Genomic DNA, 56,340 nt, shown 5'->3' with positions numbered 1-56,340 from the left:
CCAGCCCGCCCTCGGTCAGCACCGCCGCGACCGGCACCGAGGAGCCGGTGCTGCCCAACAGGCGGCACAGCCCGCGGGCCGCCGCCAGGTCGGCGCGGGCATCGACCAGCGCCACATCGGCGTTCCCCGCCTCCATGAGTGACGACACCTCGGTCGGAGCGGTCCGCACCGTGTGCGCGAGCAGCGACAACGACGGCAAGACCGACTCCGGATTCGGGTCGGCCGTCAACAACAAGAGATCCACCCAGCACTCCGATCTCGTTCGTCCCCGTCCCGGACCATCCAGATCGCTCACCACGACGTGAACGCCACCCGCGCGTGGCTCGGCGATTGTTTACGCCGCCTTACCAACGTGTGCGAGATAGGTGACAGAATAGCGCCACCGGCGCGCTCACCTGTTAACAAGGCGACCACGACCGCCGGATGACCACGACGGGGAGGGTGATCGGCCGAGCATGCCGCGCATCCGGAAAGTGCTCGTCATCGGTGTGGTCGCCGCCCTGGCCGCCGCGGGGGTCGCGCTCGGCGTCGACGTCGGGGCCGCCGTTCGCGGGGAGCATCAGTTCTCCCGCGCCCTCGCCCAATCCCCCCGCGTGACTTTCGATCCCGAGGTCACCATCGCGGGTTTCCCGTTCACCCCGCAGTCGTCCGCCGGTCACTTCGACGGGGCCACGATCGCCGCCCGCGGCGTCGAACTACCCGGGTGTCCGCCCGCCCGCGGAGTCTGCCGCGGTGAGCTGGGTGCTTCTCTCGGCCCGTTCGACGTGGCCGACGGCAGCGGATTCTCGGCGAGTGATGTTCTCCACACCGGCTCGATCTCGGCGTACACCCGCCTCGATGCCGTCACCCTGGCCCGGTATCTGCGCATCATCGACCTGACCGTCAGCACCCCGGGACCGGACGACACGGCGGGCGCAGGCGGGCCCCAGGACGGCATCGTCAGTCGCGAGACCGGCGTCGTGCTCACCGGCACGGTCGCACTGCCGCCGGGCGACGGGCTCGATCCCGCCGACCCGCCGTCGGCGTCGTCCTACGACCGCCCCAAGGTGCGGGTGAGTGTGTCCGTCGACCTCTCCGTCGTCGACGGCGCACTGGACATCCGGGCGACCGGCTTCTACACCGGCCCCGAACGCCACGTCGACGCCGAGGTCCCGGCGGAATTCCGCGCCGCCGTGCTCGATCGGTTCAGCCTGACGCTCCCGCGCCTGCCGATGGCCTGGGATGTCGAACCCGATCGCGCGGAGAGTTTCGGCGGGGACGTCCAACTGGTCGGCGACTCCGGTCCGGCATCGGTGCGCCTCGACCGCTTCTGAGCAGTTCAGACCGTGTTCTCCCGGTCTCGGCGGCAAAGCACCCCGGCCGTTGGGGGCTCGATCGGCTCTGTTGTACCCTCGTGGGCATGCAGCAGCGCCGTGAGTACTTGCTCACACGACGCCGGGCGATCGACTTCTGTCGTGTCGCCGACTGCTGTTGTCGCACTCGCCGTTGACGGTGTGACCAACCCGTGCTGCGTTGAGCAGCCGGTCCGCCCACACCGTCGATGAGAACGGGGGCGTCTCCACCGAGGTCTGCGACCTCGTTCCCATGCGCCGTCACCCGTGCTCATCTCCCCGAGACGCGGGCATCCTTCTCGCGCCTCACCGTCTCCACCATCTCCATCTGTTCGATGACCATCACCGATCCACTCCGAAAGGACACCGCCATGGCACGTTCCGACGTCCTGGTCAGCACCGAATGGGCTGAGCAGAACCTCAAGGCCGACAAGACCGTCTTCGTCGAGGTCGACGAGGACACCTCGGCCTACGACGGCGGGCACATCGCCGGCGCCGTCAAGCTCGACTGGAAGACCGACCTGCAGGATCCGGTCCGCCGCGACTTCGTCGATGCCGAACAGTTCGGCAAGTTGCTCTCCGAGCGCGGGATCGCGAACGACGACACCGTGATCCTCTACGGCGGCAACAACAACTGGTTCGCTGCATACGCCTACTGGTACTTCAAGCTGTACGGCCACAACGACGTCAAGCTCCTCGACGGCGGCCGCAAGAAGTGGGAGCTCGACGGTCGCCCGCTGTCCAGCGACGCCGTCAGCCGTCCCGCCACGACCTACAAGGCCGGCGAGCCGGATGTCAGTATCCGCGCGTTCCGCGATGAGGTCGTCGACGCCATCGGCACCAAGAACCTCGTCGACGTGCGCAGCCCGGACGAGTTCTCCGGCAAGATCCTCGCGCCGGCCCACCTCCCGCAGGAGCAGAGCCAGCGTCCCGGTCACATCCCGAGCGCGATCAACGTGCCGTGGAGCAAGGCCGCCAACGAGGACGGCACCTTCAAGTCCGACGAGGAGCTCAAGGAGCTCTACGGCGAGGCGGGACTCGACGGCTCGAAGGACACCATCGCGTACTGCCGCATCGGCGAGCGGTCGAGCCACACCTGGTTCGTGCTGAAGGAACTGCTCGGCCAGCAGAACGTCAAGAACTACGACGGCAGCTGGACCGAGTACGGCTCGCTGATCGGCGTCCCGATCGAACTCGGAGAAGGAAAGTAAGAGATATGTGTGCTGCACCCAAGCAGGGACAGAAGCTGCCCGCTGGCGTCGACGTGGAGAAGGAGACCGTCCTGACCGGACAGGTCACCGACGGCTCGGGTTCGCCCGTCGCCGGCGCCTTCGTGCGTCTGCTCGACTCGACCGGTGAGTTCACCGCCGAGGTCGTGGCATCGCCCACCGGCGACTTCCGTTTCTTCGCCGCCCCCGGCACCTGGACGCTGCGCGCCCTGTCCGCGGTGGGCAACGGCGACGTGACGATCAGCCCCGAGGGCCCCGGCATCCACGAGAAGGACATCACCGTCTCGAAGTGACGCCACGCTCGACCCGGCAGCCCGGTCACCGCACCCGCGGTGACCGGGCTGTCTCGTTCTCTCCGCCCTCTAATCCCACTGGTCCCTGAGGTGCGAGGAGCGTAAGCGACGAGCCACGAAGGGCCCACCCCTCGACGGCGCCCTGACCACGGCGGGGTTAGAATTCCCCTCGTGGTCCTCTTCTTCGAAATCCTGCTGATCCTGGCCGCCGTGCTGATCACCTGGTTCGGTGTCTACACCCTGTACCGCCTGGTGACCGACGAGTCGTGACGCCCCCACCCGGCGGCACGACGGCCGACGGCCCTGCCGACCCGGACCCGTCCGAGGACGGTTCTGCCGACGCACTCTCGCAACCGCGTCGGTCCGGTGACGAGGCGATCAGTCAGGCCGAGGCCCGGGCGGTGGAGTCCGGCAGCCGTGAACGCAACGTCCCCACATGGGATGATCTGCCGCTCCCGGCCGACACCGCGAACCTCCGCCTCGGCGCGGACCTGCATCCCGGCCTCCTCGCACTCCTGCCGCTCGTCGGCGTGTGGCGTGGCGAGGGCGAAGGCCACGATCCCCAGACGGACACCGACTATCACTTCGCTCAGCAGATCGTCGTGTCCCACGACGGCCAGAACTTCCTCACCTGGGAGTCCCGCTCGTGGGTGATCGACGACGATGCTGCCTACCAGCGGCCCGACCTCCGCGAGTCCGGGTTCTGGCGGATCGGTGAGGACGACACCATCGAATTGCTCCTCGCCCACGCCGAGGGCTCGATCGAACTCTTCTACGGCACTCCCCTGAATCAGACCACCTGGGAACTCGCCACCGACGTCGTCATCAAGGCAGAATCAGGTCAACGCACCGGCGGCGCCAAACGGCTGTACGGACTCGTCGCCGACGGCGACCTCGCCTACGTCGAGGAGCGCGTCGACGCCGACGGGGACCTCACCCCGCGGCTCTCCGCCAAGCTGCGCCGCCACGTCGGCTGATCCACCTCATCGACGGAACCCGCGGCAGGGACGCGCGCCCTGCTCCCGGCGGCTCGCACATTCGCCCCGCTCGCTTCGCTCCCGGCGGCTCGGCCCCCTGCTCCCTGAGGTGCGAGCGAAGCGAGCCTCGAAGGGCCGCCGATCCGAGAACGCAAGGTACAGATTGCGTTTCGGCAGCGCGCTGTACACCGGCGCGCCGAGCATGACGACGACCGAACCGTAGGCGGTGACTTCCCCCGGCCGACCCGCCCAACCGGGATGCACGGTTCCCGACCTCGACATGTACGGGGCGTGCCCGGCCGTGCCGCCGCCCCGGCGACCGACGACCGAGAACACCTCAGCGCGGGCGGACTGCGGGGAGAGTTCGAAGACGGCACGCCCACCCGGTGGGCATTCGACGAAGGTGAACTCCGTGCCGGACCGATGGACCACCCCGATCCAGTCGCTGCCCGCGTTGCGTACGACGAACGTCGAACCGCCCGTCCGGTACTGGTACGAGACACCGGCCGCCGCGGCATCGAGCATGTGCCGACCGGAGACACCGCCGTTCCACTCCGCGCTCCACGGGGTGAGATATCGCTGGTCGAGGAACTCGCGGCGGGTGGGGATCGGAACCGTCACCGGCATCACCCGCCCGTCGCGCACCCACACCGCGCCGTACAGAACCGGCCGGCCGTCAGCGGTGCGGGGGGCCTGGAGGTAGGTGAGCGAATCCGCCTCCGGCAGAGCGATTTCCGAACCGGGAGGCAAGAGTTCGACATACGACCGGCCATCCTCGAGCAGGACCACGGCAGCCACGTCGTGCACACCACGGTTGTGGACGGCGATGCGGTCACCGGCCTCCCGCGACAGGTCCTCGGCGTGGAACAGGCCGGCGGCGTGCGGGTCGGCGAACGCGAATCGGGGTGCCGACGCCGTCCCGAAGTCCGGGTCGCCCGGGGTCCAGTAGTTCTCGCCCACCACGGGTTCGATGCGATCGCGATCCTGCGTCCCGACCGCCGCGGCGACATGCATGGTCACCATCTCTTCTTCTCCCTCTCGGCGCCCCGGCGGGCGCCGTGGACTGTGCTGTGCTCCCAGTCCAGCGGTTTCACGCCGCGGTTTCGCGAGTACTGCGCTACGCGAATCTTGTAGCGCTGCCCTACCTGCGCCCGGATCGGTTTCGGATGGAACCGGGACGCAGATCGAGTCGACGCAGCAGCTGTGCGTTCAACGCCACGACCACCGTCGAGGCGGACATCAGGATCGCGCCGACACTCATGGGCAGGACGAACCCGATCGGCGCCAGGATCCCGGCCGCCAACGGCACCGAGATGAGGTTGTAACCTGCTGCCCACCAGAGGTTCTGCGCCATCTTCCGATAGCCGGCACGCGACAGCTCGATGACCGACAGGACCGATCGCGGATCAGAGGAGGCGAGGATGACGCCGGCCGAGCCGATGGCCACGTCGGTGCCGGCACCGATCGCGATCCCGACGTCGGCCTGCGCGAGTGCGGGGGCGTCGTTGACGCCGTCGCCGACCATCGCGACGCGACGACCTTCGTGCTGCAGGTCCGCGACGATGGCGGCCTTGTCCTCGGGTCGGACCCCGGCGTACACCCGGTCGATGCCCAACCGGCCGGCGACATCGTCGGCCACCGCCTGCGCGTCGCCGGTGATCATCACGACCTGCACGTCGAGAGCGTGGAGTTCGTCCACGGCCACACGCGACTCCGGACGCACCTCGTCGGCGAGCCGGAACGCCCCCACGACACGATCGTCGACGAGCACGTGCAGGATGATCGCCCCCTGCTCCCGCCACGACGACGCGACGGGCAGTTCGTCGAGGCCGCGCTCGGCGAGCAGGTTGGGTCCACCCACCCGGACCCCGTGGCCGTCGACGGATGCAGACACCCCCACCGCAGGCGACGAGGAGAAGTCCTGTGCGACGGGCAGATCGATTCCCTCATCTCGAGCGGCCCGCACGATCGCCGAGGCCAGCGGATGCTCACTGCCCGCCTCCGCGGCGGCCGCGAGGGTCAGCACTCGACGCCGGTCCTGCCCGGGAGCCGGTTCGAGCTCGAGGACGGTCGGTTCTCCCTTCGTCAGGGTGCCGGTCTTGTCGAAGAGCACGGCGTCGACGTTGCGCATCGACTCGAGGGCGAGCCTGTCCTTGATCAGGACCCCGGCGCGCGCGGCCCGCTCTGTGGCGATGGAGACGACGAGCGGGATCGCGAGTCCCAACGCGTGGGGGCATGCGATGACCAGCACCGTGATCACGCGAACGACCGCCTCGTCGGGCGATCCGACCGCGGTCCAGGCGATCGCGGTGAGGACCGCGGCGCCGAGTGCGAACCAGAACAGCCACCCGGCCGCGGTATCGGCGAGTCGTTGGGCCCGTGACGACGATGCCTGCGCATCGGCGACGAGGCGTCCGATCCCGGCCAGCGCGGTGTCGTCGCCGGTCGCGGTCACGCGGACCCGCAGTCCGGAATCGGTCGCGACGGTGCCGGCGACCACGACGTCACCGACCTCCCGCCGAACGGGTGCCGACTCCCCGGTGACCATCGACTCGTCCATGCTCGCCGAACCGTCGACGATGGCGCCGTCGGCGGGCACGGACCCGCCGGGCCGGACGACGACCACGTCGCCGACGACCAGTTCCTCGGGAGATACCGAGATGATGTCGCTGCCCACGACCTTCTCGGCCTCGTCCGGAAGGAGCGCGGCGAGTGAGTCGAGAGCCGATGTCGTCCGGGCCAGCGAGCGCATCTCGATCCAGTGGCCGAGCAGCATGATCACGACGAGCAGTGCCAGCTCCCACCAGAAATTCAGGTGGTGGTCGAACAGGTGCAGCGTCGAACCCCAGGAGGCGACGAAGGCGACGGTGAGCGCGAGCGAGATCAGAAGCATCATCCCCGGGCGACGAGCTCGGAGCTCGGCGGCCGCGCCGACGAGGAACGGGCGCCCGCCCCACACGAAGAGAACTGTGCCGAGCAGCGGTGACACCCACCGGACCCACTCCGCGTCGGGCAGACCGTAGCCGAGTATGTCGGCGAACATGTCGTTGAAGGCCACGGTCGGGACCGCCAGCACGAGCATGATCCAGAACAGTCGCCGGAATTGCGCCACGTGGTCGCCGTGGCCCGCATGGCCGGCATGTCCGCCGTGGCCGGTGTGATCGGCGTGCCCCTCGTGGCCGTCGGGCCCGGGATCGAACTGGGGGCGGTGCGCGTGGTCGGCCGGTGCCGGCGTTGTCGGTGGATGGTCGTGGTGCGTGTTCATGAGGTCGAGGGTATACCCCCCTAGGGTATATACGCCAGGGGTACTTCTACCCTGTAGGGGTATTCACCGAACAAAACCGTCAGCAGACATGGAACGGCCCCCGCACCGCCCACGAAGGGCCTGCGCCGACCGGACCGGGTCGGGATGCGGGGGCCGGGTGACCACCTGGTATTCGCTTGCGCCGACCGGCGGGAATCCCGCCTCGGTGCGACACGAATGCCACACGGTCAACTGCTAACGGATGGTCACCTCACATGTCCGATGAGAAATCACTATCAGACCACCTCCTTCCTTGTGTACCCGCGAACGTACGCCCGATTCGGGCGGGCCGCAACGGATTAAGGCGGTCAGGGAGTCGGCACCGGCGCCACGGACGGGCCGGGAGCCGGGGACGGCGCACCGGAGGGTGCCGAACTCGGGCCGGGCAGCGGCTTCGCGTCGGGCGGCAATGACTCGACGACCTCGATCTTCGATCGGAACGTGTCGTCGGTGATCACCTCGATCGAGTTGATCATCCAGCGGTCGCCCTCGCGTTTCATGTCGAAGGTCAGCCGCGACGGGTTGATGCTCACGAGTTCCTTGTTGCCGCGGGTCACCGACTGATTCATGAAGATCAGGACCTGCGAGGTGTCCGCGGTGTTGGTCACCACACCCGCGTCCTGGATCGTCACCTCGGACACCACCGACTGCTTGCGCACCTCGGCGGCGAGATTGTTGTCGGTGATCAGCTTCGTGTACTCCGGCTTCGCCGGCCCGGTGAGCACACTCATCGACTGGTCGATGTGCTCGGTGACGTTCTCGGCGTTGTACCCGAACATCGTCGTCGCATAGTCCCGGGCCGCCGCCAGCGACGATGCGCGGGCGTCCTCGACCCCGCGGCCCTGGGTGAAGCGAAAACCGAGAAATGCGGTCACGGCGATCGCGGCGACCAGCACCACGCCGAGTGCGATCAGACCCAGGCGCCCCTTGCGCAGGGCGAATCGAGATCCGGTCGACTTCGGCGCGGGCTCGGATCGGGGCGCGGACTCGGAGCGGGCCGACATCACGCCACCCACTCGAAGTCGGTCATCTTGAGGTCGCCGTTGATCCGCGTCATGTCCACCCGCCAGCGGAACACCTTCTCCTGTGACGGCACCTCGCCGTCGAGCGATCGCTGATGCCAGCCGAACACCATGATGACCGAGCCTTCGTCGGGTTCGGCCTTGGTCACCGCGGACGAGAGGATGAGCGAGCGGGTCTCGAGCTTGCCGTCCCGGACAAGGGCCGCCACCTGCTGGATGTTGTTCTCGACCTCTTGCTTGACCTTGCCGCTCGTGTCCTCCTGGACCGACGTCAGCGTCTGGTCGACGGTGTCGGGATTCATGCTGGTCAGGTTCACGAGAACCTGCGAAGCGAACGCGGAATACTCGGCCCGCAGGTCGTCGGTCCGGTCCTGACGCGCGATGCCGAGCGCGAACACCACCGATGCGATGGCGCACACGACGATGACCACGAGCGCCACCACGACGCCCACGATCGCCTTCGCCGACCGACGACGATCGGACCCGCGATAACGGACGCGACGCTTGCCTTTCCGCGTCACCGCCGCCGACGACGCCGCGGCCGTCCGGGCGCGTCGACGCTCCCGGTAACCGACGGTCTTCTCGACCTCGGACGGGTCGGGCGAGATCGACTGCTCCGCAGTGACTTTCTCCTCGTGCTCGGCGGTGGTCATCGGCTGCGCGGCGGCCACATCCGAGGACTCGGGTTCCACGGGCGCGGGGACCGGGGCGGCCGGCGTCGACGGCTTCTTCCCCGTCGGACGCCCACGCCGGATCGGCGCCGACCGCACCGGCCGCTTCACGTTGCGGCGATCACCTGCACGCTCCGAGCCGGACCGTTCCGGGGACGTCGTGCGAGGACCGTCCGGCGTCACGGGGTGACCGTCCCGCTGATCATCGTCTGCCATGTACTGCTCTGTTCCTGCTCACCACTGCCGGCCCCGGCGTTGTAGGTCTTCCCGTCGGGCCCGATGAAGTCACCCGAGTCCGGGTCGTAGGTCGTCGCATACACCGCGGGCTCCGCGTCGAAGTCCTTCGGTGTGCCGGGTGTCACGGTACCGGAGGACGCCGGCTGCCATTTCAGGCCGAACGGCAGCCCACTCTGGAACGGGTCGACCGAGCCCGGTTTCGGTACGTAGCCTGTGGCACACTCTGCGGGGGTGGGTGCGCGACGGCCCGGAAACTCCGCGCACGGATAGTTACGCGCACCGCGGACGGCGATGTTGGAGTTCTGCGGCACCCGGCACAGCATTCCCGGCGGGAGCTCCCGGGCGGTCTGCACCGACGGCCAACGCCAGTCCTCCTTGGGGAGGAAACCGATGTTGCACGGCGGCCGGTCCTGGAAACCGAGCGAGAAGTTCACGTTCGGACCGAACCGGTTGGTGCCGGTGTTCACGGCCGTGATCAACGAACTGACCAGTCGCGGATAGAGAACGAGCACCTGCTTCCAGTTCGGCAGGTACACCACCTGGGTCTTGGCGATCGTACCGAGGTTCGACACGAGCAACGGGTACGACGCACCGAGGGATTCGAAGAGTTCCTGACTCTTCGACGCGGTCGACGGCCCCTTGCGCAGGATGTCGCCGATCTCGGGCCGGTTCGCCCGCAACTGATCGGTGAACGCGGTGACGTTTCTTGTCCAGGAACGGATGTCGTCGGCCGTACGTGACTGGGTTGCCAGCAGTGGTGCGCCCTGTTCGACGAGTTGGATTGTCGTGTCGGTGTTCTTGTTCGCCTCGTCGACGAACAGCACCATCGAGTCCAGCAGGCGCTGCAACGCCTCCCCGGTGCCGTTGAACGCGATGAACGCCTCGTCCATCAGCGACCGCAAACGGGTGTCACCGATCTCGGCCAGCAGGCGGTCGGCCTGGTCGAGCATCGCCGAGATCTCCACCGGGACCTCGTCGGTCGACACCGTCGCGCCGTCCTGCAGGTATTCGCCGGACTCGCCCGCCTCGGGATCCGGCGTGAACTCGACGAACTGCTCACCGATCGCGGAGACGCTGCGCACCGACGCGGTCGACGAAGCCGGGATCTCCGCGCTGTTCTCGATCGTCAGCACCGCTTCGACGCCGGTGTCGGTCAGCTGCACGGAGTCGACCTTGCCGACGTACACGCCGCGGTAGCTGACGTTCGCGTTCTGGTACAGCCCACCGCTGGTGGGCAGCAGCAGCTGCACCTGGTAACTGCCGACCCCGAACATCGACGGGATGCGGATGTAGAACAGCGCCATCACCACCATCGCGACCACGGTCACGATGGCGAAGATCATCAGCTGCATCCGGACGAATCTCGTGATCTTCATCAGCGGCCACCTCCCGCGGCCGGGACTGCCGCCGGCGTGGTCGGCGAGACCCGCGGGACCATGTTCGCCGGAATCGGTTCGGCCGAGTCGGGCACGCGTTCGCCGCCCGGTTGCAGGGGCGCGATGAACGGGTTCAGTCCGCGCGCGGCGGCGCCTGCGGGCCGTCCGAAGACGCCCTCGGGGCCGGTGACGCCGAGGCTGGCGAACATGCTCTTGCTCAGTCGTTCGACGGTGAGGTCGAGCACCAGATCGGAGTTCACGTAGTCACCCTTGACGATCTGTCGGATCGTCGGCTCGTAGAACGGGAAGGTCAGCAGGATGTTCAGCGATTGAGTCATCGCGGGACCCGCGGCCTGGAGCTGATCGAGGGCCGGTTCGATCCCCTCCACGATCGTCACGATGTCCTCGGAGTTGGCGTCGAGGATGTCGTTGGCGGTCTTCGACAGCGTCGCGACCGAACCGAGAGTGTCGAGGAACTGCTGACGCTGGTCGACGAGCAACTGCAGGATCTGCGGGGCGTCGGCGAGCGCCCGCTCGATGGTGCCCTTCTGCTCGTTCATGGTGCGCGACAACCGGTCGAGTCCCTCGGTCGCGCGGATGATGTTGCCCTTCTGCGCATCCAGATCGGCGACGAGGGTGTTCAACCGCGGGATGAGCTCCTTGATCTGCTCCTCGCGTCCGCCGAAGACGTCGCTCATCTCGTGCACGATGTCGCCGATCTGCGACAACCCACCGCCGTTGAGGACCACCGACAGCGAACTCAGCACCTGCTCGGTACTGGGGTAGGTACACGCCGACACCTGTTGTGCCGCATTAATGTCGGGCACCGCGGGCACCGACGGGTCGGTCACGATGTTGGACTGCTCGGGACACTTGGTCAGGGGGATCTGGTCGCCGGGTTCGAGCCGGCCGCCCTCGGGCTCGGCCGGTTGCACGATCTCGAGGTGCGTCGAACCCAGCACACTGGTCAGCCCGACCATGACATGCGAACCGCGCGGGACGATCACCCCGTCGTTGAGCCGCATCGTGACGAGCGCGTTCCAGTCCTGGACCTCGATGTCGCCGATGCTGCCGACCGTCGCGTCGTCGATGAGCACCGGCGCGTTGTTGACCAGTCCGGCCGCCGACGGGATGACCGCGGTGATCTCGTAGGATTCACCGCCGGTACCTTCGGCTCCAGGGACCGGGAGCGAGTTGGGGCCGTCGAAGGAACATCCGGCGAGGACGAGCGCGAGGCTCGCCGCGCCCACGATGAGCGAACCACGGGGTCGTACCGACCTCATCGCTCACCCCCGAACGGCACCAGCAGATCCTCGAGCGGGCTGCCCCGGTTGTCACGACGGGTCTCGTTGTCGAGCCGGGTGACCCCGGCATTCGCACGAGCCCGGACGCTCGCGTTCTGGTACTCGAGCTGGCTCGGCGTGGCGTTGCGACCCTGCACCGGATTGGTCAGGAACGGTGGGTAGTTCATCGAGATCGACGACAGGACCGGAGCCAGGATCTCCACACACTTGTCGACATCCGCCATCGTCGATCCCGGCCGCTTGGTGGATTCCATGGTTCCGCACAACAGAGTGATGAGATTTGTTCCCATCCCCAAACCGAAGACACCCGACAGGGATCCCGAAAGCGGGTTGTAGATGTTGTAGAAGTTCGCGAGCTGGTTGGGCGCCGAATGCAACACGCCACGCACCTGTTCGTCCTTGTCCGCCACGATCTTCGTACTCGCGGCCAGACGCTCCACCGATGACGACAGCGCCGTCTGATTGGTGTCGATGAAGGTCTGCACATCGGTCATCGCCGCGTCGAGACCTTTGAGCGCCTCATCGAGCTCGGTCGTGTTGTCCGCGAGCACGGAACTGACCGAGGCGATCCGGCCGTTGAACTGCACGAGTTGCTCGTGGCTTCCCGACAATGCATCGGTGAGTTTCTGAAGACTCTGGATGGTGGCGAACAGGTCGCCGCTGCCGGCTGCGAGGGTGCCGATCACGTCGGACACCTCCCGGATCGACGCGTTGATCGCCTCGCCGTTGCCCTCGAGATTCTCGTCGAAGACGTTCACCGCCTTGGCCGCCGAGCCCGGATCGGCCCCTTGCGGACCGATGGCCTCGGTGAGTCGGGTGAGCTGGGCCTTGATGTCGTCCCACTCCATCGGCGCCGCGGTGCGGTCCATCGGGATGTCGGCGCCGTCGGACATCTCCGGCCCACCGGAGTAGACCGGCGTCAGCTGTACGAACCGACCGGAGACCAGGCTCTGCGCGACGATGACGGCCTTCGCGTCCTGCGGGATGTCGACGCTCTTGTCCACGCGCAGTTCGACTTTCACGTCGTTCTCGCGCGGGGTGATCGCGGAGACGCTACCCACGTTCACACCGAGCACCCGGACCGGGTCCCCCTTGTACAGACTGGCGACCCCGGCGAAGTAGGCGGTGAACGTATTCGTCGTCGACTTGGTGAACACCTTCCAGCCCACGAGGACCAGGGCGACCGCGAGAATCACGGCGAGTACCCCGAAGAGCACCTTGCGTCCGATGGACATACTTCCGACGGTCATGTCACCTCCCCCTCGTGGTCGGCGCGGGCGTGGGATAGGTCGGGCTGGGCAGTGGTCCGCGCGGCGTATCGCTACCCGCTGGAGGTCCCAGGCTCCAGCCCTGTGGAAGCAGCGGGTTGCCCGTGTACATCAGCGACTGCCACAGCTGCGGGTACCGACCGCGCAGGGCGTTGAGGAACACCGCGGTGTAGTCGCCGAAGGTGTTCACGCCGACGAGGGAATCGAAGTTCGGGCCCGACGCCACTGCTTCGCCGAGGGTGTTCGCGAACGGTCCGAGACGGTCGATCGTCTCCTTCAGCTCTTTCTCGTTGTCGGTGAGGATCGTCGCGACGCGGTCGAACTTCTGCAGCACGGGCGTCAGCTGCGCGTTGTTCTCGGCGATGAAGCCCCGCAGCTGAGCGGTGACGTCACCGATCCCCTTGATCAGCTGGTTGAGCGCGTAGCGCCGCATCTCGATCTCCCCGACGAGCGCGTTGGCGTCGATGAGCAACCGGTTGATCTGTTCGTTGCGGTCGCCGACGATCTTGCTCACCTGGTTGGCCTTGGCGAGCAGCGCCCGCAGTTCCTTGTCGCGGTCGGCGACCGCTTTCGACAGCCGGGCCACCCCGTCGACCGCGCCCTGGACCTGATCGGGGGTCTCGGAGAAGGTGATGGTCAGGGTGTTCAGTGCCTCGTTGAGTTGGTCGGTGTCGGTCTCGGCCACGGTGTCGGTCGCACCTTCGAGCGCATCCTGCAGCGAGTACGGCGAGATCGTGTTGCCGACCGGGATCGAGCCACCGGGCTTGATCCGGTCGCCACCGTGCGGGATGACGGTGAGGTTGCGCCGGCCCAGCACGGTCTCGGTCCGGATCGCGGCCTGGGAGTCCGCACCCATCTCGACGGTGTCGTCCATCCGGAATCCGACCTTGACCTTGGTCCCGTCGTCGGTGCCGGCCAGTTCGATCGACTCGACGGTGCCCACCTGGACGCCGGAGACGGACACGATGTCGCCCGTGGTCAGCCCGCCCGCGTCGTCGAAGTAGGCGCTGTAGGTGCTGATCGGCGAGATGTAGGGCAACTTGTCCATCTGCATGGCGGTGATGACCACCAGGCCGATGACCACGATGCCGATGACGCCGACCTGGGCACGGCTGCGTTGCCCGCGCTTCTCCTCACGGGCGACGTCGGCCTCGTCGGACTCGGATCTGCGGCTCGAGAACATGCCGCCGAAGGGAAGACTCATGAGCCGTCACACCTTCCGCCGGCCGTCGTGGAGTTGCCCATCACGTTGTTCGATGTGTACAGGATGGTCTGGCCACCGGGCGCCGGGAGCATCAACCGGATGCGGCAGAAGTAGATCTGCAGCCAGGCACCGTAGGAACCCAGGTTCGACAGCGTCTTGTAGTCCTCGGGGAGTCGGGAGATCAGGTTGCGGATGAAGGGTTCCGCGGCGAGCAACTCCTCCGAGACCCGGCCGGTGTTGGTCACCATCGACTGCAGGGTGGGCCGTGTGGTCCCCAGGAGGTCCGCGAGGCCGTTGGTCACCCGCGAGGTCTGCGTCAGTGCGTTGCCGACGGTGCTCTTCTGTTCCGCCAGTCCGGTGACCAACTGCTGCAGCAGGTCGACGCTGGTGTCGAGGCCTTCGCGATCGCCGTCGAGCGTGGCGAGGGTCGTGTTGAGGTTGTCGATGACGTCACCGATCAACTGGTCGCGGTCGGCGAGGGAGTCGGTGAACGACGCGGTGTTGCCCAGCAGGGTGTTCAACGCCCCGCCCTGGCCCTGGAACACGGCGATCAGCGAACTGGTGAGCGCGTTGGCGTCGTCGGCGTCCAGAGTTCGGAACAGCGGCTTGAAGCCGCCGACGAGCTTGTCGAGATCGAGTGCGGGCTCGGTCTGTCCGACCGGGATCTGCGCGCCGTCGGCGAGGAAGGTCGACGTGTTGCCGGTCCCCTGCTGCAGCTCGAGATACCGGTCGCCGGTGAGGTTCTCGTACCGGATGAGTGCGCGGACCGATTCGGGGAGCGGGTACTGCTGGTCGACGCTGAAGGTGATCACGGCCTCGTTGGCGCGGTTCAGTTCGACGCCGCCGACGGATCCGACCTCGACGCCGGCGATCTTGACCTTGCTGCCGGACTTCATCGCCGACGCGCTGGTGAAGACGGCGCTGTACTCGTTCGACGAGCCGGAACGATAGCGGCTGAAGACGACGACCAGCGCGACGAACACCAGGACCATCACCACGGTGAAGGCGCCCAGCTTGATCAGGGTCGCGCGGAACGCGCGAGCGCGGTTATCCACGGGGCGGTTCTCCGAACAATATCTGGAACAGCTTCTGCGAGTTCGCCTTCGCCTTGGTTCTGGGCTGGTAGGGCTGCGGCGCGTTGTCGCCGACGTAGAACGGGGCGGGCACCGTCGTGGCGGGATCGCTGAGCCCACCGTCGCACGTCGGGGGGCCTTCGACGCCGACCCGGGGGAGGTCGTACGGGTAGGCGTAGGGGTCCCTACCGGGCAGCAGACCGGCGTCGAGCATCAGCATACCGTTGCGGCCGCCCATGAACGGCGCGGCGACCTCGGAGGCGATGGCGCCCGCGGTGAGGAAGCACTTGATGCCCGGCGAGTTGTAACCGAGCAGCGCCGCAATGGGATTCAGATCCGACAGCGCACCGATGAGGGTCTTCTTCGTCGGTGCGATGACGCCGTCGATGGTGTTGGCCATCCCGGTGGCGTTGATCAGCAGCGCGTCGAGGTTGGAGGTGTTGTCCACCAACGTGTTCCCGACGGTGGTGAAGTTGTCGACGGTGCGCATCAGGTCGGGCATCGAGTCGGCGTAGACGTTGGTGACCGTCGCGCCCTTGCGGAACAGCCGGTTCAGCGCCGGCAGATGCGGATTGGTCTTGCCGAGCAGCGCCGTCAGCTGTTCGAGCGCGACACCGATCTCCTCGCCCTGCCCCTGCAGTGCGGTGTTGATCGCACCGAGCGTCGCGTTGAGCTTCTCCGGCTGCAGCTGGGCGAGCACCGAGACGAGTTGCTGGTACACGGTGTTCAGCTCGACGACCACCCGGTCGGCGGGGATCTCCGCACCCGCGGTCAGCGTGCCCTCCGGCTCGCCCGGCACCACGAAGTTCACCGCCTTCGCACCGAAGATGGTGTTCGACTTGATGTCGGCGGCCACGTTGGCGGGAATCTTCGCCATGTCGGCGTCGGCGATGTCGAGGGTCAGGATCGCATCGCCGCCGCGCTCGGTGATCTCGGCGACGCGGCCCACCTCGACACCGCGCAGTTTGACCTTGGCGTCGGGGTTCATCACCAGTCCCGCGCGGGGGGCCACGAGGGTCACCTGCTGGGTGCCCTTGAAGGCACCGAGGAACGACGCGCTCGCCCCGATGATCAGGGCCAGCAGCACCGCGACCATGACCACCGCCGCCGTCCGGCGGGTGGCCCGTGAACGTTCTTGTCTCCTGCTCATCTGTCAGCCCGCCAGGTTGAACTTGCCGTCGGCGCCATAGATGGCGAGGGAGGTCAGCAGTGTGATCACGACCACAACAACGAGGGACGCGCGGACCGCGTTCCCGACGGCGACGCCGACGCCGACCGGCCCGCCCGAGGCGTTGTAGCCGTAGTAGGTGTGGATGAGCATGACGGCCACCGCCATGCAGATCGCCTGCACGAACGACCACAAGATGTCCGACGGGATGAGGAACGTGTCGAAGTAGTGGTCGTACACACCGGGTGACTGCCCGTACAGGAAGACCGTCGCCGATCGGCTGGCGAGGAACGACGCGAGCGACGCCAGCGCGTACAGCGGGATGATGGCGATCAGGCCGGCGATGATGCGCGTGGACACCAGATACGGGATGGACGAGATCGCCATCGTCTCGAGCGCGTCGATCTCCTCCGACACCCGCATCGCACCGAGTTGCGCGGTCGCGCCCGCACCGATGGTCGCGGCGAGCGCGATCCCGGAGATCACCGGCACGGCTATGCGCACGTTGATGAACGCCGAGAAGAAGCCGGTGAGCGCCTCGACGCCGATGTTGGCCAGCGAGCTGTACCCCTGGACCGCGATCGTCCCGCCGGTGAACAGGGTCAGGAACCCGACGACCACGACGGTGCCACCGATCATCGCCAATGCGCCGGTGCCCATGGAGATCTCGGCGATGAGCCGCAGGGTCTCCTTCTTGTAGTGCTTGATCGCGCGCGGGATCGACACGACGCTGTCCCAGTAGAACAGCGCCTGATCGCCGATCTGATCCCAATCCTCGCCGGCGCGCTTGACCGCGACCCGCGCGGTCCGGAACCGGGTGGTGAACGGAAGTACCATCACTCAGCCCGCCGTTGCCTTGAGACCGACCGCGGTGACCACGACGTTGACGACGAACAGCGCCATGAACGAGTACACGACGGTCTCGTTGACGGCATCGCCGACGCCCTTCGCGCCACCCTTGACGTTGAGGCCCTGATAACAGCCCACCATTCCGGCGAAGAGGCCGAACAGTGCTGCCTTGACCATCGAGATCATCAACTCGCCGAATCCGGTGAGGAGGGTCAGGTTGGCCACGAACGCACCGGGATTCACGTCCTGGAGATAGACGGAGAAGATGAACCCGCCGCCGATGCCGATCGTGCAGACGAGGCTGTTCAGCAGCAGCGCCACCCCGGTGGAGGCCACGATCCGCGGCACCACCAGACGATGGATCGGGTTGATGCCGAGCACCTTCATCGCGTCGATCTCTTCGCGGATGGTCCGGGCGCCGAGGTCGGCGCAGATCGCGGTGGCGCCGGCACCGGCGACGATCAGCACGGTGACGATCGGGCCGATCTGGGTGACGGTGCCGAGAGCGGCGCCAGCGCCGGACAGGTCCTGCGCGCCGATCTCGCGCAACAGGATGTTCAGGGTGAAGCTGACGAGAACCGTGAACGGGATGGCGACCAGGAGGGTGGGCACCATCGACACGCGGGCGATCGCCCAGGACTGTTCGACGGTCTCCCGCCACTGGAACGGACGGTGGAACAGCTCGCGCGCCGACTCGACGCCGAGCGCCACGAAATCACCGATTCCACTGAGGGGTGTGGCCAGTTTGCTCAGCATCGCCCAACCCCCTTCACCCTCGCACCATCGCGAAACCTATCACGCACAATCGAGCAGAATTGGTCAGTTGACCAGAGCGCTTGCCGAGAATGTGCGTCCCGGATCGCGGTCGGCGAAGTGTCCCGTCAGGGTCTTCGCGAGGTCCTCGGCGGACCACGCATCACCCTCGGCGACGAAGACCTCGTCGACGGTCGGCGCGGCCATCAGGGTGACCTTGGGACCGTAGACGACGAACACCTGGCCGGTGACGGCGTCGGAGTCGGGGCCGGCGAGGTAGGTGACCAGCCGCACGACATGCTCGGGATCGAGAGGGTCCACTCCGTCGGTGGGTGCGTCGCCGAAGACGGCGGCGGTCATCGCGGTCCGCGCCCGCGGGCAGATCGCGTTGGCGCGCACGCCGTATCGCTTGAGGGCACGCGAGGCCGACAGCGTGAGTGCGGTGATACCCGCCTTCGCGGCGCCGTAGTTGGCCTGCCCTTCGGGACCCAGCAGCCCGGCCTCCGAGGCGGTGTTGATGATCCGGCCGTACACCGGGCCGCCCGCCTCCTTGGAGGCCGCGCGCCAGTGGGCCGCCGCATTGCGGGTGAGCAGGAAGTGTCCGCGCAGGTGTACGCGGATCACCAGGTCCCACTCGTCGTCGGTCATGTTGAACAGCATCTTGTCGCGCACCACGCCGGCGTTGTTCAGGACGATGTCGAGCGAGCCGAGCTGGTCGGTCGCCGTCGTCATGATGGCGGCGGCAGTGGCCGAGTCGCCGATGTCGCCGGGCACCGCGACCGCGCGGCCGCCGGCGGCGGTGATCGTGTCGATCACGTCGCTCTGATCGAGCGCCGCGGGGAGGTCGTTCACGACGACCGTGGCCCCCTCGGCGGCCAATCCGATGGCTTCCGCGCGACCGAGACCAGCACCTGCACCGGTGACGACCGCGACGCGACCGTCCAACGTGTAACCCACCCGATTTCCTCCTGAGCTAAAATTAGAACCTGTTCTAGCATGATTCACGGATGGATGGAACAGATCGGCGTTTTCGCTCGGGTCAGTCCTCGACGACGGTCAGCGCCGACTTCGGACAGTTGGCGGCGACCTGACGCAGTTCCTCGACACGGTCCGCGGGGATGTCTTCTTGGAGAATCACCAGGTAGTCGTTGTCATCCAGATCGAAGAAGTCCGGAGCCATCCCCACGCAGATGGCGTTGGACTCGCAGAGGTCGAAATCTGCCTTGATACGCATCGGAACCGTCTCCTCGTCGATGGGTCACCTGTTGACTGGGCTGTGAGAACAGGTTAGAACGTGTTTCAGAAGTGCACGAGCACTTCGTCTGTCAACTTGACCATAAGTGGGGACCGGACGCTAGCCGATCCACCCCTTGGAGTGTCGATGCGCATCGCCTATACCGACCAACAAGCCGAGCTCCGAAGGGAACTCCGCGACTACTTCTCCGGCCTCATGACCGAGGAACGTCGTGCCGCTCTGTCCGGCGGCGACGGTGAACTCGGCGAGGGCGACGCGTACCGTGACGTCGTCGCGCAGATGGGCGCCGACGGCTGGCTCGCCCTGGGCTGGCCCACCGAGTTCGGTGGCCAGAACAGGTCGATGATGGACCAGCTGATCTTCACGGACGAGGCGGCGATCGCGGGTGCTCCCGTCCCGTTCCTCACCATCAACTCGGTGGCGCCGACGATCATGAACTACGGGTCGGACGAGCAGAAGGCGTACTTCCTGCCCCGGATCGCGGCGGGCAAACTGCACTTCTCCATCGGGTACTCCGAGCCGGGCGCCGGCACCGACCTCGCCGCACTGCGGACCACCGCGGTCCGCGACGGCGACGACTACGTCATCAACGGCCAGAAGATGTGGACCAGTCTGGTCGCCTACGCCGACTACATCTGGTTGGCCTGTCGCACCGATCCGTCGACGCTGGAACCGGGCGGCAAGAAGCACAAGGGCATCTCGATGCTCATCGTGCCCACCACCGCCGAGGGCTTCAGTTACACGCCGGTGCACACCATGTCGGGGGTGGACACCAGCGCGACGTACTACCAGGACGTCCGGGTCCCCACGTCGTCGATCGTCGGCGAGGAGGGCGGCGGGTGGCCGCTGGTCACCAACCAGCTCAACCATGAGCGGGTCGCGCTCTGCAGCGCGGCGCCGATCCAGACCGCCCTGCGCGAGACGATCGCGTGGGCTCAGCAGACCAAGACCGGCGACGGGCATCGGGTGATCGACGCCCCATGGGTGCAGCAGAACCTGGCCCGCGTCCACGCCAAGGTCGAGTTCCTCAAGCTGATCAATTGGAAGATCGCCTCGGTCGCGAGTTCCGGCGGATCGCCGAGCCCGGCCGACGCCTCCGCGACGAAGGTCTACGGCACGGAGTTCGCCACCGAGGCCTACCGACTTCTCATGGAGGTCGTCGGACCGGCCGCGACGCTGCGAACCGGGAGCACCGGCGCGCACCTGAACGGTCGCCTGGAGCGGTTCCAGCGCACGTCGCTGATCCTCACGTTCGGCGGCGGCACCAACGAGATCCAGCGCGACATCATCGCGATGCTCGCCCTCGGCCTGCCGCACCAGCGTCGCTGATCCCCACCGAAAAGGGTTCCCATAATGGATTTCTCACTTCCCGAATCCGGCGCCGACGTCCGCGGGCTGGCCCGCGACATCGCGACGTCGATCAGCACCCCCGACCGGGTCGCCGAACTGGAGACGGCTCGTGCCGCGCTCGACGCGGACCTGTGGCGCGAACTCGGCGGCGCCGGACTCCTGGGCCTCGAGTTGTCCTCCGAGACGGCCGGGGATGCCGGCGGCGACCTCGGGATCGTCGAGAATGCGCTCGTGGCAACCGAACTCGGCCGCGTGCTGGCCCGCGTACCGTTCGGTCCGCACGCGATCGCCGCCCTTCCGGTGATCGCCACGCACGGCTCGTCGGCACTCCGGGAGCGGATCCTCGGGTCCGGGGCCACCGGCGACTCGGTGCTCACGGTCGCGGTCGAGGAGGACCTGGCCACCGACTTCACCTCGCCCGCAACCACCTTCTCGTCCGACGGTGACCTGACCGGCGTGAAGGTCGGTGTCCCCTACGCCGAGGCCGCGGACATGTTCGTGGTCACCGCGTCCGGACCCGACGGTGTCGTCGCGGTGCTCGTGGCCGCCGATGCCCCGGGCGTCGTCGTCACCCCGACCCCCGCCACCGGGCTGATCCCGTCGGCGCAGGTCGAATTCGACGGCACGCCGGTGTCCGACGACGCCGTTCTCGACGGCGGCGCCGACACGGCCGCGACACTCATCGCGCGTGCGACCCTGGCCTGCTGCGCCGAACAGACCGGCGTCGTCGAACGCGGCCTCGAGCTCACCGCCGAGTACGCCCGCGATCGCGAGCAATTCGGCCGCGCCATCGGGTCGTTCCAGGCGGTCGCCCAACGTCTCGCCGACGGGTACATCGATGCCCAGGGGCTGGCACTCACGACGACGCAGGCGGCCTGGTTGCTCGACCATTCGACCGGCCACACCCCGGAACTGCAGAACGCGGTCGCCACCGCCAAGTTCTGGGCCGCCGAGGCCGGGCACCGGGTGGCGCACACTGCCGTACATGTGCACGGTGGTGTCGGCCTCGACACCAGTCACCCGGTCCATCGTTACTTCCTGCGCGCCAAGCACAACGAGTTCGCATTCGGCTCCGCGACCGCCTCGGTGCGGGCCATCGGAGCCGAACTGGCCGCCACGCCGGCGTGAACCGACCGGTCGCGGCGACGCAAGCCTCGACGGTCGCCGATCTGCTCGCTCCGCTGATCGAGATCGACGACCGCGGGGTCTGGTTCGAAGACGGATTTCGCTCCTGGACCGATCATCTCGCCGATGCGGCGTTGCTGGCCGGGGTGTTGCGCGGCCGGTTGTCGGATGACCGCCCGCGTCACGTGGGCGTGCTGCTGCCGAATACGCCGGTGTTCAGCGCGCTCTTCGCCGCGGCGGCACGTCACGGATTCGTGCTGGTCGGCCTGAACACCACCCGCCGCGGCGACGCACTCGCCGCCGACATCGCCCGTGCCGAATGCCAGATCGTGCTGTGCGGCGACGACACCCGGCATCTGCTGGACGGCCTCGACCTGAGCGGAACCCGCGTCGTCGATGTCGATTCGCCCGAATGGGCGGCCGCGGTGATCGCGGGTGAGCCGGCACCCCTTGCCGATGCGTCGCCGGACGACCTGTTGATGCTGATCTTCACGTCGGGGACGACCGGCGACCCGAAGGCCGTGCGGTGTACGCACCGGACCTTCGCGACCAGCGGTCCGATGCTGGCCGATCGCTTCGATATCGGGCCGAACGATGTCGCGTATCTCTCGATGCCGATGTTCCATTCGAACGCGATGATCGCCGGGTGGTGCGTCGCGGTGGCGGGCGGGGCGTCGATCGCGTTGCGGCGCAGCTTCTCCGCGCGTGGGTTCGTCGACGACGTCCACCGGTACGGCGTGACGTATGCCAACTACGTCGGCAAACCGATGCACTACATCCTCGCGACCGATCCGCGCCCCGACGACGCGGCGAGTCCACTGCGGATCATGTACGGCAACGAGGCATCTGCCCGCGATCGGCTCCGGTTCTCCGAACGCTTCGGCTGCCGCGTCGTCGACGGATTCGGATCCACCGAGGGCGGCGTGGCCATCACGCGCACCCCTGACACACCCGATGATGCCCTGGGCCCACTGCGCGAACCGACCGCGGTCGTCGACGTCGACACCGCCGAGCCCGTTCCGGCCGGCGTGGTCGGTGAGATCGTGAACCTCTCAGGGCCCGGCCTTTTCGCCGGCTACCACAACGATCCCGACGCCACCGCGGACCGCATGCGCGGCGGGATCTACCACACCGGCGACCTCGCCTGGGTCGACGACGCCGGTTACCTGCACTTCGCCGGACGTCTCGGCGACTGGTTGCGCGTCGACGGCGAGAACATCGGCACCGGCCCCATCGAGCGAATCCTGCTGCGTCACCCGGCGATACGGCAGGTCGCGGTGCACGGCGTGCCGGTCGAGATCGGTGACGAGATCGAGGCGGTCCTCGTCGCCGACGTGCTCACGGCCGACGACTTGAGCCAGTTCCTCTCCGCGCAAGAAGATCTCGGCCCGAAACAGTGGCCGCACCGGGTGCGGCTCGTCGACGAACTCCCCGAGACCGCGACCTTCAAGACCGTCAAACGCCTCCTGGCTTCCGATGCCACCCCACCGACGTGGGTTCGGGACGGTCGGGTCTACCGCGCCGCGACGTAGGCTCCCTCCCACGATCCGTATGACGTTGTGCCCGGTTTCCGGGCACAACGTCATACGGATCTGCTGCCCCCTGTGGACGGCGTTCCGCGTTCGCGATCGTCACGCACTACGTTGACAGCGCACAGTTCTGGTATGCGCTGATCGTGCTAGCTTCTACGCACACTCTCGGGGGGAGACGATGGCAGATCTGACCGTAGATCCGGCAGCGCTGGTCACAGCCGCTATGGAGATCCAACAGTGCGCTTCGAACATCGGGGGGTTGCACCTCAGTGCAGGACTGGGGACCACCTACGCGACCCAGACGTTCGGCGGCCTCGCCGGCTCCTTCCGAGGCGCGACCGACGACATGAGCGATATCGCGAGCTCCGGTGATTCGCAGATCAAGACGTCGATGTCGAATGCTTCGAAGGCAATCTCTGCTTTTGCTGAGTTGGTGATCAACGCCCGCGACACCACCGTCGACACTGATCAATCCGGAGCAAACCGCATTTCGAGCACGATCGCCTTCCCTTCGAGGACCGGCCCACTGACGGACCACCCAGTTCCGCTTGAAATTCTCCTGGGCGTCACGGAGAGGGGACCGCGGTAGCATGCCGCCGAGCTACAACGAGGTCACGGCATGGACGCCTGATCAACTCCGGTTCATCGCCAATGGACTCTTCGCTATGAAGGCTCGTCTCGACGCCGAGGCACCCAAGGCTGGAAACCCAGTCCTCAACCTGACGGGTGCGGAGTGGACGGGTAAGGCCAGAGGACCAGCCGATGACCGAGCGGAGGCCATCACACGCTGGCTCCGCGGCGTCGCGGACGAATACGGCGATCTCGCCGATGCGATGAACCGCGGCGCGTTTTCCATCGAAGGAGCAGTCACCGCCCTCGAGAACGGGACAACGTCATCAGAGTCCCAGGGTTATGTGCTGAATAGGGGAAGCCGCGAGTACGAGGTGACCTTCGAGAAAGCGAAGGCTCCGCCGGGCGCCGAGTACGACGCGAACGTCGCCTTTCAACATCAAACCGCCTTGCGCAATCTCGGTATCGCCGCGGACCAGGCGGTGAGCGACACGAGCGCAGCCGTCAACTCCGCTTTGGCTGCGCTTGGCGGCATCACCCCGGTTTCGATCGCCACATCCAGCGGGTCGATGACGCGCGCGGCGAATCAAGTGGACGCGTTCCGGGAAGTCTACGGACGAGTCCCGGTTGGTGAGAATGACTGGCGGATGGCCGCCGCGTTGGACCCGCATAGTTACAATCCGAAGAACAAAGGGGCCCCACCGGTTGTCAGCGTGATCAAGATCAATCCTGTACCCGGGCAGGGCGTCGTTGCCACGGGGCTGTTCATTCCCTCCGAGCGCGTAGTGTCAGGGCTAAACTTCTCCGAGTTCGAACTCAAGAGGAATCTCGGCGACGCCCGCGGGTTCGATCCGAACTTCGCTCCAGAAGACGCTCGCGTCTCATACTTCATCGATTACGAGAACGGCGTGATCGTGGCACGGCAAACCCTTCGGTCGATGAGAATGGCAACGTCAAGACCGGAACACCTTTCGTCCATGCGAGCCAACTGCACGACGGTACCGTGGCAATCAAATATGACGCGTCCGATCCCCTGGCGCCACCTCATACAGAGGACATCGGTTGGAGTGTACGGGGCCAGACCATTGTCACGCCGGGCGCCGACGGTGCCAGCGTATCGGGTGAAAGAACGGACTTTCCCTCGATGGAGACGTACCAGTACATGCCTGACGGTCGTACTCGAATAATGTTCCAGGACGACGCTGGCGATCATACGGAATACGGGCCACTGCGCGACCTCCCCTCTCAGCATCATTATGGGCAATACACCTCAGATCTATCTCGATTCCCCAAGGACGCCGGGTCTGTCGTCTACGGCCCACCGCCCCACCCCATCGACGAGATGACCGAGTTCGGCGGTGCGGACGACCCTCCTAGGGTCAATCAGGCCAAATGACCATTCAAACGAGTTATTGACAGATACCGCAAAAAAAATGAGGACGGCGTCCATGACCAACGAATCAAGCAGCAACGCACCACCCGGCGACCAGGCTGGTCAACGCGTCTTCGCTGCCCAAACGGCAACCGTCGTTGCCATCCTATGTTCGAGTTTCGGCATTCCGTTCCTATTCGCCGATAACCGAGTAGTAATAGCCTTGGTGCTGGCCACGACGACGTTGCTGATCGGATGCGCCCTTGCCCTACCTCGTCGCACCCGCTCGTGGGGAGGCGTGGTCGTTGCGGCCGCGGTGCCCGTCTACCTCATAACTGGTGTGATGTGACAAATCGCGACGACCGCCAATCGGCCAACCGATTCTTCGGACCGATCACGCCCTACATCTGCGTTGCCGCGATCACCCTCGCTTTGATTGCGGTGAATTACCTGTGGGTGATCGGAATATTGCTCAATATCGTGTTCGTATTCGTCGGCATTGCGCTCATGGCGAATCGGGGGGTGGCTCGTCAAGTCGGTACCGGGATTACTGTCGCGTACCTCACCTTCGTTGCCGCACTTGGCATCCTGATACTCTTCGACTACGTCAAGACTGGCGACGGCCCGTCCACGACATCGTCTTTGTCGGCTCCGCCCAACCCAGAAACGTCACATGGAAGTGACTGACGAAGTCGCCTCTGTGGGCGGAGAATCTTTCAAGCCAACCCAATTGAGCTACGCGGCACAGACACTCGTGTCGTTGCTTCTGCCAGTCGCGATCTTTCTCGCTGCGCTCAACTCCGACACGTCACGCGTTCTCCCCGTCCTCGTAACGATCTCGCTAGCCACCGCGTGTGTCGTCGCCATCGTCAAACGTCCCGCTGCGCGCAGCTGGGTTATCACGATCACGACGGCCACCGTGACCATGAGTGTGGCCGTCATTCCCTACGGGGGTTGGCTGTGAACCCGTGCGATGAGCCACCCGACAACCGATTCTTCGGACCCGCGACTCCGATGACAGTGATCTTTACGCTGGTAGCGGCACCGTGCACGTTTCTGTTCGTGTGGGTCGCCAACGTCTTCCTGTTTCTGTTTCTCTTTGTCCTCGGCGCGGCAATGCTCGTCACCGGCACATCCCGCCAGATCGGCACCGGCCTAGTGGCCGGCAGCCTGACTTACGTACTGGTTCTCGCGGGTTTGCTCGTGTACGCCAGCGCCTGAGGAAGCGACACCGCCGCCTCACAAACCCCCTCGGTTCGACACCTGCGCCCGCCGGGACGATGAGGATTCTGTCCATTGGTGGTGGATGCGCTCCGAATGGGTGAGACTGGCACCGGTACGCCCGACGAGAGGCTGGACACCATGACCGGTAGGTACCTGCTCCGCACCCTGGGCATCGCACTCGGATGTGTAACCGCCGCACTCCTCTCCCCCACGATCGCGAACGCCGTACCGAACGACGTGACGATCACACCCTCGGTGTCGGGCAACTCGGTCACCGTGACCGTCACGAACCGGTCCACGGCGGTGATCGGGTGCAAGATGTTCGGACTCCCGGCCGGGTCTGTGGCCGACAGCGACTCGCGACCACCCTTCGGATACGTCAACCCGGTCGACCCGCGCGCACTGATCGCGCCGGGCGGCACGCGCACCGTGGCGCTCGAGGTGTTCACCGACGAGGGCCCGAGTGGGTCCACCGTCCTGCCCGACGGCGCCTACGACCTGTACTGGGGATGCACGACGGTACCGGGGTTCGACGGCATCGAACAGTGGGGCACGCTTGGCCCGACCGGAAAGCCGTCGACCGCACGAACCACGCGGCTGACACTTCCCGCCGAAGTCGGCACCCTGATCGCACCGACCCCCATGCCGCAGGGGCCGTGCTCCGACGCCAGCTGCCTCCCGCCAGACGTCGCCGACATCGTCGACGACCTGTGGGCCGAGTACACCTCGCCCTAGCCTGAGCCAAGCGGCGAGGCCGTTGCCGTCGGGGACACTCGCCCGGTCACCCAGTGGCTTCGACTCGGCTCCTCGCTCCGCTCGGTGCCGGCTCAACCAGCGGGGGGGTGGCCGACCGCGCGGGCACCAGCCAGCCGGCTCAACCAGCGCGGGGTGGCCGCTGCCGCGGGATCAAGACGACTGGCGGCCTCGACGCAACGGTCGTGCCGACGCGTTGGTTCCGAAGACAGGACGATTGGTGACCGATTGCCCGGCTGGTCCCGCATGTGGTCGGACTCACGTGGCGCCGACGGCCGACTTCCGGTGCTCTGGGAGATAGGGAACCGCTCAATTCGGGCTTCCCCGACGGGACAGACCGCCGATGCCGCCGGGACGCACTCCCCCGTTCGAAAGCCGATCACGACCACAGCCCTATCGACAGGACTGGAGCCGACCGATGACCGTAGCCGAACGCACCGCACCCGAATCCGACTCCCGCAGACAGTCAACCCGAACGGAGCTGCTGGGCCCCTTCCACGACGGGCGAGAAATGATTCTCGCCGCCGTCCTCGCCGCGTTGGCCGGGGCCACCGGCGCGGCGGCGTGGCTGTACTCCTCCGGGTGGTACGTGACCTTCATGACGGGCAACAGCGAGCGACTGGTGCTCGAACACGTCAAGGGGGCCCACCAGCTCGGCTTCACCGCTCTGCTGACCGTGGTGGTGTTCGTTCTCGGCGTGTTCGTGGCCACCCTGGCCAGGATGTACGTCTGGCGCAAAGCCCGGCACGGGGCGACGATGCTGACCGCGGGCTCGACGATCGCCGCGTGGCTCATCGACATCAACCTCGAAAACGGCAACCGAGAATTCGGCGCCGGCCCGGTGCTCTGCCTGGCCTTCGGTCTCGGCGCACTCAACACCTCGATCAGCCGCAAGGGCGAGGTCGTCATGCCTCTGTCCTACGTGACCGGCACCCTGGTGAAAATTGGCCAGGGCGCCGGGTTGCACGTGTCCGGCGCCAAGCGATGGGGATGGGTCGCTCACCTGAGCACCTACGCGGGATTCCTCGCCGGTGCAGGATTCGGCGGCCTGCTGTTCAACGCCTTCGACGAACGGAACTCGCTACTGACCCTGGCCGTGGTCGCGGTGGTCGCCGCGGCGATCACCTGGCGTCTGGATCATCCCAAGTTCTTGCGTGCCGACGTCCGCTGACATGAGTGGCCGCGTCGTCGGCCGGTCGCGTCGACTGCTGGGCAGGCCGGTCAGCCGCCCAGCGTCTTGTTCATCCGGCCGACGGCCTCCTCGTACTCGCTGACGAGGTCGGCGATGAGGTCGGCGACGGGCGTGATCGCGTTGCAGCGTCCGACGATCTGACCGGCCGGCATCGCGACGACATCGGGATTGTCGGCCTGTGAGATCCGTGCGTGCGCCTCGGCGACGAGCAGGTTCTGCAGCGGCATCGGCAACGGTTCGGGCGCGGACTCGGCGTCCCAGGCATCGGTCCAGGCCGTCTTCAGCAGTCGCGCAGGCTTTCCCGAGTAGATGCGGCGGCGCACGGTGTCCCGCGACGTCGCCTTCAGCAGTGCCTGCTGGACAGTCGACGGCTTGTCGGAACCCTCCGGCACGCCGAGCTTGTACTCCGCCGCCGTCAGCCAGTACGTGCCCATCCACACGCCCTGCGCACCGAGCGCGATCGCCGCGGCGATCTGGCGGCCACTGCCCACGCCACCGGCCGCGAGGACCGGCGCGGTGTCACCGACCGCGTCGACGAGATCCGGCCACAGGATCATCGAGGTGACCTCACCGGTGTGCCCGCCGCCCTCGTAGCCCTGGGCGATGACGATGTCGACGCCCGCCTCGACGTGATGCAGCGCATGCTCTTTCGCGCCCGCGAGCGCGGCGACCAGGACGCCGTTGTCGTGCGCGGTCTGGATGACGTCGGCCGGCGGCGAGCCGAGTGCGTTGGCGATCAGCTTGATCTGTCCGTACTTACGACGATGCTCCATCGCGACGTCGACATGCGAGCGCGCGACCGAGTGCAACCAGCCGAGCACCCCGGCGTCGACCCGGTCTCCACCCGGGAGCGGGGGCACACCCAGATCGTCGAGCGTGCGTTCGACGAACGCGCGGTGCTCCGGCGGGATCATCGAGTCGAGGTCCATCTTCGAGCCCTCGGTCGGGATCTTGGCGGGCATCACCACGTCGACGCCGAACGGTTTGCCGTCGGTGTTCTCGTGCATCCACTCCAGGACTTCGTCGAGCTCCTCGGCCTCGTTGAAGCGGACACAACCCAGCACACCGAGGCCACCGGCCCGGCTGATCGCCGCCGCCACGTCCTGGCTGGGGGTGAATCCGAAGATCGGATACTCGATGCCGAACTTCTCGGCCAGTTCAGTACGCATGTTTCAGCTCGCTTCCGGCGCTCTACTGCGCCTCGTCGGCGGGACGTTCGGTGGTGACCGACGCTCCCCATCGATAGTCGGGTTTGCCTGCGGGAGAACGCTTGATCTCGTCCACGAACCACACGCTGCGCGGACACTTGTAGCCCGCCAACTCTTTTCGGACAACGTCGTTGAGACTCGTGAGCGACGGACGCGCACCGTCCCGAGTGGCGATGACCGCTGCGACGCGCTGACCCCACCGGTCGTCGGCCACACCCACCACGACGGTGTCGAACACGTCCGGATGGGCCTTGAGCGCCCCCTCCACCTCCTCGGGGAAGACCTTCTCGCCGCCGGTGTTGATCGACACCGACCCACGGCCGAGCATGGTGATCGTGCCGTCGGCCTCGAGGACGGCGTTGTCGCCGGGCAGCGAGTAGCGCACGCCGTCGAAGACCTTGAACGTCTTCGCCGACTTCTCCGGGTCGTTGTGGTAGCGCAGCGGTACGTGGCCTGATCGCGCCAGCACACCGACCTCGCCGCTGCCCGGCTCGACCGGCGTACCGTCCTCCCGCAGGACGTGGGTCTCCTTGTCCGCCTTCACCCGCGGACCGCCGGTGTGCGGCGTGTCCTTCGCGACGACGCCCATCCCGCCGAAGCCGGTCTCCGACGATCCGATCGCGTCGATGATGACCGAATTCGGGAACCGGTCGAGGAACTGTTCCTTGACGCTCGGTGAGAACAGACAGGCCGACGACGCGATCGACAGCACGCTCGACAGGTCACGGTCCCCGCCGCTCTCCAACGCCTCGATCATGGGGCGCCCCATCGCATCTCCGGTGATGAACACGACGTTGACCTTGTGCCGTTCGACGATGTCCCACGCCGACGATCCGCTGAACTCGGGGTACACCACCGCTTTTCCGCCGGCGAAGAGGGACTGGAAGATCGCCCACTGCGAGCCGCCGTGGATGAACGGCGGAATCGGGTACCGGACGAGCTGCCCGCCCTCGGCACCGGTCTTGGCGAGATGCCACTCGTCGGGCACGGGTTCGCTGGTGTACCAGTCGATTCCACCACCGAGGACGCGCCACACGTCTTCCTGCCGCCACACCACGCCCTTCGGCTTCCCGGTGGTGCCGCCGGTGTAGAGCATGTACAGGTCGTCGTCGCTGCGTTCCTCGAAGTCGCGTTCGGTCGACGACGCCGCGATCGCCTCCTCGAAACGGATCGCATCGCTGTGGCCCGCGCAGCACAGGTCCTCGTCCGACCCGTCCTCGATGACGACGCGGTACTCGAGATCGGGCGCTTTCGGCAACGTGTTGCACACGCGACCGGCGAAGCTCCGCTCGTGGATCAGCACCTTCATCCCGGAGTCGGTGAAGATGTGTTCCAACTCGGCCTCGACGTAGCGGTAGTTGACGTTGACCATCACCGCGCGCGCCTTGAAGATGGCGACCATCGCCTCGACCGACTCGATGGTGTTCCTGCTGTACAGACCCACTCGGTCGCCCGGCTGTACGCCCAGTTCCCGGAGTTTGTGGGCGAGGGCGTTGGCACGCGCCTCCAGGTCGGCGTAGGAGCGCGAGCGGTCGCCCGACTCGAGCGCGACGCGCTCGGGAACCAGGTCGACGGCATGCTCGATGAGGTCGGCGATCGTGTAGGCCATGGGTTCAAAATTAGAACGTGTTATCGTTCTGGGCAAGCGGCAAAACGCGCCCGCCGCCATCACCTGATCACCACCCGAGCACAGCGACACCGGAGTGCAGCGATGACCACAGCAACCCCCGCCGAGTCCGTCACCGAAAAGGCACCCGAGTGCCTCGTCGAGAAGCGCGGGCACATCCTGATCGTGACGATGAACCGACCGGAGGCGCGCAATGCGCTGTCGACGGAGATGATGCGGATCATGACCGAGGCGTGGGACCAGGTCGATGCCGATCCCGACATCCGGGTGGCCATCCTCACCGGCGCCGGCGGGTACTTCTGCGCGGGCGCCGACCTGAAGAGCATGAACAAGAACGCTCCCGGCGACACCGTCGACTCCGGTGCGTGGAATCCGGCCTCGTTGCCGGCCCTGCTGAAGGGACGCCGTCTCACCAAGCCGCTCATCGCCGCGGTGGAGGGACCCGCCATCGCCGGCGGTACCGAGATCTTGCAGGGCACCGACATCCGGGTCGCCGGCGAGAGCGCGAAGTTCGGTGTCTCCGAGGCCCGTTGGGGCCTGTACCCGATGGGTGGCAGCGCGGTTCGACTCGTCCGGCAGATCCCGTACACCGTGGCGTGCGACATCCTGCTGACCGGCCGCCACGTCACCGCGCGCGAGGCGCTCGAATACGGACTGATCGGCCATGTCGTCGACGACGGGACCGCTCTCGACAAGGCACTCGAACTCGCCGGCAAGATCGCGGCCAACGGTCCGCTCGCGGTACAGGGCATCCTCAAGACCATCCGCGACACCGAGGGCCTACACGAACTCGACGCCTTCGAGATCGATGCGAAGATCGGCATCTCGGTCTTCAAGTCGAAGGATGCGAAGGTCGGACCCCGCGCGTTCGCCGAGAAGCGCACGCCGGAGTTCACCGGGGAGTAGCGGCACCCGACAGTTCAGCCGCGCAGCGACTTCCGCGACGCCCCCGGTCAGCGGACGGCGTCCGACGTATCCTCCGACGACCTGCGTGGACGCAGCACGATCTCGTCGAGACGCCGACGATGATGCTCTTCGATGGTCATGCCCGCCTGGATCTCGTCGACGAGGGCTGCGGCGACGGCGCGGATCTTCACGTTCTCCTGCTGTGAGCGCCACCGGAGCACATCGAACGCCCGGTCGGCGTTGACTCCGTAGACCAGCATGAGCATGCCCTTCGCCTGCTCGATCACGCCGCTGCTGTCGCGGAAGGCTCGTACCTGGTCGTCGACCCGCCGTTGCACCACGGCCATCTCGGCGTCGGTCAGGTCGAGGTAGAAGCCCTCGGTGCCGATGGCCCGCCCCGTGGCGTCGGTGATGGAATGCGCGATGACCGCGACCGGGGTCGGACCCGCCCGGACGTGTCGACGATGCGGTGCCGACTCGAGAACGGCGCGTGATTGGTGAGCATCTCGGCCAGCACGGCGTCGAAGTGGGCTCGATCGTCGGGGTGCTTGTGGCGGCGCATGAGTGCGGTGGTCGGTTCGACCTCCCCCGGCGCATAACCGTGCAGGGCTGCGACCTCATCGGACCACTCCCACTTCTCGCCCTCGTAGAAGAAGCGGAAGTCGCCGATACGTTGCATGCCCGCCGGCATCCGGTCGGGCACTTTGTTCTCTCGCCCCGTCGGCAGGCCGCCCCGTTCGTGGTCGGCGTCCCCGCAACGAGGACCGTGATGACTTGGCTGCACGCGAGAAATTCTATGGTTCGATGTCGGGTCACGGCCGGAGTTCGCCGGTTACGGCTGTCGCCGGAGACGGTCGCACGCGGCGGATGACCGATACCGTGTCCCCTCCGGCACACACCGACACCGGGTGCGTCGTCACACCAACGTCGCGAGTTCCCGGATCGTCTCGGTGTCGCGGGCGGTGACCATGAGCATGGTGACGCCGGCCGCCTCCCACTCCTTGATCTGAGAGCGCACCTCGTCCGCGGTGCCGACGAGCATCGTCTCGCGGACCATCTCGTCGGGCACCGCGGCCATCGCCTCGGCCTTCTTGCCGCTGAGGAACAGGCTCACGATCTCGTCGACGGCGTCGGCGTAACCCATCCGCTTGTACAGCTCGGCATGGAAGTTCTTCTCCTTGGCGCCCATTCCGCCGACGTAGAGCGCCGTCGACGGCCGGTAGCGATCGATGGCCGCGGACACATCGTCGGTGATGACGACCTGGACCGTGGCGGCCACCTCGAAGTCGTCCCGGGAACGCCGTGCCCCCGGCCGGGCGAACCCCTCGTCGAGCCACGAGTTGTACTGGTCGGCGAGGCCGAGGCTGAAGAAGATGGCGAGCCAACCGTCGGCGATCTCGGCGGTCTGCGCGACGTTCTTCGGCCCTTCCGCGCCGAGCCAGATCGGCACGTCGGCGCGCAGCGGATGCGTGATCGGCTTGAGCGGTTTGCCGAGCCCGGTCGCCCCGGGCGCGGCGGCCGGGTACGGCAGCGGATAGTGCGGACCCGAGTTGGTCACCTTGTCCTCCCGGGCGAGCACGTCCCGGACGACACGGACGTACTCGCGCGTGCGCGCCAACGGTTTTGCGAACGGTTCGCCGTACCAGCCCTCCACCACCTGCGGGCCCGACACCCCGAGCCCGACGATGTGCCGGCCGCCGGAGAGATGGTCGAGGGTCAGCGCGTGCATGGCGAGGGAGGTCGGCGGCCGCGCCGACAGCTGGGCCACCGCCGTGCCCAGACGGATGCGCGAGGTCGCCGCGCCCCACCAGGCGAGCGGCGTGTACGCGTCGGAGCCCCACGACTCGGCGGTGAAGACCGCGTCGAACCCGCATTCCTCCGCGGTGGCGATCAACTCCGGCGCTTCTCGAATCGGATCGGCACCCCAGTACCCCAGTTGCAGACCGAGCTTCACAACCACTCCCCTTCTCGCCGGGCCGCGCTTCCCACGGCCTGACATGCATCTTGTGCCCAATACTAGAACGTGTTCTACTCGAGATGTGAGCATGAGCGTAACGTCTCCGGCCGCCCCGAATCCCGTCGCCGAGGTGCCCGAGCCGAAGTCCCCCATCCTGACCGCTCCCCTGACCAACTCCTTCGACTACACACGGTCGCTGGGCCCGGTCCTGAGCCAGTTCGCGCTCGCGTTGCGCGATGGCCGGATCATCGGGTCCAAGGGCAGTGACGGCAAGGTGTCGGTTCCCCCGGTCGAGTTCGACCCCGTCACCGGCACCCAGTCCACCGAGTTCGTCGAGGTGTCGACCGTCGGCACGGTGACCACGTGGACGTGGAACCCCGAGCCGGTGCCGGGCCAACCGTTGGACACGCCGTTCGCGTGGGCGCTGATCCGTCTCGACGGCGCGGACACCACACTGCTGCACGCGGTTTCGGCCGATTCGCCCGACGACCTGTCGACCGGCCTGCGGGTCCACGCCGTCTTCGGCGCCGCGCGCATCGGCCGGATCGACGACATCGCGTACTTCGCCCCCGGCGAGGAACCCGCCACCGCTCCGGCCAACACCGCCGACGCCCCCCAGGGCGCGGAGGCGGGGCTGCTCGTCATCCCCACCCCGGTCAGCACCGCGATCACGCACTCGGCCAACGAGGAAGAGTCCGTGTACCTCGAAGGACTGAAGGCGGGCAAGCTGATCGGCACCCGCATCGGTTCGGGAGTCGACGCGGGGCGCGTGTACTTCCCGCCCCGCGGCGTCAGCCCCGCCGACGGTTCACCCGCATCCGAGCGCGTCGAGTTGGCCCACACCGGCATCGTCACCACGTTCTGCATCGTCAACGTGCCCTTCCAGGGACAGCGGATCAAGCCGCCCTACGTGGCGGCCTACGTGCTCCTCGACGGGGCGAACATCCCGTTCCTGCACCTGATCCTGGACTGCGAGGCCTCCGAGGTCCGGATGGGCATGCGCGTCAAGGCCGTCTGGCTCCCCGAGGACGAATGGGAGTACTCGATCGGCAACATCAGCCACTTCGCGCCCACCGGAGAGCCCGACGCCGAGTACGAGACCTATAAGGACCACCTCTGATGACACTGCCACCGATCGCGATCATCGGCTTCGCGCACAGCCCGAACATCGCCGGCTCCCACGGCACCACCAACGGCGTCGAGATGCTGATCCCCTGCTTCGACAAGCTCTACGCCGAGCTCGGCATCGCCCGCACCGACATCGAGTTCTGGTGCAGCGGTTCCTCCGATTACCTTGCCGGACGGGCATTCTCGTTCATCTCCGCGATCGACTCGATCGGTGCGATGCCGCCGATCAACGAGTCCCACGTCGAGATGGACGGCGCCTGGGCGCTGTACGAGGCGTGGGTGAAGATCGCGACGGGCGAGGTCGATCTCGCCCTCGCCTACGGATTCGGCAAGGCCACCGCGGGCAACGCCGACCAGACGCTCACCCTGCAGACCGATCCGTACACCGTCGCCCCGCTGCATCCGGATGCCCGGTCGCTCGGCGCCCTGCAGGCTCGCGCCGGCCTCGACGCGGGCGTGTGGACCGAGGCCGACATGGCCGCGGTCGGTGCTCGGACCTTCGGCGGTTCCGTCGACGAGCTGCTCGGTCGTGAGTACGTCGCGAACCCGCTGCGACAGCACGACATCGCGCCGTACACCGATGCCGCCGCAGCGGTCGTCATCGCCAGCGAGCGCAAGGCCCGCGAGCTGGTGGCCAACCCTGCCTTCGTCACCGGGTGGGATCACCGCATCGACACACCCAACTTCGGGGCACGCGATCTCACCGTCTCACCGTCGACGAAGCTGGCCGGCGACACCGCCTTCGGCGACCGCAGCCGCGCGGTCGACGTCGCCGAGATCAACGCGTCGTACACGCACCAGGAGATCATCGTCCGCAACGCGCTCGGACTCCCCGACTCGGTGCGGATCAATCCGTCCGGCGGTTCGCTGGCCGGCAACTCGCTGTTCTCCGCGGGTCTGCAGCGGATCGGGTACGCGGCCAACGAGATCCTCGGCGGCAACGCCGGCACCGCGGTCGCCCACGCCTCGAGCGGCCCGCTGCTGCAACAGAACATGGTGGTCACCCTGAGCGCCCAGAACAACGAGGGGGCCTGAGAACTGATGGGACACAACAATCGTGCCGCGGTGCTGGGCACCGGGCAGACACGGTACGTCGCGAAGCGATCCGACGTCACGATGGCGGGCATGGTCCGCGAGGCCATCGACGCCGCGCTGATCGACTCCAAGGTCTCGCTCGACGACATCGACGCGATCGTCATCGGCAAGGCCCCGGACCTCTTCGAGGGGTCGATGATGCCGGAGCTCGCGATGGCCGAGGCCATCGGCGCTGTCGGCAAACGCCTCATCCGCGTACACACCGCGGGTTCGGTCGGCGGTTCGACGGCCAATGTGGCCGCGTCGCTGGTCTTCGCGGGCGTGCACAAGCGGGTCCTGGCCGTCGCCTGGGAGAAGCAGTCCGAGTCCAACGCGATGTGGGCGCTGTCGATCCCGGTGCCGTTCACCAAGCCGGTGGGCGCCGGCGCGGGTGGCTTCTTCGCCCCGCACGTGCGCGCCTACATCCGGCAGTCCGGCGCGCCCGAGCACATCGGGGCGATGGTCGCCGCCAAGGATCGCCGTAACGGCGCGCTGAATCCGCTTGCGCACCTGCACCAACCGGATCAGACGGTCGAGAAGGTCATGAGCTCGCAGATGCTCTGGGACCCGATCCGTTACGACGAGACCTGCCCGTCGTCGGACGGGGCCTGCGCGGTCGTCATCGGCAGCGAGGATGTCGCCGATGCCGCGATCGCCGCAGGCGATCCGGTGGCGTGGATCCATGCCACCGCGATGCGCACCGAGCCGCTGTCCTACGCGCACCGCAACGTCGTCAGCCCGCAGGCCGGTCGCGATGCCGCGGCCGCGTTGTGGAAGGCCGGCGGCATCAGCAACCCGCTGGAGGAGATCGACGCCGCCGAGATCTACGTGCCCTTCTCCTGGTTCGAGCCGATGTGGCTGGAGAACCTGGGATTCGTGGCCGAGGGCGAGGGGTGGAAGCTCACCGAATCCGGCGACACCGAGATCGGCGGGCGCATCCCGCTCAACGCGTCCGGCGGTGTGTTGTCGTCGAACCCGATCGGGGCGTCGGGCATGATCCGGTTCGCCGAGGCCGCCATCCAGGTCATGGGCAAAGCCGGAGACCACCAGGTCCCGGACGCCCGGAAGGCACTGGGCCACGCCTATGGCGGTGGCTCGCAGTACTTCTCGATGTGGCTCGTCGGCGCCGACAAGCCCCTGCACTGAGCGGAACTTCGTGGCATTCATGCGCCATATGTGCGCATGAATGCTACGAAGTGCGTTCGGGGACAGCGCAGGCGAGGCCGTCGGCCATTCCCGTGGGTCGCACACCCAGCGACTGGTTGAGACGCGCGCGCTGATTCTCCCAGGCCACGGTCATCGCGAGTTCGACGATCTGGGTCTCCGACAGGTGTTCGGCCAACCGGCGGCGCAGGTCCGCGAGATCGTCGCCGACAGCCGGCGTACGGGTCATCGCCTCGGCGTAGCCGATGACGAGTTTCTCCAGATCGGTGTAGGCCGTCGACTCCTCATAGCGCGGCAGATCGCGGAGTTGCTGCTCGGTGATTCCGGCGCCCGACGCCAGCGCGGAGCCGATGTCGAGGCAGAACTCGCAACTGACCATGCCGGCGGCCTTGAGCTCGGCCAGTTCTTTGAGTTTCGGATCCATCCGGTTGGACAGCAGCATCGCGCTCTCCATCCCGGCGATCCCGCCCGCCACCAGCGGCCGACGAACGAGGTGGCCGACGAGTTCGGTGCGATGACGCCGGGCCCGCCGCATCGCGCGTACATAATTCCGGATTCGATGCAGTGCTCTCATACCCGTCCTTCCCGATCCGGCCGAAAACTGTAACGCCGCCCCAGCGCATATGTGACCAGCAGCACCAGGGCAGCCACACCGACCGCACCGTGGGCGACCGCACCCCAGGCGAAGACGCCGATCTCGTGGAGACCGCGTCCGCCCATCACCAGTCCGAGCGGCACGCCCGCGATGACGGCGACGGGTAGCCACTGGCGACGCGTCGAGGCGACCGCGATCGCCGCGCCGACGGCGATGAACGCCAATCCGCCGTCGACCATCGCGTGCTGGTTGAACGGCTCGCCGAGCGACGCCGAGATCCACTCGCCGGCAATCATGTTCCCGACGCCATGGATGATCAGGATCGCGCCGAGCGCGGCCGCGGCCACCTGCGCCGCCGACCACCGTCTTCTCCGACGACCGGCAGGCGCAGGATGCAGTATCCGGTCGACCGAAACGTAGGTCGACGCGGGCGGGTCGGGCCGCAAGCCACCGGCGAGCAACTCGAGTTCCGGGTCCGGAGCATTCGGGACGTCGCGCCCGTCGAGAACTGCCGATATCGCGTCATCGAGTCGTTCGGCCGCAGCGATGTCCACGGGGTCGAACTGTTCACTCGGATCGTGAGGCGTCACCTCGGCATCACCTCCCTCAACTTCGCCACCCCGCGATAGACGAGCATCCGTGCGGCCGTCGCCGAGATCCCCATCGCCGCGCCGATCTCGTCGGAGGTGAGTTCGGTGGCGAATCGCAGGGTCACGGCTTCCCGCTCGCGCGCCGTCAGAACCCACAACCGGCTGCGCACATCGTCGGCCGCGGCGGCCCGCAGCATCGCGGTCTCGGGATCGCCGTCGTAAACGGACACCCCCGCGTCGCCGAGGTCGACCTCGGCGACCGGCACCTCGCGGGATCGCCGGGCCCACCAGTCCGCGACGACATGCCGCGCGATCCCGATCAGCCAGGCGCCGACGCTGTCGCGCCGGTCGTCGAACCGGTCCCACGAGCGCATCGCCTTCACGAAGACCTCCGCGGTCACGTCGTCGGCGTCGGCGGCCCCGGGCACACGGGTCCGCACGTAGCGCCAGACCCCCGCAACGTGTTCGCGGTACACCGCGTCGAACTGATCGACCGCGCCGGACTCCGAGTCGCTCCCCCTCCGTCGACGACGCCGTGGGGGCGTCGGTGAACCTGTCACCCCATCTTCGGGCCCGGCCGACGCGCTGTAACGACGGATGGGAGAACCCGGCCCACAAACGACCGCGGGCGGGACAGGGTGAGCACCCTGTCCCGCCCGTGGCGGCTCGTGTTGCGACTATCCGGCCTTGCGCACCGAGTTGATCGTCCTCTCGACTTCCCAGAAGGCGCGCAGTGCCGACAGCTTGCCGTCGGCGTCGGCGCGATAGGTGAACACCCCGCGCGCCTCGGAGACATGGCCGGCGATGTGGGTGACGATGCTGCCGATGTAGGCGACCTCGTTCCCGCAGATGATCTCCTCGTCGAAGCGGAACTCGATGCTCTCGGTCGTCCCGATCGATTTGTCCCAAAACTCCGAGATCTGCTCGTGCCCGCGGAATCCGACGCCGTCCGGGTCGAACATCGACGGGCCGACCGGGTCCTCGACCGTGGCGTCTGCCGCGAAGTTGTCGATCCAGGCCTGTTTGTCCCTGGACTCCACGAACTCACGCGAACGACGCCCCGCCACGACTGCGGGATGGTTCTCCCGGTCGATGCCGAGGTAGGCCGGTGTCTGCTCTGCTGCGGTCACTTGGTGCCGTAGTCGACGCGGAGTTCCTTGACGCCGTTGATCCAGCCGTGGCGCAGACGGCGCGGTGCGTCGAGTTTGGTGATGTCGGGCACCATGTCGGCGAGCGCGTTGAACATCAGGTTGATCTCCATCCGCGCGAGGTTCGCACCGACGCAGAAGTGCGCACCGTTGCCGCCGAACCCGACGTGCGGGTTGGGATCGCGCATGATGTTGAACGAGAACGGATCGTCGAAAACGTCCTCGTCGTAGTTCGCCGAACCGTAGAACATGCCGACGCGCTCACCCTTGGCGATGTCGACGCCGCCGATCTGCGTGTCGCGCTTGGCCGTCCGCTGGAAGCAGTTGACCGGGGTCGCCCACCGCACGATCTCGTCGACCGCGGTCGCCGGGCGCTCCTTCTTGAACAGTTCCCACTGATCGGGGTTGTCCAGGAAGGCATTCATCCCGTGGCTGATGGCGTTGCGGGTGGTCTCGTTGCCGGCGACGGTCAGCAGGATGAAGAAGAACCCGAACTCGGTCTCGTCGAGCGACTGCCCGTCGATGTCGGCGTTCACCAGCGTGGTGACGATGTCCTCGCCGGGATTCTTACGCTTCTCCTCGGCCATCGTGTAGCCGTAGCCGAGGATCTCGGCGTTGGCCTGCTGCGGATCCGTCGTGTAATCCGGGTCGTCGGCGTTCATCATCGAGTTCGACCAGTCGAACAGCTTCTCCCGATCCACCTCCGGCACGCCGAGGAGGTCAGCGATGGCCAGCAGCGGCAGGTCGACGGCCACGTCTTTGACGAAGTCACCGCTGCCCTTCTCCGCGGCCTTGGCGACGATGTCGCGGGCGGCGTCGTCGAGCTTCTCCTCGAGTGAATGCACGGCGCGCGGCGTGAACAACTTGGAGACCAGCTTGCGCAGGCGGGTGTGCTCCGGCGGATCGTGGTTGATCAGCAACGCCTTGGTGATCTCGATCTGATCGGCGGTCATGTCGTCTTCGAAACGCATGATGACGCCGTTGGCGTTGGTTTCCCAGTCCTCGTTGTTCTTGGAGATCTCGCGGACATGGGCGTGCTTGGAGATCACCCAGTACCCGCCGTCGTGGAAACCACCGCCCTTGCCGGGCGCCTGGGCATTCCACCAGACCGGCGCGGTCTTGCGCAGTTGCGCGAACTCCTTCACGGGGATTCCCTGCTCGAGCAGATCGGGGTTGGTGAAGTCCCACCCCTCCTGCTCCATGAACGGGCACTTCGCGACTACGTCGGAAGGGCTCGTGCGCGCAGAATCCGCCGGGGTCGGCTCGCTGCCGATCGGGGCGCTCTGGGCCTGGGTCACGTCACACCACCTCGCTGTGAGATTTAGAACCTGTTTCAATCATATTGAAGCACACTGTGACGCATACGACACTCTCAGACGAGAACTTGTTCTAGTTTTGTTCCCGACCCGGTATCCGACCTGCGATCTTCCCTCACAGATTCATTCGCGTTCGTCGCCGTGCAGCGTCGACGCATGGCGTCGAACACCCGTCGAGTGGGCCGCCCTGCCCGCGTCATCCACCCCAGCGTAGACGCAAACATAGAACGTGTTCTAGCGTGATCACAGCGGCCTCGACGGACCGTCGGGCCTCATCCGTGGACATCCGGGTTCACCGGTACGAACGAAGGAGTGGCGATGGGCGTTCCCGTCATCGTAGAAGCGGCGCGCACGCCGATCGGCAAGCGCAACGGTTGGCTCTCGGGCCTGCACGCCGAGGAGTTGCTCGGCATCACCCAACGCGGCCTCCTCGAGAAAGCGGGCCTCGACCCCGCCCTCGTCGAGCAGGCGATCGGCGGCTGCGTGACCCAGGCAGGCGCCCAGGCCGGCAACATCACGCGCAAGGCCTGGCTGTCCGCGGGTCTGCCGGAGGCGACCGGAGCCACCACCATCGACGCGCAGTGCGGTTCGGCGCAGCAGGCCAACCATCTGATCGCCGGGCTCATCGCCTCCGACGCGATCGACATCGGCGTCGCCTGCGGAGTGGAGACGATGTCGGTCGTTCCGCTCGGCGCGAACGTCGGCACCAATGCCGGTCCGTATCACGCGGATTCGTGGGACGTCGACATGCCGAACCAGTTCGAGGCCGCCGAACGGATCGCCAAACGCCGCGGTATCACGCGCGCCGACATCGACGCGCTCGGCGAGCGCAGTCAACGCAACGCCCGTAAGGCATGGGACGAGGGTCGATTCGACCGCGAGGTCCTGAGCCTCAAGGCGCCCGAGCGCACCAAAGAAGGCGAACTGACCGGGAACATCCTCGACGTCAGCCGTGACCAGGGTCTGCGCGACACCACGCTCGAATCCCTGTCCGCGCTCAAACCCGTTCTCGAGGGCGGTATCCACACCGCTGGAACGTCGTCACAGATCTCCGACGGCGCGGCCGCCGTGCTCATCATGGACGAGTCCCGGGCACGCGAGCTGGGCCTGACACCGCGCGCACGCATCAAGGCGCAGGCGCTCGTCGGCGCGGAGCCGTCCTTCCACCTCGACGGTCCGGTCCAGGCGACCGAGCGCGTCCTGGCCAAGTCGGGAATGTCGTTGTCCGACATCGACATCGTCGAGATCAACGAGGCGTTCGCGTCCGTGGTACTCAGCTGGGCCCAGGTCCACGGCGCCGACCTGGACAAGGTCAACGTGAACGGCGGTGCCATCGCCCTGGGACACCCCGTGGGCAGCACCGGCTCTCGCCTGATCACCACCGCGCTGCACGAACTGGAGCGTCGGGACGGTCAGACCGCGCTGGTCACGATGTGCGCCGGCGGCGCCATGGCCACCGGCACCATCATCGAGCGCATCTGATGCCCGCACTCGACCCGAACAACAAGCCCGCGCAACTGGATTCGCCGATCGTCAGCAAGATCATCAAACTGGGGTCGAAGGCGAACACCGCGCTGTACAAGGCCACCGGTGGTCGTGTCGGGGGCACCTGGCGGGTCGGTGCGGGTCTGCGCAAGCCCGCGCCGGTGTGCTTGCTGACCACCATCGGGCGCAAGTCGGGACAGCCGCGCACCGCGCCGCTTATCTACCTGCGGCGCGGGGACTCCTTCGTCGTGGTCGCCTCCCAGGGCGGCTCGGCGAAGAACCCCGCCTGGTACCTCAATCTCCGGGACAACCCGCAGGTCACCATCCAGATCGGCAAGGAGAAGCACGACCTCGTGGCGCGCACCGCCACCGATGCCGAGCGCGCCGAGCTCTGGCCCGATCTCGTCGACACCTACGCCGACTACGACACCTACGCCGCCTGGACGGAACGAACGATCCCGGTGGTCATCTGCGAGCCGGCCCGCTGATCGCTCAACACCTTCTGCTCTCCCGAGGTGCAACATCCTCCGCTCCCTAAGGTGCGAGGAGCGCAAGATCCTCCGCTCCCTGAGGTGTGAGGAGCGATAGCGACGAGCCACGAAGGGCGGCAGGGCATCTCACCAGACCCTTCGTGGCTCGCTTCGCTCGCACCTCAGGGAGCAGGGGGCCGTCACGCTCGCACCCTCGGTCGCCAAGACCCTTCGTGACGCGCCCTCCGCAAGCTCCGGACGCTCCTCAGGGAGAAGGGGGCTCAGGGAACCATGGGGTTCGCTTCTTTCGGATCACGAAGCCGGGGACCAGCCCGCGGGGTCCCGGCCGGTCCAGTTGGCCAGTCGCTCAGTGGGTCCGGCGCCGGGCCGGGGTTCGACGACGACGCCGAACGGCACGTTGGGGTCGGTGCGGATCTCGGCCGGGATGAACTGCTGCGCGACCGCGAGCGTCGCCTCGGCCGTCGCGGGATCTGCTTCCGCGGGTTGCCCGGTGGCAACGGCGAGGTCCCAGCCGTGCACGAGGGTCTCGCTGACATAGCCCCAGAGCGCGCCCGCGCCGGGTACCTCACCCCACGGCACCTGGACCATGCGGGTCAGCGACGCATCATCGGACCATCCCTCCAGGGCGGCCTCGACCAGTGCGGAGTAGGTGGCAGCGTCGTGCTGCTCGGCGATCGTCCGCATCGTTCGGACGTCGAGTCCGTCGGCGAGTGCCCGGGCACGCTCGGCGGTCGCCACGACGTGCGCCGAGAGTGTCCGGACGTCGAAGTCCTCGCAGGGAGTGGGCGCATCCAGCTGATCGTCGGCGATCCCGGTCAGCAGTGCGGTGACCCAACCAGTTGCCACTCGGAATGCGGGACGGGGGTCGACGGGTGCGGCTGGGGCGGGAACGGCCTCTGGTGTGGTTGCGGTCATGATGACGTCCTCTCCTGGTGGTTGGTCGGTCTGCCACCAGTGAATCCGCGATACACGACATCTCCTGTCATGTATTCGGGAGAGAATCATGATCGTGCGCGCCGAACGTCTCATCGCCCTGCTGATGGTGCTGAAGAAGCACGAGCGGGTGACCGCCGCCGTATTGGCCGCCGAGCTCGGGGTCTCCGAACGAACCGTGCTCCGCGACATCGACGCGCTGTCGCTGTCCGGCGTGCCGGTCTACGCCGAGCGCGGCCGACACGGCGGCTTCGCGTTGTTACCGGGGTATCGCACCGATCTCACCGGACTGACCGTCGACGAGGCCACGTCGTTGCTCGCCGGTACCGGACGGGTCGACTCCCCCGCGTTCACCAGCGCCATGCGCAAGGTGACCGCCGCCCTGCCCGAGGCGCATCGGAGTCATGCCGTGCGCGCCGCGCAGCGGATTCTGGTCCGTCCGGAGGGTTTCGTCAGAACCCCGGAGATCCTCGACGGCCTCCAGGCCGTACAACTCGCCGTGTTCGAGGGCCGACGGATCCGTGTGAGTTACCGCAGCCGGGGTGCGCACACCCCGCGCGAGCACGTCCTCGACCCGATCGGACTCATCGTGGCGGGCGAGACCTGGTACCTCGTCGCCACCTCGTCGCGCGGCAGCACGTCGCACGACGGCGCCGGCTCGGCGGAACGCATGTACCGCGTCTCCCGGATGAGCGACGTGGACGTCCTCGACGAACCGGCGCACCGGTCCGAGGACGTCGACCTCGGCGAGATCTGGGAGCGGCATCGTGACGCGTTCCGACGCTCCTTCGAACCCGTCGACGTGGTGATCGACTGCTCGGTCGACGATGCCGAGCAGATCGAGTCGATCGCCGCCGCAACATATCTCGACCGGCCACCAGAAGGACGATGCCGGCTCGGACTCCGGTTCGCCGACCGTCGCCACGCCACGCGCGCGTTATGGGCGTCGATGTTCGACCACGACTTCGTGGTCTGCGAGCCGGAATGGCTCCGAACCACGCTCGTAGCCCGCGCCCGCGTTGTCGGCGGCGACTAGGCGAGCACATCGGGCCGCCTGCACCGAACGAATGAATCCCCTGGCGAGGTCCCCCCGCCTGTGGTCTGATTCTCGAATGTTCGGGGTTCTCACTCCATGTCGGCACGCACTCGACGACGACCTGATGGACCAGTGGCGCTCCCACCTGTGCGGGGTCTGTCTGTCGCTACGCGACAACCACGGCCAGTCGAGCAGGTTGACGGTCAACACCGATGCGGTGATGGTCTCGATCCTCACCGCGGCCCAGTCGGCGGCGGAGTGCGCCTCCACCGAGGCCGGTCGGTGTCCCCTACGCGGAATGCGCACGGCGACAGTCGTGTCCGCCGACGAACCGGGTGTCCGCCTCGCCGCGACCGCCTCCCTCACCCTCGCCGCAGCGAAGGCGGCCGACGTCGGCAACGAGCAGCGACACGCGCTGGCGCCCCGTCGGCCGGTACGCGCGAAGCTCGCCGACTATGCCGGGAGCCACCTGCGCCGGAATGCCGCGGCCGACACCGAGGTTGCCCGACGTCTCGATGTGGACGGCATGATGACGACGCTCACGCGTCAAGCCGAGATCGAGTCGACGAGCGTCGTCCTCGACGACCTCACCCAGGCGTCGGCAGTGGCTGCGGCACAGGTCTTCTCCGCGTCGGCGATACTCGCCGACGCACCCCGCAACGAGGCCGCGCTCTCCGACATCGGGGCCGATTTCGGTCGGATCGCGCACCTCCTGGACGCGGTCGACGACTATGACTCCGACGCCGAGCAGGGACGGTACAACCCACTCCGGTCCACCGGAACGTCTCCGGAGACCGCGCTCGAGCAGTGCCGGCGACTCGCCTCCGCGATCCGGACCCGCTACGCCGACCTCGATCTCGTCGACGACCGACTCCTACGGGTGGTGTTGCTCGACGGACTGCGCCACGCGATCCACAAGCGCATGCACCCGCACGCCGAGGCCCCTTCGGTGGTCGCCGACTCGCGCACCCAGTGGCCGCCGCACCGGCCGTTCGGCTATCCGACCGAGTGGCCGTACCCGCCACCCTTCAAACCGAATCGATCGTTCCACGAACGGATTCTGCCGTTCATCGGTGTCTCGTGCTTCGGCAAGGCCTGCTGCGTCGACCACTGGAATCACTTCACCGACAGGTACAAGGACGCGGTCTGCGACGACTGCGACTGCTGCGACTGCTGCGATTGTTGCGACTGCTGCGACCTGTGACCCGCCCGGGCGGGTCAGTTGAGGAGCGACAATGCGCTCCCCCTGTGCTCCCCAAGGTGCGAGCAATGCGCTCCCCCTGTGCTCCCTGAGGTGCGAGCGAAGCGAGCCACGAAGGGCTCCGCAACCTGTCTCACCAGGCCCTTCGTGGCTCGTCGACCTCGATGCGCTCCTTCGTCGCTTGCTCGGCCCGGCGGCTAACGCTCCTCACACCTCAGTATCTGCGGCCAGGCGGCCGTCGTGGACAACGAAAGAACCTCCGCTCCCTGAGGAGGCCGGAGCTTGCGGAGCCGTCACGAAGGGTCCTGGTGAGCCGGTTGCGAAGACCCTTCGTGACGCGCCCTCCGCAAGCTCCGGGCGCTCCTCAGGGAGCAGGGGGCAGGTCGTTTCTTTCGGATTAGGGAGCAGAGGGGATCTAGCCGACGCCGCGGTCGGAGTCGGCCCAGTACTGGGACCGCAGCGCCTTCTTGTCCGGCTTGCCGAGCGCGGTCAGTGGCAGGGCATCGGCGAAGATCACCCGCTTGGGTGACTGCACCGCACCCTTGCGGTCTTTCACGGACTGCTGGATCTCGGCGGTGATCCGGTCCTTCGCCGCGTCGTCGGCGTCGGCATCGTTGCGCAGCACCACGATCGCGGTGACCGCCTCGCCCCACTTGTCGTCCGGGACACCGATCACGCCGACCTGACCCACTGCCGGGTGTTCGGCGACGACGTCCTCGACCTCGCGCGGGAACACATTGAAGCCACCGGTGACGATCATGTCCTTGGTGCGGTCGACGATGAACCAGAATCCGTCCTCGTCCTCGCGGGCCACGTCGCCGGTGCGCAGCCAGCCGTCGCGGAAGGTGTCCGCGGTCTGTTCGGGGAGGCCCAGGTACCCGCCGGCGAGAAGTGGTCCCGCGACGCAGATCTCGCCGGGTTCGCCCTGCGGGACGGGCTTGTCGTCGGGCCCGAGCAGGGCGGTACGCAGGAAGGCCGACGGCCGTCCGCAGCTGCTCAGCCGACGCTGGTCCTCACCGGGACCCGGATGGTCACCCTTCGCCAGGTAACTGATGACCATCGGCGCCTCGGACTGACCGTAGTACTGCGCGAAGATCGGACCGAAGCGTTCGATGGCCTCGGCCAGCCGGACCGGATTGATCGGCGACGCACCGTAATACACGGTCTCCAGCGAGGACAGATCGCGCGTCTTGGAGTCCGGGTGATCCATCAGTGCGTACAGCATCGAGGGCACCAGCATGGTCGCGGTGATCTTCTGCTCCTCGATCGTGCGGAGCACCTCGGCCGGGTCGAATTTGGACAGGACCACCATCGACCCGCCCTTCATGAGGGTGGGGACGAAGAAGGCGGCGCCGGCGTGCGAGAGGGGCGTGCAGAGCAGGAACCGCGGGTGTTCGGGCCATTCCCATTCGGCGAGCTGGATCTGCGTCATCGTCGACATCGCGCGGGCTGTCCCGATGACGCCCTTCGGCTTGCCGGTGGTGCCGCCGGTGTAGGTGATGGAGACGACGTGGTCGGGTGAGAGATGCGCGGCGACAAGGGGCTTCGGCTCGAAGTTGTCGGCTTCGGCGATCACGTCCCGCGCGTGGGCGGCGAGTTGCTCCGGCACCGGTCCGAGCGTCAGCACCTGCTTGAGACCGGGAACCCGTTCGAGCAGTGCCGCGGCCCGCTCGACGAACATGGGCACCGGGTCGATGATGAGAGTCGACACGCCGGCGTCGGAGAGCACATACGCGTGGTCGTCGAGTGAGCCCAGGGGATGCAGTGCGGTGCGGCGCCATCCCTGCGTCTGGCCGGCGCCGATCACGAACAGCACCTCGGGCCGATTCAGCGCGAGCAGGCCGACCGCGGTTCCCGTACCAGCCCCCAACCCCTCGAACGCCTGGATGTACCGACTGATCGACGCGGCCATCTCACCGCCGGTCATCTCCGTGTCGCCGAGCGACAGTACGGTGCGGTCGGCGTGCCGCCGCAGCGCCGCGACCATCAGGTCGCCCATGTGCGTGCCCCCGCGCAGGTGATCGAAGTCGGCCGGTGCTGTCGTCGTACCCTCGTTCGTCATGACCACCAGACTAGGACGTGTTACAGCTCTAGGGAAGAATCCCCACCAAAACCGCACTATGAGACACGAGAACGTGTTCTAACATTCCCTTGCGGATGCGCCTTCCGCGAATCTGAAGTCCGCCACCGGCGAGGGGTGGTGACCTAGGATCGAACCATGACTGATCTCGACCTCGCCACCACCCGGCGTGACATCGCCGACGCCCTGCTGACCGCCCTCGAGCACCGCCACGAGGTCCTCGATGCCATCGTCGACGCCGAGAATCATGACGAGGCCGTCACCGCGATCGTCGACCTGCTCGGCAAATCCAAGCTCGGCGCCGAGGCCATCCTCGACATGAAGCTCGACCAGCTCACCAAGGACGACCGCCGCAAGAACCAGGCCGAACTCGACGACCTCAACAGCGCCCTCACCTTCACGCTCGCCGAACGTCCGGCCAGCAGTGGGGACACCCTTGATCTCCGTCCGTTCGACCCGTCCGCCGACGCCGAACTGTTCTCGGCGCGCACCAACGAGATCGGCACCGCCGGCGACGGTTCGGGCGCTCCCGCCGGCGATGTCGCGGCCGAGATCGATGCCGCCACCGCCCGGGTCGACGCCGAGGAGGCCGTCTGGCTGGTCGCCGTCGAGGGCGAGTCGAAGGTCGGCTTCGTGTTCGGCGAACTGAAGGACGGCGAGATCGACCTGCGCATCTGGATCCACCCGCAGTTCCGCAAGTCGGGGTACGGCACCGCAGCGCTACGCAAGTCCCGTTCGGAGATGGCGGCGTACTTCCCCGGCGTGCCGATGGTCGTCCGCGCGCCCAGCGCCTGACGGTCCACCTACAGTCGACGAACCCACCGCCCGTTCGGGGTGGTGGGTTCGTCTGTTGGTGGCGTGCCGGACGGTCAGGCCCGTTGGGGCCGCGGGAGGCCGAAGTGGGCGACGATCGCGCGGATCCGGTTGTCCTCGTCGACCACGAAGGTCTCGGACACGGTGGCACCCAGCCGAAGGGTCTTGGGTCGGACGTGGACGATGTAGCGCGTGGTGACGCTGTGCCCGTCCACCGTGGCGGTGAAGTCCGAGATCCGGTGGATGAGGCGGAATTGCGGGCCACGCGCGAGGCTGCGGGCGATGTGGTCGCCGTCGCGCCCGGTCCGCACACCGAACTCCACGCGGGTGCAGTCCGGGTGCAGGACGACCGCGGACGGATCGTGACTCACCAAGGCGTCCACATAAGCGCGCGCCGCGGCCATCCGCTCGGCCGAGGGATCTCGGGGCGAGGTCATCGCGCGCCGTACACCGGCATCGGTACCGGCGCCTTGGCCAGGATCTCCTCGATCACCGGGCCGAGCTCGCCGGCCTCCCACCGAGAGCCCTTGTCCCGCTCGATGCTTCGCTGCCATCCATCGGTGATCGAGATCTTGCCGCCCTCGACTTCGAACACCCGGCCGGTCACCGAGCCCGCCGCGGGCGAACCCAGCCAGACCACGAGGGGCGAGACGTTCGCCGGATCCATCGTGTCGAAGGAACCGTCGGCGGGCGCCGCCATCTGAGCGGCCATCGCCTCACCGGCACCCATGGTCATCTGGGTACGGGCGGCCGGAGCGATCGCGTTCACGGTCACACCATACGACCCCAGTTCCGCGGCCGCCTGGATCGTCAGAGCCGCGATGCCGGCCTTCGCCGCGACGTAGTTGCCCTGCCCCACCGAACCGTAGAGTCCCGCACCGGAACTCGTGTTGATGATGCGCGCCTGCGGAACGTCGCCGGCCTTCGCCTGGGCACGCCAGTGCGCGGCTGCGTGCCGCAGACCGACGAAGTGCCCTTTGAGATGTACGCGGACGACCGCATCCCACTCGTCCTCCGACAGCGAGACCAGCATCCGGTCGCGCACGAAACCCGCGTTGTTGACCAGTACGTCGAGGCGTCCGAACGCGGAGAGTGCGGTCTCGACCATGGCCGCACCCGAATCCCAGTCCGCGACGTCGCCCACCGACGCGACTGCCTGCCCGCCGGCGGCGACGATTTCGTCGACGACCTCACTCGCGGGGTCCTCGGCGTAGTCGTTGACGACGACCTTCGCGCCGTCGGCGGCGAACGCGAGGGCGTGGGCGCGTCCGATGCCCTGGCCGGCACCGGTCACGATGACGACACGACCCTCATTCAACTTGCTGGTCACTGATGTTCTTCCTTTCCGAAGTGTCTGCGGCCCCGAACCGCACACCGGGTCTCAGACTGCGTTACCGGCCGTGGCGGCGTCGAGGAATGCCGGCTTCTCGCCACCGCCGTGGACGGTCAGCGTCGACCCGGTGATGTAGCCGGCAAGCGGTGACAAGAGAAAGGCGACCGCGTTGCCGACATCGGCGGGAGTGGCCATCCGCCCCATCGGGATGGTCTCGCCGACGGCTGCCACACCGGCGTCGTCGCCGTAGTGCAGGTGGGACTGTTCGGTGACGACCGGGCCGGCCACGACCGAGTTCACCCGCACCCGCGGCGCCCACTCGACGGCGAGCGAGCTCATCAGGTTGTCGAGTCCGGCCTTCGCCGCACCGTAGGCCGAGGTGCCGGGTGACGGCCGGTGGCCGCTCACGCTCGAGATGTTCACGATGCCACCGCCATCCGGCTGCGTCTGCATCACCGCGTTGGCCGCGCGGGCCACGGCGAGCGGGGCGAGCAGATTGAGGTCGACGATCTTGCTCGCGAACCGGACCGACGCGTCGGCGGCCAGCGCGAACGGGGAGCCGCCGGCATTGTTCACGACACCGTCGATGCGTCCGGCCCGCCCGATGATGTCGTCCATCATCGCCACGACCGCATCCGCGTCGCGGACATCGCAGGACACGAAATCGAGATCGCGGAGGTCGTCGGCGAGATTGTCGGCGTTGCGACCACAGATCACCGGACGGGCGCCGAGCGAACCCAGGACGCGGGTGATCCCGGCACCCACCCCGCGCGCCCCGCCCGTGACCAGGATGACCTTCCCGACCAGGCCCAGCTCGACCTGTGACTGCGTCTGCATGGGTGCTACCCTACCAAACAACCAAGCACTTGCTTGGTGCGCTTCCGCAGTCCCCTCGGACTGTCCGGACCGCCCCATGAGAGGAGCCCGCGTGCCGATCACCACGACACGTTCCGATACCGGGATCGTGACCGTCACCGTCGACTATCCGCCGGTCAACGCGCTGCCATCGGCCGCATGGTTCGAACTCGGCGACGCCATCACCGCCGCCGGCCGGGACCCCTCCACCCACGTGGTGGTGCTCCGCGCAGAAGGTCGGGGCTTCAACGCGGGCGTCGACATCAAGGAGATGCAGGCGACCGACGGCTTCGACGCCCTGATCGGCGCCAACCGCGGATGCGCCGCCGCCTTCAGTGCCGTCTACGACTGCGCCGTCCCCGTCGTCGTCGCCGTCAACGGGTTCTGCGTGGGCGGCGGCATCGGCCTCGTCGGCAATGCCGACGTCATCGTGGCCTCCGACGACGCCGTCTTCGGACTACCCGAGGTGGACCGCGGAGCACTCGGCGCCGCAACCCATCTCGCGCGGCTCGTGCCACAACACATGATGCGCACCCTCTACTTCACCGCCAAGAACGTCACCGCCCGGCAACTCGAGCACTTCGGTTCGGTCCACCGGGTCGTGCCCCGCGAGGAACTGCTCGACGCGGCACTCGAGGTCGCAGAGGCCATCGCCGCCAAGGACACTCGCGTGATCCGCGCAGCCAAGGAGGCGATCAACAACATCGACCCCGTCGACGTCAAGGCGAGTTACCGCCTCGAGCAGGGGTACACCTTCGAGTTGAACCTGGCCGGCGTCGCCGATGAGCACCGCGACGCGTTCGTGTCGACCGGCAAACCACTTGCCGCGAATTCCGCCTCGGATGGAGGACGTGCCTGACATGCCCACCGACAAGACAAGCACTTTCGACGACGTCATCGCCGAGCTACGCGACGGCATGACCATCGGCATCGGCGGATGGGGTTCGCGCCGCAAGCCGATGGCGTTGGTCCGTGCGCTCGCCCGCTCCGAAGTCAAGGACCTCACCGTGGTGACCTACGGTGGCCCCGACCTCGGATTGCTCTGCGCGGCAGGGAAGGTGCGCCGCGCGTACTACGGCTTCGTCTCGCTCGACTCGGCTCCGTTCTACGATCCGTGGTTCGCCAAGGCGCGCACCAACGGCGAGATCGAGGTACGCGAGATGGACGAGGGCATGGTGAAATGCGGCCTCGAAGCAGCCGCCGCACGCGTGCCGTTCCTGCCCATTCGTGCCGGCCTCGGCTCGGACGTCCTCAACTTCTGGGAGGGTGAGCTGAAGACCGTCACCTCGCCCTATCCCGACGCCGACGGCCGGACGCAGACGCTGGTGGCCATGCCGGCACTGAAGCTCGACGCCGCCTTCGTGCACCTGGATCTGGCCGATGCCCACGGCAATGCCGCCTACACCGGGGTCGACCCGTACTTCGACGACCTCTACTGCGCGGCCGCCGAACGTCGCTATCTCGAGGCCGATCAGATCGTCTCCACCGAGGTGCTCGTCAAAACCGTCCCACACCAACGTCTTCTGCTGAACCGAATGGCCGTCGACCGCGTCGTCCACGCGCCCAATGGCGCTCACTTCACGTTTGCCGGGGAGTACGGCCGGGACGAGAAGTTCCAGCAGTTCTATGTGGCGTCGGCGAAGGAGCCCGAGACCTGGGACGCGTTCTCGCGCCGATTCCTCCAGGTCGACGAACAAACCTACCAGCGAGAAGTGACCGCCTGGCAGGACGAGCAGAAGGAGACCGGACAGTGAGCACCGCCGAAACCGCGACCACGCCCGGTGAATCGTCCGGTACGGATGAACCCACCCGCGCCGAGTACTGCGTGATCTCCTGCGCCGACATCTTCGCCGGCGCCGGCGAGATCATGGCCTCGCCGATGGCGCCCACCCCCCTGCTCGGCGCCCGGCTCGCGCGTCTCACCACCGAACCCGACCTGCTGATCACCGACGGCGAGGCGCTGATCCTCGCCGACACCCCGCCGATCGGGAAGACCGGGCCGATCGAGGGGTGGATGCCGTTCCGCAAGGTGTTCGACGTCGTGGCATCGGGTCGGCGCCATGTTGTCATGGGCGCCAACCAGATCGACCGGCACGGCAATCAGAACCTGTCGGCGTTCGGTCCGTTGCAGCACCCCACTCGTCAGATGTTCGGTGTGCGTGGCGCGCCCGGCAACACCATCAACCACCCCACCAGCTACTGGGTGGCCCGCCACACCGCGCGCGTCTTCGGCGAGTCCGTCGACATCGTGTCGGGCGTCGGTTTCGACAAGGTTGATCCGGAGAACCCGGCCTTCGACGACCTGAACATCCATCGCGTGGTCACCAACCTCGGCGTCTTCGACTTCGGCGGACCAGGCCACACCATGCGGGCCCTGTCCCTGCATCCCGGGGTCGGCGCCGACGAGGTCGCCGAGAACACCGGCTTCGAGGTCGAAGGCCTTGCCGACGCACCCGAAACGCGCCGGCCGACGGCAGAGGAGCTCGGTCTGATCCGGGACGTCCTCGACCCGAAGGGCGTCCGCAACAAGGAAGTCCGATGAGCGGTCCCACCAGCGCACAACCGAGTCCCGCGCGCGCCGCCGGACTGTCGACGTCGTTCACCGAGCTCGTCGGCATCGAGTACCCGATCGTCCAGACCGGCATGGGATGGGTGTCCGGACCGTCGCTGACCTCGGCAACCTCGAACGCCGGCGGGCTGGGCATCCTGGCGTCGGCCACGATGACGTTCGCGGAACTCGAGGCGGCCATCGCGAAGACGAAATCGTTGACGGACAAGCCATTCGGTGTGAACATGCGTGCCGACGCGACCGATGCCCCCGAACGCATCGACCTGTTGATCCGAGAGGGCGTCAAGGTCGCCTCGTTCGCGCTGGCCCCGAAACCCGAACTGATCGCGAAGCTCAAGGACAACGGCATCGTCGTGATCCCGTCGATCGGTGCGGCCAAACATGCCGTCAAGGTCGCCTCGTGGGGTGCCGACGCAGTGATCGTCCAGGGCGGCGAGGGCGGTGGTCACACCGGACCGGTCGCCACCACCCTGCTGCTGCCGTCGGTGCTGGATGCGCTGTCCGCCAAGGGTATCGACATGCCGGTGGTCGCCGCGGGCGGGTTCTTCGACGGCCGTGGGCTCGCCGCCGCACTCGCCTACGGGGCTCAGGGCGTGGCCATGGGCACCCGGTTCCTGCTGACGTCGGACAGTGCCGTGCCCGACTCCGTCAAGCAGGAGTACCTCGCCCGCGGTCTCGGCGACACCGTTGTCTCGGTCAAGGTCGACGGCATGCCGCACCGCGTGTTGCGTACCCCGCTGGTGGAGGCGCTCGAGAGCGGGAGCCCGGCCCGGGCCCTCGTCGCCGCGGCCCGCAATGCCAACGAGTTCAAGCAGATGACCGGCATGCGCTGGACGACGATGCTCAAAGACGGGCGCACGATGAAGAAGTCGGGCGAACGCACGTGGCAGCAGGTCATCATGGCCGGCAACACCCCCATGCTGCTCAAGGCCGGCCTCGTCGAAGGTGACACCCGCGCCGGCGTGCTCGCCTCCGGCCAGGTCGTCGGCATGATCGACGACCTGCCCAGCTGTGACGAGTTGATCCAGTCCATCATGACCCAGGCGCACGAACGGCTGAAGGCTCTCGGGTCGTTGGGCTAGGGGCCGCGGCCGCCGGGCCTTCGAGGCTCGTCGCTTGCGCTCCTCGCACCTCAGGCAGCGCAGGGCGGCCCGTCACCCCCCCTCCCCCTGAGGAGGCCCGGAGCTTGCGGAGGGCCGTCACGAAGGGTCCGGTACCTTCGGACCGTGACGACTCCGGAAGTCCTGCGCCTGAATTCGGTCGACTTCGTGCGGCAGTCCCGCGCGATCCTCGCCGATATCGACCTCACCGTCCACGCCGGCGAGCGGTGGGCGCTCATCGGCCCGAACGGCGCCGGCAAGTCGACGATCCTGAGCCTGTGTGGCGCGGAACAGCATCCGACGCGCGGGACCGTCCATGTCCTCGGACACCAACTGGGGCGCGTCGAGACCCGGAAGCTGCGTGAGTCCATCGGCCACGTCAATCCGCGGCATCCGCTGCGGTCGCCGCTGTCGATCCGCGAGGTCGTGCTGACCGGTGCGACCGGCACGACCGAGCTGATGGACCACCGGGGACCCGCATCGGAGACACTGGCCCGCGCCGACGAACTGATCGAGATGCTCGGCTTGAGCGCGCTCGCGTCGGCGCCGTGGACGAACCTGTCGCAGGGCGAACGCGGCCGGACCCTGATCGCCCGCGCGCTGCTCTCCGATCCTCGACTCCTGCTGCTCGACGAACCGTCGACCGGCCTCGATGTGGCTGCCCGCGAGCGTCTTCTGCAGACCGTCGACCGGCTGCACCGGACACATCCCGATCTCGCGACGGTGCTCGTCACCCATCACCTCGAGGAACTTCCCGAGACGACCACGCATGCCGTGCTGGTGACCGGCGGCCGAATCCTCGCCGCCGGGCCGGTTCACGACATTCTCACCACAGCCCTGGTGACCGAGTGCTTCGATTACCCGATCGAGATCGCCCACCAGGAAGGGCGGTGGTCGGCGCGGGGGGTCGCGACCACTGCTCCCTGAACTCGAGCACCGCGAGTACGGGCCCCGCCAATCCCCGAGCAGTTGGCAGAGCGGACAGGCTCCTCAGGTCCCCAGCGCGAAGGCCGCCGGCGACGAGATGGCACTGCAGATTTCGTGCGCTCCGAGGTCGGTGGTGAACCCGGGCCCTATTGCTCGGCTAGCCACCGTGTGACTGGTGGGGTTTCTGTTCACCACGGTTCACTGCGGTTCACCACTGATGTTCGTGTGACATAGACTGCCGCACAGCTTGATTCGACGGCAGATAGGTTGTGGACAAACCTCGTCGTCGAACGTCTTGGCGAGTACATTGGTCTCATGTCCTCGATCACCGAGCTCCGCGACACCCTCATTGGTCTGCAACCCCCGCCCGAC

At 67.2% G+C, this 56,340-nt stretch carries 59 protein-coding genes (1 of these 59 only partly in view); 29 read left to right on the top strand and 30 right to left on the bottom strand.

Annotated features, from left to right (window positions below; translation table 11 throughout):
- Positions 1-244: the 5' end (the start) of a response regulator transcription factor gene (locus B1818_RS18860; protein ID WP_058253539.1), read on the bottom strand. It extends 563 nt beyond the left edge of the window; the window shows 244 of its 807 coding nt (coding positions 1-244); it begins with the start codon at positions 242-244; its stop codon lies off the left edge, out of view.
- Positions 245-455: 211 nt separating this feature from the next.
- On the opposite strand from B1818_RS18860, the gene B1818_RS18855 reads away from it, so the two are divergent.
- The 4 genes from B1818_RS18855 (at position 456) to B1818_RS18840 (ending at position 3,830) form a co-directional block, all read left to right on the top strand.
- Positions 456-1,313: a DUF2993 domain-containing protein gene (locus B1818_RS18855; protein ID WP_058253540.1), complete on the top strand. Its 858-nt coding sequence runs from the start codon at positions 456-458 to the stop codon at positions 1,311-1,313.
- A 389-nt stretch (positions 1,314-1,702) separates the two neighbouring features.
- Complete coding sequence (locus B1818_RS18850; protein ID WP_078113655.1) at positions 1,703-2,542, top strand: sulfurtransferase; 840 nt, start codon at positions 1,703-1,705, stop codon at positions 2,540-2,542.
- 5 nt (positions 2,543-2,547) lie between these two features.
- Positions 2,548-2,853 carry a DUF1416 domain-containing protein gene (locus tag B1818_RS18845; RefSeq protein ID WP_010840619.1) on the top strand — a complete coding sequence of 102 codons (306 nt, stop codon included), beginning with the start codon at positions 2,548-2,550 and terminating at the stop codon, positions 2,851-2,853.
- Positions 2,854-3,119: 266 nt separating this feature from the next.
- A complete protein-coding gene (locus B1818_RS18840) occupies positions 3,120-3,830 on the top strand; it encodes an FABP family protein (RefSeq protein WP_078113629.1) in 711 nt (236 codons plus the stop codon).
- Positions 3,831-3,836: 6 nt separating this feature from the next.
- Here the strand turns inward: B1818_RS18840 and B1818_RS18835 are convergent, their stop codons facing one another.
- From B1818_RS18835 to B1818_RS18770, 14 genes are all read right to left on the bottom strand, one after another.
- A complete protein-coding gene (locus B1818_RS18835; RefSeq protein ID WP_231742640.1) occupies positions 3,837-4,853 on the bottom strand; it encodes a hypothetical protein in 1,017 nt (338 codons plus the stop codon).
- 118 nt (positions 4,854-4,971) lie between these two features.
- Positions 4,972-7,095 carry a heavy metal translocating P-type ATPase gene (locus B1818_RS18830; RefSeq protein WP_078113628.1) on the bottom strand — a complete coding sequence of 708 codons (2,124 nt, stop codon included), beginning with the start codon at positions 7,093-7,095 and terminating at the stop codon, positions 4,972-4,974.
- A 347-nt stretch (positions 7,096-7,442) separates the two neighbouring features.
- Positions 7,443-8,138, bottom strand: a complete 696-nt coding sequence (locus B1818_RS18825) for a hypothetical protein (protein WP_231742641.1) — start codon at positions 8,136-8,138, stop codon at positions 7,443-7,445.
- A complete protein-coding gene (locus B1818_RS18820) occupies positions 8,138-9,043 on the bottom strand; it encodes a hypothetical protein (RefSeq protein WP_058253544.1) in 906 nt (301 codons plus the stop codon). Before B1818_RS18820 ends, B1818_RS18825 begins: the two co-directional genes overlap by 1 nt.
- Positions 9,007-10,440, bottom strand: a complete 1,434-nt coding sequence (locus B1818_RS18815; RefSeq protein ID WP_078113627.1) for an MCE family protein — start codon at positions 10,438-10,440, stop codon at positions 9,007-9,009. The genes B1818_RS18820 and B1818_RS18815 overlap by 37 nt, the downstream gene beginning before the upstream one ends.
- Positions 10,440-11,723: an MCE family protein gene (locus B1818_RS18810; protein WP_058253546.1), complete on the bottom strand. Its 1,284-nt coding sequence runs from the start codon at positions 11,721-11,723 to the stop codon at positions 10,440-10,442. The genes B1818_RS18815 and B1818_RS18810 overlap by 1 nt, the downstream gene beginning before the upstream one ends.
- Entirely contained in the window at positions 11,720-12,994 is a 1,275-nt protein-coding gene (locus tag B1818_RS18805) for an MCE family protein (protein ID WP_078113626.1), read from the bottom strand. Before B1818_RS18805 ends, B1818_RS18810 begins: the two co-directional genes overlap by 4 nt.
- Position 12,995: 1 nt before the next feature.
- Positions 12,996-14,216: an MCE family protein gene (locus tag B1818_RS18800; RefSeq protein ID WP_078113625.1), complete on the bottom strand. Its 1,221-nt coding sequence runs from the start codon at positions 14,214-14,216 to the stop codon at positions 12,996-12,998.
- The gene (locus B1818_RS18795; protein ID WP_078113624.1) at positions 14,213-15,271 is read right to left on the bottom strand and encodes an MCE family protein; all 1,059 of its coding nucleotides are present in this window, start codon (positions 15,269-15,271) and stop codon (positions 14,213-14,215) included. The genes B1818_RS18800 and B1818_RS18795 overlap by 4 nt, the downstream gene beginning before the upstream one ends.
- A complete protein-coding gene (locus tag B1818_RS18790) occupies positions 15,264-16,385 on the bottom strand; it encodes an MCE family protein (protein WP_078113654.1) in 1,122 nt (373 codons plus the stop codon). The genes B1818_RS18795 and B1818_RS18790 overlap by 8 nt, the downstream gene beginning before the upstream one ends.
- 57 nt (positions 16,386-16,442) lie before the next feature.
- Positions 16,443-17,294, bottom strand: coding sequence for an ABC transporter permease (locus tag B1818_RS18785; protein ID WP_004022039.1), 852 nt, complete (start codon positions 17,292-17,294; stop codon positions 16,443-16,445).
- A gap of 3 nt (positions 17,295-17,297) precedes the next feature.
- On the bottom strand, positions 17,298-18,062 hold the full coding sequence (locus tag B1818_RS18780; RefSeq protein ID WP_065629749.1) for an ABC transporter permease: 765 nt from the start codon (positions 18,060-18,062) through the stop codon (positions 17,298-17,300).
- Between the two features lie 63 nt (positions 18,063-18,125).
- Positions 18,126-19,016, bottom strand: a complete 891-nt coding sequence (locus tag B1818_RS18775; protein ID WP_078113623.1) for a 3-oxoacyl-ACP reductase — start codon at positions 19,014-19,016, stop codon at positions 18,126-18,128.
- Between the two features lie 82 nt (positions 19,017-19,098).
- Positions 19,099-19,293: a ferredoxin gene (locus tag B1818_RS18770; RefSeq protein ID WP_065629750.1), complete on the bottom strand. Its 195-nt coding sequence runs from the start codon at positions 19,291-19,293 to the stop codon at positions 19,099-19,101.
- Between the two features lie 147 nt (positions 19,294-19,440).
- Here B1818_RS18770 and B1818_RS18765 point away from each other — a divergent pair, with 147 nt between their 5' ends.
- The 11 genes from B1818_RS18765 to B1818_RS18720 all read left to right on the top strand — a co-directional run bounded on the left by B1818_RS18765 (position 19,441) and on the right by B1818_RS18720 (position 28,411).
- Complete coding sequence (locus B1818_RS18765) at positions 19,441-20,643, top strand: acyl-CoA dehydrogenase family protein (protein WP_058253575.1); 1,203 nt, start codon at positions 19,441-19,443, stop codon at positions 20,641-20,643.
- A gap of 24 nt (positions 20,644-20,667) precedes the next feature.
- Positions 20,668-21,792, top strand: a complete 1,125-nt coding sequence (locus B1818_RS18760) for an acyl-CoA dehydrogenase family protein (protein ID WP_078113622.1) — start codon at positions 20,668-20,670, stop codon at positions 21,790-21,792.
- Positions 21,789-23,321, top strand: coding sequence for a long-chain-fatty-acid--CoA ligase (locus tag B1818_RS18755; RefSeq protein ID WP_078113621.1), 1,533 nt, complete (start codon positions 21,789-21,791; stop codon positions 23,319-23,321). The genes B1818_RS18760 and B1818_RS18755 overlap by 4 nt, the downstream gene beginning before the upstream one ends.
- A 178-nt stretch (positions 23,322-23,499) precedes the next feature.
- Positions 23,500-23,910 carry a hypothetical protein gene (locus B1818_RS18750; RefSeq protein WP_078113620.1) on the top strand — a complete coding sequence of 137 codons (411 nt, stop codon included), beginning with the start codon at positions 23,500-23,502 and terminating at the stop codon, positions 23,908-23,910.
- A gap of 1 nt (position 23,911) precedes the next feature.
- Positions 23,912-25,078: a hypothetical protein gene (locus B1818_RS18745; protein WP_254859760.1), complete on the top strand. Its 1,167-nt coding sequence runs from the start codon at positions 23,912-23,914 to the stop codon at positions 25,076-25,078.
- Positions 25,079-25,339: 261 nt separating this feature from the next.
- Entirely contained in the window at positions 25,340-25,612 is a 273-nt protein-coding gene (locus tag B1818_RS24005) for a hypothetical protein (protein WP_139114248.1), read from the top strand.
- Positions 25,609-25,950 (top strand): hypothetical protein, encoded by a 342-nt coding sequence (locus tag B1818_RS18740; RefSeq protein WP_068972596.1) that lies wholly within the window; start codon positions 25,609-25,611, stop codon positions 25,948-25,950. The genes B1818_RS24005 and B1818_RS18740 overlap by 4 nt, the downstream gene beginning before the upstream one ends.
- The gene (locus B1818_RS18735) at positions 25,937-26,227 is read left to right on the top strand and encodes a hypothetical protein (RefSeq protein WP_058253555.1); all 291 of its coding nucleotides are present in this window, start codon (positions 25,937-25,939) and stop codon (positions 26,225-26,227) included. The genes B1818_RS18740 and B1818_RS18735 overlap by 14 nt, the downstream gene beginning before the upstream one ends.
- Before the next feature lie 50 nt (positions 26,228-26,277).
- The gene (locus B1818_RS18730) at positions 26,278-26,484 is read left to right on the top strand and encodes a hypothetical protein (protein WP_058253556.1); all 207 of its coding nucleotides are present in this window, start codon (positions 26,278-26,280) and stop codon (positions 26,482-26,484) included.
- Between the two features lie 141 nt (positions 26,485-26,625).
- The gene (locus tag B1818_RS18725; protein WP_078113653.1) at positions 26,626-27,222 is read left to right on the top strand and encodes a hypothetical protein; all 597 of its coding nucleotides are present in this window, start codon (positions 26,626-26,628) and stop codon (positions 27,220-27,222) included.
- A 436-nt stretch (positions 27,223-27,658) separates the two neighbouring features.
- Complete coding sequence (locus B1818_RS18720) at positions 27,659-28,411, top strand: DUF1275 family protein (RefSeq protein WP_065629755.1); 753 nt, start codon at positions 27,659-27,661, stop codon at positions 28,409-28,411.
- A gap of 50 nt (positions 28,412-28,461) precedes the next feature.
- Here the strand turns inward: B1818_RS18720 and B1818_RS18715 are convergent, their stop codons facing one another.
- Both B1818_RS18715 and B1818_RS18710 read right to left on the bottom strand, forming a co-directional pair.
- Positions 28,462-29,601 (bottom strand): nitronate monooxygenase family protein, encoded by a 1,140-nt coding sequence (locus tag B1818_RS18715; protein WP_078113619.1) that lies wholly within the window; start codon positions 29,599-29,601, stop codon positions 28,462-28,464.
- 22 nt (positions 29,602-29,623) lie between these two features.
- On the bottom strand, positions 29,624-31,249 hold the full coding sequence (locus B1818_RS18710) for an acyl-CoA synthetase (RefSeq protein WP_078113618.1): 1,626 nt from the start codon (positions 31,247-31,249) through the stop codon (positions 29,624-29,626).
- 102 nt (positions 31,250-31,351) lie between these two features.
- Between B1818_RS18710 and B1818_RS18705 the strand changes: the two genes are divergently transcribed.
- Complete coding sequence (locus tag B1818_RS18705) at positions 31,352-32,173, top strand: crotonase/enoyl-CoA hydratase family protein (RefSeq protein WP_078113617.1); 822 nt, start codon at positions 31,352-31,354, stop codon at positions 32,171-32,173.
- A 47-nt stretch (positions 32,174-32,220) separates the two neighbouring features.
- Here the strand turns inward: B1818_RS18705 and B1818_RS24770 are convergent, their stop codons facing one another.
- From B1818_RS24770 to B1818_RS18695, 3 genes are all read right to left on the bottom strand, one after another.
- Positions 32,221-32,520 carry an ANTAR domain-containing protein gene (locus tag B1818_RS24770; RefSeq protein ID WP_265967103.1) on the bottom strand — a complete coding sequence of 100 codons (300 nt, stop codon included), beginning with the start codon at positions 32,518-32,520 and terminating at the stop codon, positions 32,221-32,223.
- Between the two features lie 11 nt (positions 32,521-32,531).
- Positions 32,532-32,957 carry a PAS domain-containing protein gene (locus B1818_RS24765; RefSeq protein ID WP_368275832.1) on the bottom strand — a complete coding sequence of 142 codons (426 nt, stop codon included), beginning with the start codon at positions 32,955-32,957 and terminating at the stop codon, positions 32,532-32,534.
- A gap of 132 nt (positions 32,958-33,089) precedes the next feature.
- A complete protein-coding gene (locus tag B1818_RS18695; RefSeq protein ID WP_078113616.1) occupies positions 33,090-34,127 on the bottom strand; it encodes an LLM class F420-dependent oxidoreductase in 1,038 nt (345 codons plus the stop codon).
- Positions 34,128-34,218: 91 nt separating this feature from the next.
- On the opposite strand from B1818_RS18695, the gene B1818_RS18690 reads away from it, so the two are divergent.
- Genes B1818_RS18690 through B1818_RS18680 form a run of 3 tightly spaced genes read left to right on the top strand, consistent with a single transcriptional unit; the run spans position 34,219 to position 37,478 of the window.
- Positions 34,219-35,250 (top strand): OB-fold nucleic acid binding domain-containing protein, encoded by a 1,032-nt coding sequence (locus B1818_RS18690; protein ID WP_078113615.1) that lies wholly within the window; start codon positions 34,219-34,221, stop codon positions 35,248-35,250.
- Positions 35,250-36,293: a thiolase domain-containing protein gene (locus tag B1818_RS18685; protein WP_058253562.1), complete on the top strand. Its 1,044-nt coding sequence runs from the start codon at positions 35,250-35,252 to the stop codon at positions 36,291-36,293. The genes B1818_RS18690 and B1818_RS18685 overlap by 1 nt, the downstream gene beginning before the upstream one ends.
- Positions 36,294-36,299: 6 nt before the next feature.
- Positions 36,300-37,478 carry a thiolase domain-containing protein gene (locus B1818_RS18680; RefSeq protein WP_058253563.1) on the top strand — a complete coding sequence of 393 codons (1,179 nt, stop codon included), beginning with the start codon at positions 36,300-36,302 and terminating at the stop codon, positions 37,476-37,478.
- A gap of 43 nt (positions 37,479-37,521) precedes the next feature.
- On the opposite strand, the gene B1818_RS18675 is transcribed toward B1818_RS18680, so the two are convergent.
- From B1818_RS18675 to B1818_RS18655, 5 genes are all read right to left on the bottom strand, one after another.
- Complete coding sequence (locus B1818_RS18675; RefSeq protein WP_058253564.1) at positions 37,522-38,070, bottom strand: carboxymuconolactone decarboxylase family protein; 549 nt, start codon at positions 38,068-38,070, stop codon at positions 37,522-37,524.
- Complete coding sequence (locus B1818_RS18670) at positions 38,067-38,681, bottom strand: hypothetical protein (RefSeq protein ID WP_058253565.1); 615 nt, start codon at positions 38,679-38,681, stop codon at positions 38,067-38,069. Before B1818_RS18670 ends, B1818_RS18675 begins: the two co-directional genes overlap by 4 nt.
- The gene (locus B1818_RS18665; protein WP_058253566.1) at positions 38,678-39,157 is read right to left on the bottom strand and encodes an RNA polymerase sigma factor; all 480 of its coding nucleotides are present in this window, start codon (positions 39,155-39,157) and stop codon (positions 38,678-38,680) included. Before B1818_RS18665 ends, B1818_RS18670 begins: the two co-directional genes overlap by 4 nt.
- A gap of 201 nt (positions 39,158-39,358) precedes the next feature.
- Positions 39,359-39,811 (bottom strand): nuclear transport factor 2 family protein, encoded by a 453-nt coding sequence (locus B1818_RS18660; protein WP_078113614.1) that lies wholly within the window; start codon positions 39,809-39,811, stop codon positions 39,359-39,361.
- On the bottom strand, positions 39,808-41,127 hold the full coding sequence (locus B1818_RS18655) for a cytochrome P450 (RefSeq protein WP_058253568.1): 1,320 nt from the start codon (positions 41,125-41,127) through the stop codon (positions 39,808-39,810). Before B1818_RS18655 ends, B1818_RS18660 begins: the two co-directional genes overlap by 4 nt.
- Positions 41,128-41,463: 336 nt before the next feature.
- Between B1818_RS18655 and B1818_RS18650 the strand changes: the two genes are divergently transcribed.
- Positions 41,464-42,627: a steroid 3-ketoacyl-CoA thiolase gene (locus B1818_RS18650; RefSeq protein ID WP_078113652.1), complete on the top strand. Its 1,164-nt coding sequence runs from the start codon at positions 41,464-41,466 to the stop codon at positions 42,625-42,627.
- The gene (locus B1818_RS18645; protein WP_058253570.1) at positions 42,627-43,118 is read left to right on the top strand and encodes a nitroreductase family deazaflavin-dependent oxidoreductase; all 492 of its coding nucleotides are present in this window, start codon (positions 42,627-42,629) and stop codon (positions 43,116-43,118) included. Before B1818_RS18650 ends, B1818_RS18645 begins: the two co-directional genes overlap by 1 nt.
- Before the next feature lie 294 nt (positions 43,119-43,412).
- On the opposite strand, the gene B1818_RS18640 is transcribed toward B1818_RS18645, so the two are convergent.
- Positions 43,413-44,036, bottom strand: a complete 624-nt coding sequence (locus B1818_RS18640; protein WP_058253571.1) for a TIGR03086 family metal-binding protein — start codon at positions 44,034-44,036, stop codon at positions 43,413-43,415.
- A gap of 94 nt (positions 44,037-44,130) precedes the next feature.
- Between B1818_RS18640 and B1818_RS18635 the strand changes: the two genes are divergently transcribed.
- On the top strand, positions 44,131-45,090 hold the full coding sequence (locus B1818_RS18635) for a YafY family protein (protein ID WP_058253578.1): 960 nt from the start codon (positions 44,131-44,133) through the stop codon (positions 45,088-45,090).
- A gap of 76 nt (positions 45,091-45,166) precedes the next feature.
- Positions 45,167-46,294: a DUF5685 family protein gene (locus B1818_RS18630; RefSeq protein ID WP_078113613.1), complete on the top strand. Its 1,128-nt coding sequence runs from the start codon at positions 45,167-45,169 to the stop codon at positions 46,292-46,294.
- A 412-nt stretch (positions 46,295-46,706) separates the two neighbouring features.
- Here the strand turns inward: B1818_RS18630 and fadD8 are convergent, their stop codons facing one another.
- Complete coding sequence (fadD8, locus tag B1818_RS18625; RefSeq protein WP_058253926.1) at positions 46,707-48,353, bottom strand: fatty-acid--CoA ligase FadD8; 1,647 nt, start codon at positions 48,351-48,353, stop codon at positions 46,707-46,709.
- Between the two features lie 156 nt (positions 48,354-48,509).
- Here fadD8 and B1818_RS18620 point away from each other — a divergent pair, with 156 nt between their 5' ends.
- Positions 48,510-49,166, top strand: coding sequence for a GNAT family N-acetyltransferase (locus B1818_RS18620; RefSeq protein ID WP_078113612.1), 657 nt, complete (start codon positions 48,510-48,512; stop codon positions 49,164-49,166).
- 74 nt (positions 49,167-49,240) lie between these two features.
- Here the strand turns inward: B1818_RS18620 and B1818_RS18615 are convergent, their stop codons facing one another.
- From B1818_RS18615 to B1818_RS18605, 3 genes are read right to left on the bottom strand one after another with little or no spacing between them, the layout of a single operon-like run.
- The gene (locus B1818_RS18615) at positions 49,241-49,621 is read right to left on the bottom strand and encodes a nuclear transport factor 2 family protein (protein ID WP_078113611.1); all 381 of its coding nucleotides are present in this window, start codon (positions 49,619-49,621) and stop codon (positions 49,241-49,243) included.
- Complete coding sequence (locus tag B1818_RS18610; protein WP_065629769.1) at positions 49,618-50,514, bottom strand: SDR family oxidoreductase; 897 nt, start codon at positions 50,512-50,514, stop codon at positions 49,618-49,620. Before B1818_RS18610 ends, B1818_RS18615 begins: the two co-directional genes overlap by 4 nt.
- 51 nt (positions 50,515-50,565) lie before the next feature.
- Positions 50,566-51,354 carry an SDR family oxidoreductase gene (locus B1818_RS18605; protein WP_058253930.1) on the bottom strand — a complete coding sequence of 263 codons (789 nt, stop codon included), beginning with the start codon at positions 51,352-51,354 and terminating at the stop codon, positions 50,566-50,568.
- Positions 51,355-51,445: 91 nt separating this feature from the next.
- Here B1818_RS18605 and echA20 point away from each other — a divergent pair, with 91 nt between their 5' ends.
- The 5 genes from echA20 to B1818_RS18580 all read left to right on the top strand — a co-directional run bounded on the left by echA20 (position 51,446) and on the right by B1818_RS18580 (position 55,968).
- A complete protein-coding gene (gene echA20 / locus B1818_RS18600; RefSeq protein WP_078113610.1) occupies positions 51,446-52,231 on the top strand; it encodes a (7aS)-7a-methyl-1,5-dioxo-2,3,5,6,7,7a-hexahydro-1H-indene-carboxyl-CoA hydrolase in 786 nt (261 codons plus the stop codon).
- 1 nt (position 52,232) lies between these two features.
- Complete coding sequence (locus B1818_RS18595) at positions 52,233-53,126, top strand: CoA transferase subunit A (RefSeq protein WP_058253935.1); 894 nt, start codon at positions 52,233-52,235, stop codon at positions 53,124-53,126.
- A complete protein-coding gene (locus B1818_RS18590; protein WP_078113609.1) occupies positions 53,123-53,914 on the top strand; it encodes a CoA-transferase subunit beta in 792 nt (263 codons plus the stop codon). The genes B1818_RS18595 and B1818_RS18590 overlap by 4 nt, the downstream gene beginning before the upstream one ends.
- Positions 53,911-55,023 carry a nitronate monooxygenase family protein gene (locus B1818_RS18585; RefSeq protein ID WP_078113608.1) on the top strand — a complete coding sequence of 371 codons (1,113 nt, stop codon included), beginning with the start codon at positions 53,911-53,913 and terminating at the stop codon, positions 55,021-55,023. Before B1818_RS18590 ends, B1818_RS18585 begins: the two co-directional genes overlap by 4 nt.
- Positions 55,024-55,167: 144 nt before the next feature.
- The gene (locus tag B1818_RS18580; protein WP_078113607.1) at positions 55,168-55,968 is read left to right on the top strand and encodes an ABC transporter ATP-binding protein; all 801 of its coding nucleotides are present in this window, start codon (positions 55,168-55,170) and stop codon (positions 55,966-55,968) included.
- The last annotated feature ends 372 nt before the right edge of the window (positions 55,969-56,340 follow it).

Origin of the sequence: Gordonia sp. IITR100 (genome assembly GCF_002009645.1) — a bacterium.
Classification (GTDB): domain Bacteria; phylum Actinomycetota; class Actinomycetes; order Mycobacteriales; family Mycobacteriaceae; genus Gordonia; species Gordonia hongkongensis.
The sequence above is the reverse complement of the archived record's forward strand: the minus strand, read 5'-3'. Positions and strand labels throughout refer to the sequence as shown.

Bases quoted from the DNA above. Each gene is read 5' to 3' on its own strand.
- B1818_RS18855 (WP_058253540.1), top strand. From the start codon at position 456: ATGCCGCGCATCCGGAAAGTGCTCGTCATCGGTGTGGTCGCCGCCCTG.
- B1818_RS18850 (WP_078113655.1), top strand. From the start codon at position 1,703: ATGGCACGTTCCGACGTCCTGGTCAGCACCGAATGGGCTGAGCAGAAC.
- B1818_RS18845 (WP_010840619.1), top strand. From the start codon at position 2,548: ATGTGTGCTGCACCCAAGCAGGGACAGAAGCTGCCCGCTGGCGTCGAC.
- B1818_RS18835 (WP_231742640.1), bottom strand. From the start codon at position 4,853: ATGGTGACCATGCATGTCGCCGCGGCGGTCGGGACGCAGGATCGCGAT.
- B1818_RS18830 (WP_078113628.1), bottom strand. From the start codon at position 7,095: ATGAACACGCACCACGACCATCCACCGACAACGCCGGCACCGGCCGAC.
- B1818_RS18825 (WP_231742641.1), bottom strand. From the start codon at position 8,138: ATGTCGGCCCGCTCCGAGTCCGCGCCCCGATCCGAGCCCGCGCCGAAG.
- B1818_RS18820 (WP_058253544.1), bottom strand. From the start codon at position 9,043: ATGGCAGACGATGATCAGCGGGACGGTCACCCCGTGACGCCGGACGGT.
- B1818_RS18815 (WP_078113627.1), bottom strand. From the start codon at position 10,440: ATGAAGATCACGAGATTCGTCCGGATGCAGCTGATGATCTTCGCCATC.
- B1818_RS18810 (WP_058253546.1), bottom strand. From the start codon at position 11,723: ATGAGGTCGGTACGACCCCGTGGTTCGCTCATCGTGGGCGCGGCGAGC.
- B1818_RS18805 (WP_078113626.1), bottom strand. From the start codon at position 12,994: ATGACCGTCGGAAGTATGTCCATCGGACGCAAGGTGCTCTTCGGGGTA.
- B1818_RS18800 (WP_078113625.1), bottom strand. From the start codon at position 14,216: ATGAGTCTTCCCTTCGGCGGCATGTTCTCGAGCCGCAGATCCGAGTCC.
- B1818_RS18790 (WP_078113654.1), bottom strand. From the start codon at position 16,385: ATGGTCGCGGTGCTGCTGGCCCTGATCATCGGGGCGAGCGCGTCGTTC.
- B1818_RS18785 (WP_004022039.1), bottom strand. From the start codon at position 17,294: ATGGTACTTCCGTTCACCACCCGGTTCCGGACCGCGCGGGTCGCGGTC.
- B1818_RS18780 (WP_065629749.1), bottom strand. From the start codon at position 18,062: ATGCTGAGCAAACTGGCCACACCCCTCAGTGGAATCGGTGATTTCGTG.
- B1818_RS18770 (WP_065629750.1), bottom strand. From the start codon at position 19,293: ATGCGTATCAAGGCAGATTTCGACCTCTGCGAGTCCAACGCCATCTGC.
- B1818_RS18765 (WP_058253575.1), top strand. From the start codon at position 19,441: ATGCGCATCGCCTATACCGACCAACAAGCCGAGCTCCGAAGGGAACTC.
- B1818_RS18760 (WP_078113622.1), top strand. From the start codon at position 20,668: ATGGATTTCTCACTTCCCGAATCCGGCGCCGACGTCCGCGGGCTGGCC.
- B1818_RS18750 (WP_078113620.1), top strand. From the start codon at position 23,500: ATGGCAGATCTGACCGTAGATCCGGCAGCGCTGGTCACAGCCGCTATG.
- B1818_RS18745 (WP_254859760.1), top strand. From the start codon at position 23,912: ATGCCGCCGAGCTACAACGAGGTCACGGCATGGACGCCTGATCAACTC.
- B1818_RS24005 (WP_139114248.1), top strand. From the start codon at position 25,340: ATGACCAACGAATCAAGCAGCAACGCACCACCCGGCGACCAGGCTGGT.
- B1818_RS18735 (WP_058253555.1), top strand. From the start codon at position 25,937: ATGGAAGTGACTGACGAAGTCGCCTCTGTGGGCGGAGAATCTTTCAAG.
- B1818_RS18730 (WP_058253556.1), top strand. From the start codon at position 26,278: ATGACAGTGATCTTTACGCTGGTAGCGGCACCGTGCACGTTTCTGTTC.
- B1818_RS18725 (WP_078113653.1), top strand. From the start codon at position 26,626: ATGACCGGTAGGTACCTGCTCCGCACCCTGGGCATCGCACTCGGATGT.
- B1818_RS18720 (WP_065629755.1), top strand. From the start codon at position 27,659: ATGACCGTAGCCGAACGCACCGCACCCGAATCCGACTCCCGCAGACAG.
- B1818_RS18715 (WP_078113619.1), bottom strand. From the start codon at position 29,601: ATGCGTACTGAACTGGCCGAGAAGTTCGGCATCGAGTATCCGATCTTC.
- B1818_RS18710 (WP_078113618.1), bottom strand. From the start codon at position 31,249: ATGGCCTACACGATCGCCGACCTCATCGAGCATGCCGTCGACCTGGTT.
- B1818_RS18705 (WP_078113617.1), top strand. From the start codon at position 31,352: ATGACCACAGCAACCCCCGCCGAGTCCGTCACCGAAAAGGCACCCGAG.
- B1818_RS24770 (WP_265967103.1), bottom strand. From the start codon at position 32,520: ATGGCCGTGGTGCAACGGCGGGTCGACGACCAGGTACGAGCCTTCCGC.
- B1818_RS18690 (WP_078113615.1), top strand. From the start codon at position 34,219: ATGAGCGTAACGTCTCCGGCCGCCCCGAATCCCGTCGCCGAGGTGCCC.
- B1818_RS18685 (WP_058253562.1), top strand. From the start codon at position 35,250: ATGACACTGCCACCGATCGCGATCATCGGCTTCGCGCACAGCCCGAAC.
- B1818_RS18680 (WP_058253563.1), top strand. From the start codon at position 36,300: ATGGGACACAACAATCGTGCCGCGGTGCTGGGCACCGGGCAGACACGG.
- B1818_RS18675 (WP_058253564.1), bottom strand. From the start codon at position 38,070: ATGAGAGCACTGCATCGAATCCGGAATTATGTACGCGCGATGCGGCGG.
- B1818_RS18650 (WP_078113652.1), top strand. From the start codon at position 41,464: ATGGGCGTTCCCGTCATCGTAGAAGCGGCGCGCACGCCGATCGGCAAG.
- B1818_RS18645 (WP_058253570.1), top strand. From the start codon at position 42,627: ATGCCCGCACTCGACCCGAACAACAAGCCCGCGCAACTGGATTCGCCG.
- B1818_RS18640 (WP_058253571.1), bottom strand. From the start codon at position 44,036: ATGACCGCAACCACACCAGAGGCCGTTCCCGCCCCAGCCGCACCCGTC.
- B1818_RS18630 (WP_078113613.1), top strand. From the start codon at position 45,167: ATGTTCGGGGTTCTCACTCCATGTCGGCACGCACTCGACGACGACCTG.
- fadD8 (WP_058253926.1), bottom strand. From the start codon at position 48,353: ATGACGAACGAGGGTACGACGACAGCACCGGCCGACTTCGATCACCTG.
- B1818_RS18620 (WP_078113612.1), top strand. From the start codon at position 48,510: ATGACTGATCTCGACCTCGCCACCACCCGGCGTGACATCGCCGACGCC.
- B1818_RS18615 (WP_078113611.1), bottom strand. From the start codon at position 49,621: ATGACCTCGCCCCGAGATCCCTCGGCCGAGCGGATGGCCGCGGCGCGC.
- B1818_RS18605 (WP_058253930.1), bottom strand. From the start codon at position 51,354: ATGCAGACGCAGTCACAGGTCGAGCTGGGCCTGGTCGGGAAGGTCATC.
- B1818_RS18595 (WP_058253935.1), top strand. From the start codon at position 52,233: ATGCCCACCGACAAGACAAGCACTTTCGACGACGTCATCGCCGAGCTA.
- B1818_RS18585 (WP_078113608.1), top strand. From the start codon at position 53,911: ATGAGCGGTCCCACCAGCGCACAACCGAGTCCCGCGCGCGCCGCCGGA.